Below are 57,671 nucleotides of genomic sequence, written 5' to 3' on the forward strand. Positions count from 1 at the left end.
AAATGGCCCGTACCAGCGATATGCTGTGCCGCGAGCTGCCGGTGGTGCTTAACACGCTGGCGGTCGATGGGGTGATCGTCGATCAGATGGAGCCTGCTGGCGCACTGGCAGCGGAAGCGCTGGATCTGCCTTATGTCTCGGTCGCCTGCGCCCTGCCGCTCAACCGTGAAGCTGATTTCCCGCTGGCGGTGATGCCGTTTGACTATGGCACCCGCGATGCGGCCCTGGAGCGTTATCGCGCCAGTGAAAAAATTTATGACTGGCTGATGCGCCGTCATGACCGGGTTATCGCCCAAAATGCCCATGCGCTGGGACTGGCACCGCGGGAAAAACTGCACCAATGTTTCTCCCCACTGGCACAGATTAGCCAGCTGATCCCGGCGTTCGACTTTCCGCGCAAGGCGTTGCCGGATCATTTTCACGCGGTCGGGCCACTGCGCGCCATCCAGCCAGTGTCGTCTTCTGCGCCGCGCTACTTTCCACACGGCGATAAGCCGCGCGTTTTCGCTTCGCTCGGCACGCTGCAGGGACACCGTTACGGCCTGTTCAAAACCATCGTCCGCGCCTGTCAGGAACTGGATGCTCAGCTGCTGCTGGCACACTGCGGTCGCCTGACGCCGTTTCAGGCGGCCAGGCTGGCACGCGCCAGCCAGACGCAGGTAGTGGATTTTGCCGATCAGGCGGCGGCGCTTGCGCAGGCCGATCTGGCGATTACCCACGGCGGCATGAATACCGTGCTGGATGCTATTCAGCATCTGACGCCGCTGCTGGCGATCCCGCTGGCCTTTGATCAGCCTGGCGTGGCCGCGCGCATTGTCTATCACGGCGTAGGACGTCGTGCCTCACGCTTCACCACCAGCCATGCCATGACGCGGCAGCTGCAGGCGCTGCTGGATGACGACAGCTACCGGCAGCAGATGGCCCGGATGCGCAACGCCGTTGCCGAAGCGGGTGGCAGCGCGCTGGCGGCAGAGATTGTTGAGCAGGCGGTGCTGACCCGCAAACCCGTGCTGACCCGGAGGGAGTATGCCGCCGTATGATCTGATTCTGGTCGGCGCCGGCCTGGCCAATGGCTTAATTGCCCTGCGCCTGCGCCAGCAACATCCGTCGCTGCGCATTCTGCTGATAGATGCAGAGCATCAGCCGGGTGCCGGACACACCTGGTCGTTCCACGCCGAGGATCTCAGCGAAACCCAGCACCGCTGGATCGCCCCGCTGGTGGTTCATCACTGGCCGGGTTATCAGGTCCGTTTTCCGCGCCGCACCCGCAGCCTCAACAGCGGTTACTTCTGCGTCACGGCTGAACGTTTCGCCAGGGTGATGCACGATCGTTTTCAACAGGACCTGATGCTGAACACCCGGGTTGAAAGCGTTGCCTCGCGGTCAGTGACGCTGGCCGATGGCCGGATGCTGAAGGCCAGCGCGGTGATCGACGGTCGGGGTTATCAGCCGGATGCAGCGCTACGCATGGGATTTCAGGCGTTTGTCGGACAGGAGTGGCAGCTAAGTCAGCCGCACGGCCTGACCACACCGATCATCATGGATGCGACGGTTGATCAACAGGCGGGCTATCGCTTCGTCTACAGCCTGCCGTTTTCAGCCGACACCTTACTGATTGAAGATACTCACTATATTGATGACGCCACGCTGAGCGCCGATCGCGCCCGGCAGAATATCCGCGACTATGCCGATCGCCACGGCTGGCAGTTAACGCGACTGCTGCGAGAAGAACAGGGTGCGCTACCGATTACCCTGACCGGTGACATTGATGCCTTCTGGCAACAGCGCGATCTGCCGTGCAGCGGGTTACGCGCCGGTCTGTTCCATCCCACCACCGGATATTCATTACCGCTGGCGGTGGCGCTGGCCGAACGGCTATCGCAGATGACCACCTTTAATTCCGATACTCTGCACGCCACGATTCAGCACTTCGCCAGCCAGACATGGCAGCAGCAACGCTTCTTTCGCATGCTGAATCGGATGCTGTTTCTGGCCGGTCCGGCCGAGGGGCGCTGGCAGGTGATGCAGCGCTTTTACGGCCTGCCCGAGGACCTGATTGCCCGCTTTTATGCGGGAAAACTCACTTTGCCTGATCGGCTGCGCATTTTAAGCGGCAAGCCGCCAGTTCCCGTACTGGCGGCGTTACAGGCTGTTATGACTCCTCACCGTCAACAGGCGATGCAATGAAAAGAACCACAGTAATTGGTGCAGGCTTTGGTGGCCTGGCGCTGGCAATCCGCCTGCAGGCCGCAGGTATTCCCACCAGGCTGCTGGAACAGCGCGATAAGCCAGGCGGTCGCGCTTATGTTTATCAGGATCAGGGTTTCACTTTTGACGCTGGCCCGACGGTGATCACCGATCCCAGCGCGATTGAAGAGCTGTTCACCCTGGCGGGCAAAAAACTGTCCGACTACGTTGAACTGCTGCCGGTAAAACCGTTTTATCGCCTGTGCTGGGAATCCGGCAAGGTGTTCAGCTACGACAATGACCAGCCGGCGCTTGAGGCGCAAATCACCGCTTTTAATCCGCGCGACGTTGAAGGCTACCGCCGCTTTCTGGCCTACTCACGCGCGGTGTTTGCCGAGGGTTACCTCAGGCTCGGTACCGTGCCGTTTTTATCATTCCGCGATATGCTTCGCGCCGCGCCACAGCTGGCTAAACTGCAGGCGTGGCGCAGTGTTTATAGCAAAGTCGCGAGCTACATCGAAGATGAACACCTGCGCCAGGCGTTCTCTTTTCACTCGCTACTGGTTGGCGGTAACCCGTTTGCCACCTCGTCGATTTATACCCTGATTCATGCGCTGGAGCGCGAATGGGGTGTCTGGTTCCCACGCGGCGGCACCGGCGCACTGGTGCAGGGCATGGTGAAACTGTTTGAGGATCTGGGCGGTGAAGTGGAGCTGAACGCCAGAGTGGCGCGGCTCGAAACCCAGGATAACAGCATTGCCGCGGTACATCTGCAGGATGGCCGGGTGTTCCCGACCACTGCCGTCGCCTCCAATGCTGACGTGGTGCATACCTATCTCGATCTGCTGAGTCAGCACCCGGCCTCCGCCGCACAGGGCCGGACGCTGCAGGGCAAAAGAATGAGTAACTCGCTGTTTGTGCTCTACTTCGGTCTTAATCATCATCATGATCAGCTCGCCCACCACACCGTTTGCTTCGGCCCGCGCTACCGCGAGTTAATCGACGAGATCTTCAATCGGGACGCGCTGGCTGATGACTTTTCACTCTATCTGCATGCCCCGTGCGTCACCGATCCGTCGCTGGCCCCGCCGGGTTGCGGCAGCTACTACGTGCTGGCGCCGGTGCCGCATCTCGGCACCGCCAATATTGACTGGGCGGTTGAGGGTCCGCGGCTGCGCGATCGCATTTTTGACTATCTTGAGCAGCATTATATGCCGGGCCTGCGCAGCCAGCTGGTGACCCATCGGATGTTCACGCCGTTTGATTTCCGCGATGAGCTGAATGCTTATCAGGGATCGGCTTTCTCAGTGGAACCGATTCTGACCCAGAGCGCCTGGTTCCGGCCGCACAACCGCGATAAGCACATCGACAACCTCTATCTGGTGGGCGCAGGGACACATCCCGGTGCCGGCATTCCCGGCGTGATAGGTTCGGCTAAAGCAACCGCAGGTTTAATGCTGGAGGATCTGGCTTGAATAATGCGTCATTACTCGATCATGCCGTAGAAACCATGGAGGTGGGTTCGAAAAGCTTCGCTACCGCCTCGAAATTGTTTGATGCCAAAACCCGGCGCAGCGTGCTGATGCTGTACGCCTGGTGCCGCCACTGTGATGACGTGATTGACGATCAGCAGCTGGGTTTCAGCACCGATTCCCCCTCGCTGCAATCACCCGAGCAGCGGCTGGCACAGCTGGAGATGAAAACACGCCAGGCCTATGCCGGTTCGCAGATGCACGAACCGGCATTTGCCGCTTTTCAGGAGGTGGCAATGGCGCACGATATCCTGCCCGCGTACGCCTTCGATCACCTGGCTGGTTTTGCGATGGATGTGCGTGGCGCACGTTATCTGACGCTGGATGATACCCTGCGCTACTGCTATCACGTGGCGGGTGTGGTGGGTTTGATGATGGCGCAGATTATGGGAGTGCGCGATAACGCCACCCTGGATCGCGCCTGCGATCTGGGTCTCGCCTTTCAGCTGACTAATATTGCGCGTGACATCGTCGACGATGCGCAAGTGGGACGCTGTTATCTGCCGGCGACCTGGCTGGCAGAAGAGGGATTGACGACCGAAAACCTGGCCGCGCCTGAACATCGTCCGGCCCTGAGCCGGGTTGCCCGACGGCTGGTGCAGCACGCCGAACCCTATTATCACTCAGCCACGGCGGGCCTGACTGGATTACCGTTGCGCTCGGCATGGGCGATTGCCACGGCGAAGCAGGTTTATCGTAAGATTGGCATGAAGGTTGATGAAGCGGGTCAACAGGCGTGGGATCAACGTCAGTCCACCAGCACACCCGAGAAACTGGCGCTGCTGGTGTCGGCCTCAGGCCAGGCGATTACTTCCCGGCTGGCGCGTCATGCTCCTCGTCCCGCTCATCTCTGGCAGCGCCCGCTTTAGCGCCGTGCCGTTCGCGCAGCGTCGCCTGCAGCTTTGACAGCGGCGGCGCGTAGAGGAAGCCAAACGAGACACAGCCCTCTTTACCGCGCACCGCATGATGCATCCGGTGCGCCATATAGAGACGGCGGAAATAGCCGCGACGTGGAATGTAGCGGAACGGCCAGCGCTGATGTACCAGTCCGTCGTGCACCATGAAATAGAGCAGGCCATAAACCGTCATCCCGGCACCAATCCACTGCAGCGGCCAGACGCCAACGCTGCCGAGATAGATCAGTAGAATCGCCAGTCCGGCAAACAACACCGCATAGAGATCGTTCAGTTCAAACCAGCCCTTGTGCGGCTCGTGATGTGACAGATGCCAGCCCCAACCCCAGCCATGCATGATATATCTGTGCGCCAGCGCAGCCGTTATCTCCATTCCGATAACGGTGGCCAGAACAATCAGGGCATTCCAAATCCACAACATAGTTTCTCCTGAAGCTGCATCCTGCAAAGTGGCGTAAAGGATTAATTTTAACAGAGTTCAGGAAAAACAGCGGCGCCAGAACCCGGCTGCCGCAAACTATCGCATAACCCTCAAAAATCCGCCTTCAGTACAATGCGATAGTGAGCTTTTCCGGAGCGCAAATGGTCGAGCGCCTGATTGATCTGCGACATCGGGAAATACTCCACCACCGGCGCAATATCAGCGCGGGTCGCCAGCTTTAACAGCGCCCGTAGCTGAACCGGTGAACCGGTGGAAGAACCGCTCAGACTGCGATCGCCCACAATCAGGCTAAAGGCCGGCACGCTGAACGGCGTCATCACCGCACCCAGCGTATGAAATTTTCCATGCGGCGCCAGCGCGCTGAAATAGGGCTGCCAGTCAAGATCGACCGCAACGGTGTTGATGATTAAATCAAACTGTCCCGCCAGCGCATTGAGCGCCTGCGGATCGCGGCTGTCGACCACCTGATTTGCCCCCAGCGCCAGTAATGACGGCGTTTTGTCGCTGCTCGAGGTGAAAGCGGTCACGTCCGCCCCCAGCGCGCGCAAAATTTTGATCGCCAGATGTCCCAGGCCGCCGATACCAATCACCCCGACCTGGCTGAGTGCGGAGATGTTATGCATCAGCAACGGTTTGAACACCGTCATGCCGCCGCACAGCAGTGGACCGGCGGTGGCGGCATCCAGCGCGTCCGGCAGCGGGATCACCCATTGCCAGTTCGCCCGCAGTCGCTCGGCAAATCCGCCGTGATTATTGATGGTGGAGACTTTGCCGCGACGGCAATTAACCTGATCGCCGCCCAGGCAGGCGTCGCAGTACAGGCAACTTTTGGCCGTCCAGCCGATGCCGACGCGCTGACCGATATGCAGCCCTTTGTGCTGAGCACCGTCACCCAACGCCACGATGCGGCCGATCACCTCATGTCCCGCCACCAGCGGATAGGTCGATCCGCCCCAGGCATTATCAATCATCGACAGATCGGAGTGACAGATGCCGCAATATTCAACAGCGACCTCAGCGTCGTCAGGCTGCAGCGGACCGGGAGAGTACTCATAAGGCTGTAACGCTTCGCCGGGCTGGAGCGCGGCATAACTTTTAATACCCATTCTCTTTCCTCAATCAACGGATGAAGGCGTCGCAGACCAATACAACGGCAACGTAACCGGCAGCATAGCAACAGACAGCAGTCATAAGCTGCTGTAAATGCGAGGCTTTCATCGGTTAAATGCGGAATTTTACTGCCGCACAGCGGATGCTGCGCGCTGTCAGCTAAAGCGGGTCGTGATTAAGGGGGGTACGGAAGGCGTGGCGCGCCGCGGCCATCAGCTGGCTGGCCGTTACGGTGGTCGGTAATCGCATCAGAATTTTACTCGCCTGCCAGTAACACAGCACCATCATCTCATCCTCTTCTTTCTCAGCCAGTTCACTCAGCTTCGCCCGTAAAGAAAGGACGTTTATCGTCTGCTGCTCATCCAGCATGTCAGAGATGGTCTGATTAATAATGTGGTGGAGTGTTTTCCAGGAGAGATCTGTCTGCAAAATTAACCTCTTTTAACGCTCATCGGCTCCGGGCAAGGATTACGGAAATTATCGCAGCAACGGGTCTGCAACGTCATGGCTCTAAAGTCTGGAAATAACTATAGCTGTTTCTGCACGCTTGCGCCGGACGACACCGTCAGAATTCTAAAAGCCGACAAGTTTAAATGCTTTTGGCCATTTTTGTCTCGTTTAAACCGGCCCGAACCGTTTGACTGTCGATTTTTTTAACAATTGCACCGCGTTGTTAACTGGCTGATGTGGCGAGCCTTTTACAATTACCCCGCCCTTTTCTGGAAGATTCGCAGCAGATCGACGCCAGGTTAAGTCACAGCGTAAAAATTTAGCCTCATTTGACAGTCAGCAGCGTTGGCTACAGGTATTGACGGTCAGAGTGAGGCTATTGGTTGCCGATCCGCGCGGATTTCAGATCCACCTTTCGCTATAAATTAATTTATATAGCGATAGCGGCGCCCATGTTATAAATCGCGGTACGGCTGTCAGGTTCCCGCCTCTTCAGGCCGGTAACGCTATAGAGTCGGTCTTAATCGGCAGCGTGATGGATTAAGAACGGGGCGGCGGGCGAATTCGCTATCGTGATGATCTTTGCCTGTTTTCCGTCGAAGATGCCGGTTAAGCTGTTCAACAATGTGCAGAATGAAGGCGTAGCTACGGTCTGTCTCCTGCCGTGGTTACTGCTGTTTACTTTACCGCTCCCGCTGGCCTGCTTCGCGCTTACCCGACGTCAGGCGCAAAACAGCCGTCAGCGGCAACCCTGAATCGAGGATTTCCTGATGGCAATGACGCTGGAACAACTGCAAGACAAATACCCGGATGCCAACGCGGCAGCGCTCGGTGACTCCCCGGAACTCGCCAGCCAGCTGGCGACGCTGGTGATTGCCGGCAAAAAGGTGGCCAGCTGCGGTTCGCTGCACAGCTGGCAGGATGATGAAGATAAACCTGAGCCGGGCCGTTACAGCATTATCCTCAACGGTGAGCAGCGGCCTGTGTGTGTCATCCGTACCACCGGGCTGTTCCTGACGCGCTTTGACCGCGTGACGCCTGAAATGGCGATGCTGGAAGGCGAAGGCGATCTCAGCCTGGAATACTGGCAGCAGGAGCATCAGCGTTTTTTCCAGCGCGAAGGCTATTTCCATCCCGAGATGGAGCTGGTGTTTGAAACCTTCCAGCTGGTCGAAGTGATCTGAGCCGACCCAGCCAATCCGCGCTACAGGCTGTTTGCCGCCATCAGTGCCAGCCGTGAAAAACCGCGCGCCGTCAGGTTCTCAGCCGCCTGGGCGGCGCGCATCCCGCTGGCGCACACCAGTACGATGCGTTTATCCCGCGGCGGCTGCCAGTCCGCTATCTGCTGCGGCAGGATCCGCTGCACCGCATCTGCCACGCTGACCGGCGCTTCCTCCCGACTACGTAACTCCACGATGCAGTCATCGGCGCTCAGCATCGGCGGATCGATAAACGGTACGCCAGCGCTTTCCGGTTCCGGCGCATCATCAAAACGAAACTGCCGCAGATGCCAGTTGATGAAGTCACAATGGATCATGCAGCCAAGCGGTGACGGCGTCAGCTTAAGCAACAGGCTGAGCGCCATCTGCGCCTGCAACGCGCCCAGCGTGGCCACCGCCGGACCCATCACCCCGGCCGTATTGCAGTTGCCCGCCGCAGTCGGCAACTGTGGAAACAGCGCGCGGTAGCCTGGCGCACCGCCGCAAAAACTGCCGACGTAGCCTTTGCGGCCCAGCACCGATGCACAGATTAGCGGCAGACCGCGCGGCAGACAGGCGTCCGACAGCTGATAAGTAATAGCGAAATTGTCAGCCGCATCGATCACCAAATCGATCGCCTCCAGCGCATCCGGCAGCAGGCTGGCACTCAGCACCTGCGGCCGGGCGTCAATCTCGCAGTCAGGATAACGCTGAAGCAGCGCGCGCCGGGCGGCTGAAACTTTAGGCTCGCCGATATCCGCCATGCCATACAAGGTCTGACGATGCAGATTATGCAGCTCAACCCGATCGCCATCGTAGAGACGGATAAAGCCTACGCCCGCCCCGGCCAGCAACGGCAGCACGGTTGACCCAAGCCCCCCCGCGCCGACCACCAGCACCCGCGCCGCGCGTAAACGTTGCTGCCCCACCTCGCCGATCTCCGGCAGTATGGTTTGTCGCTGATAACGATCCATCACGGCTCCTTAGCTGAACTGTGCCAGCCCAAAAATCGGGGTTGATGCTGCGGCCATATCACGCTGCTCCATCAAACCCGCCTGAAACGCCTGCTGTCCGGCATCAATGGCGGCTGAGAATGCGGCGGCCATGCGCACCGGATCGCGCGCCTTCGCTACGGCGGTATTCAGCAGAATGCCATCAAAGCCCATCTCCATCGCCTGTGCGGCCTGCGAAGGCGCGCCGATGCCGGCATCAATAATCAGCGGCACATCTTTAAACCAGGCTCGCATGCTGCGCAGTCCTTCAATATTGCGCAGCCCCTGCCCTGAGCCAATTGGCGCGCCCCACGGCATCAGCACTTCGCAGCCAGCCTCAAGCAGTTTTTCGCCAACAATCAGATCTTCAGTGGTATAGGGAAAGACCTGGAAACCGTCAGCGCAGAGAATACGTGCCGCCTCGACCAGTGCGAACGGATCGGGCTGCAGGGTATCGGCGTGACCAATCACCTCCAGCTTGATCCACGGGGTGCCGAACAGCTCGCGGGCCATCTGTGCGGTGGTTACTGCCTCTTTCACGGTGTGGCAACCGGCGGTATTAGGCAGAATGCGGGTGTTGAGCTGTTGCAACAGCTCACGGAAAGCGTCGCCCGCGCTGCCTTCGCGCCGCAGACTGACCGTAATAATCTCTGCGCCTGAGGTCTCAATCGCCTGTTGCAGGATGGCGGGCGACGGATAGCCTGCCGTGCCCAGCAAAAATCGTGATGATGGGGTATGTTGATAAAACATGATTATCCTCCCTGCATCGGTGACAGCACTTCGATCTGGTTACCCGCCGCAAGCGGCTGGCTGGCATAGCGGGCGCGCGGCACAAATTCACCGTTGAGCGCCGTCGCGACCGTGGCGGGATCGATCTGCTGCTCCTGCAACAGTTCGTCCAGCGTGCGCGCCGTGGTATCAATGACACGTCCATTCAGTTCAATCCGCATGAATCACCTCCTGAGTCAGTTGCTGCATTAATTGTTCCGCCATCAGCGGTGCCAGCAGGAAACCGTGGCGATAGAGTCCGTTGAGCGAGAAGACCCCGTTTTCGTAGCGCACTTCCGGCAGGTTATCGCGGTAAGCCGGTCGCAGCCCGGTGCCGCTCTCCAGCACGCGCGCCTCGGCCAGCGCCGGATGCAGGGACCAGGCGGCGCTGAGCAGTTCCATCATTGCGCGTGCGCTGATCGGGCTGCTGTCGTGGCTCTCAACCATGGTGGCGCCCAGCATGAAAATACCGTCGGCACGCGGTACCAGATAACAGGGAAAACGCGGATGGAGCAGGCGGACGGGTCGGGAGAGATGCAGTTCAGGCGCGTGCAGGATCAGCATTTCGCCGCGCACCGCACGCAGCGCCGGTTGTGCCGCGACGGCGTGAATACCGCGGCAGTCAATAATCTGACCTCCGGGCGCGCCGGGATGAAACGGCACATCAGCCTGGCGCAAACGTTGCGCCAGTTGCCGCAGCGCCTGGCGCGGATCAAGGTGGGCTTCGGCGGCAAAAAACAGGCCACGGGCAAAGCGATTTTCCAGCGCCGGTTCGACCTCGCCCGGAACCACCCACTGATGATTATGGGTCAGACTGGCGAAGCGGGTCAGCTCGCGACTGTCGCGCGGCGGTGCCACCACCAGCGTCCCGTGCTGCTCCACGCCGTCAACGCGTTTCGCCCACCAGGCCGCCGAATGCTGGCCCCACTCAATCACCTGCGGCGGCGCACTTTCCGCTTCGCACCAGGGTGCCAGCATGCCGCCCGCCCAGTGCGAGGCTGCACGAATTTCAGGCCGGGTGATCACTTCAACCGTTTCGCCCCGCTCTGCCAGCAGTGTGGCGACACACAGTCCGGCCACGCCGCTGCCGAGTACCGACCAGCGACTCATGTTGCCCACCGTGCGGGCGTTACGTCATTCAGAACAGGAGGGTTCATAGTGGCCTCGTCGTAACTACGCGAAGACCCGGGATACCAGAAGGGAAAAAGGCGAGAGCGTTAATCGAGATGCCCTTGCGGCAAGCATCTGCAGAGAGCGGATGCCCGTCTTCCTACGCCAGTATCAACTGGGTCAGGTTCGAAGGGTCGCTAAGCCGCGCAGTGCGCTATTAGCCTCTCAGTCTCTCTGGCGAGACTCCCCTGACGGCTTCTAGTTTTAAGTTAAGCAGGCAGGTTCGTCAAGTGAAGCGCGATGATCAACCGCTACCACTCTGTTTATCTCAGCAGTCGTTGATCAACCCGAGAACGCGGGGTAAAAGTAACGGTCTCTTCAGTGTAAGACCACTGCGCCGCCAGCTGGCTGACTCACTGCGCCGGTGGTTTATCAGCGGGTGTTAATAGTCTGACGCCAGAGAGATCAACCGACGCGCGTGCCCGCTTAAGATTGTAGGTTGCCTGCATTGCCAGCCAGAGCCGGGCGGCAATGCCTGAACCGGCCTCAAGCCGGAGCGCCATTTCGGGGCTGATAGCGGTTCTACCGGCTGCAACCTTGCTCAGCGCCGACGGTGAGACGCCAATATGGCGGGCCAGACTGCGCAGACTCATCGGATGATCGTCGAGGTATTCCGTAATCAAGCCTGCCGGATGGGGTGGGTTAATCATCGTCATCAGTGATAATCCTCAGGGTTCAGAATAGAGGCATCGCCGTCGAAAAGTTCGAAAGTGATATGCCAGCTAGCACGCACGTTAATCGCGTACAGATGGCATTTGTCACCTTTCAGTGTGTGAAAGTTAAACCTCTGAAAGTGACTGAATGGGTTAATTGTCATGGCATTATCCAGCACCATCAGCCACAGCTTGATCCGACCATTATCCTTTTCCTGCAGACCGCGCGTGTCACCTTTTTGGTATAACCTTTGCAATGCCTTATGCTTCCAGCTTTTAATCACGTTGATCACGCCTGTTTCTCAACGGGAAGCAAGAGAGTGTTTTCCTTCAGGCAACAAAATTGCGTGACCAGCCCAACGATGAGCGATCCGAAAGGAGTGTCAATGGCTGAAACAGTGGCGTCCAGAGCGGTATGTCATAGCGGGCGGGAACGCAGAGGGGCCGCTGAAAGTGGTCTGACGCAATGTCTGCTCCTTTCTGCGTCCCACAGGCTTAACCCGCATTACGCTCAAAGTGGCTGTTAACCAAGGATAAATTTGCTGAGCTGTTTGTGGCAAAAACCAACCCTTACTTAAAAATAGTCCTCTGATGTTACGGGATAGTTTATCCGTAATTGCCACATAACTATTGAATGAAGTTTAAAAACAACCAGATTACTTAATTACCGGTTTTAAGGCATGCCTGGCATATCAGGCTATGTTCACGCAACATCGGTTACTCCGTTAGTTATTAATGTTAACGAAACGGCGAAGTCATCGTATATTCCTTCAGGCAACATGACTTGTCATTTTACAATAGGCATTTAAATCTGGCGGAATAATTCTTTTAAATGAAGGCAACCCATCTTCAACATCGGTCAAAAGCGATTAAATTAATAATAAAGTGAGAGGTGAGCCACAACGTGACTAATTAAATTTTCTTATAAAAATATTCAGGGGTAGACTATTTTTGACCCCGCAGAGTCATGTTAAAAAGTTATGAAGAACTTATATGAAAGAGATTTTAAGTCATCAGTCAGATTCGCTAGCAGCGGCATAGGCATAGGCAGACGCAGATGGAAGCGGGCACCATTCAGTCACTAATGGAGGCTCTCGTTCAGGTGAAACCCACACCGGTGGCCATAGCGGAAATCACAATTTACAGTCTTTCCTTTCGCAAAACTCCCCCGTATGGCAGCGGCTCAAGCGCAAGTGGTATCTGGGGGGCCTGCCAGCTATGCGCCCCCAGGTAATGGCTATAGTGGAAACGGCACCTATGGTTATAATGCAAACGCGCGCCATGCTGGCGATAATCATTAGTCACTAATTTGTCAAACTAAGCACGGGAGCCTTTTCCTGTGCTTTCAGGAAAAAAACCAATGCATAAATATATGATTTTTATAGGTAAAAACACCTCTAAAATTATCCGGAAAGAAACTGCTACGACTGAATTCATAAAACAAATGAAACAGCAAGGCTTCAGGAAACACCATATTGAAATTGAAGCCGAAAACGAAAAGGAAGCCGCGGTGAAACTTAATAATTTCAATAGCGGGTATCTGGATTCACTCAGAGAGTATTCAGTAAGTTTCGCCATCTCTGCTGCGGTTGTTATTTTAATGGCTTTGATATATATAATCAGAACATGGTAAACCCGATAATAACCAATCCAGATTCAAACCCACGCATTGAAAGATCCATCAATTATAAAATCTATTTAATACCTAAAAATAAATAAGAATGTAATTAAAATAGTTTCACCTGCTTCAGTAAATCAGTAATTTCTGTATTATCACCAACCCCCCTTAAAATTACATGAATTTAACAATCATATACCAACTTCCGGACATCAATCTTTCTAACGAAAGCAAAATTATTGTACCTGATATGCTACATTTTGTCTGGACTGGCGATACTGAGGACTGCTGAACTGATTGGATAATGATTTCAGGCTAACACACCCCGGGGGAATTTATTCCGGCATAACCCGTATCTTTTACGTAGTCATTTCCTTTATGTCTGCATAATGGAACTCGTTAAACTACATTAATAAAATAATTTAACTCAAAATGAATTAAAATTGGCAATAGCGAGAACGAGTTAATTTTCCAGGTCGATGATTTTATCAAACTTATTTTCAGGTCTGGCTTTCGATATAATCCCCTCCCGGCGATCCAATTAATAATGATGCACACGCGGCAAATGGTTTCTCAGGCCGGCTCACTCTCTAAGACAGGCGACTTCACTCTCGATTTTCAACAGAAACTTAAACGTGCTGCTTAACCCACGATAACAAAACACGGATGTTAAAAGTGGGATGGCTGATTTTGGTTTATTCTTTTGGGTTATTTCGCATGATGTCTGACTCTGCCGGAAAAAGCAGCAACGCCGCCCACGTTGATCATCACACGAATTCAGAAGAGTAGCAGGATAACATCGGATCATGAGCGATGAACATTGTCGCCCAGACCCGATGCCGTTAAGGCTCAACGTCCTTAACCCGCATTACGCTCAAAGTGGCTGTTAACGAAGGCGCGACAGCGTGGGGAGATCGGATCGAGGAACACCTGCTCTGGCGCGCCGGACTCTTCAACCATGCCCTGATGCAGGAAAATCGCTTTATTGGAGACTTCGCGCGCAAAGCCCATCTCATGGGTCACGATGATCATGGTACGTCCCTCTTCCGCCAGGCTACGGATCACCCGCAGCACTTCCCCCACCAGTTCGGGATCGAGCGCGGAAGTCGGCTCATCAAACAGAATCGCTTTCGGCTGCTGCGCCAGCGCCCGGGCAATCGCCACGCGCTGCTGCTGACCGCCGGAAAGTTGCGATGGCCAGGCATCGCGCTTTGCATACAACCCCACCTTATGCAGCAACGCTTCAGCCTCTTCCAGCGCCTCTTTGTGACTGCGTTTCTGCACGTGAATCGGTGCTTCAATGATGTTCTGCATCACCGTCTTGTGCGGCCACAGGTTGAAACTCTGGAACACAAAGCCGAGCTGCATCCGCATCAGTTTGATACGGCGACGCTGCTCGCGGTTCAGTTTTTCGTCGGCGTTATCCAGCGTAACCGACACCTCGCCGACCGCAATTTCCCCCGCCTGCGGCACTTCAAGGAACGGTATACAGCGCAACAGGGTGCTTTTGCCGGAGCCGCTGGCGCCGATCAGCGAAATCACGTCGCCGTCCTGCGCCGTCAGGCTGATGTCGTGCAGCACTTCATGCCCCGCATAACTTTTTCTGAGATGACTCAGCATGATAGTCGGTGCCGTCATGAGCGCGCTCCAAAATAGTAAGGTGATAGACGACGTTCCAGCATCGACACGCCTTTGCTGACCAGCATGGTCAGTATCAGGTAGATAACCGCGGCACTGAGGAACACCTCCAGCGCCCGAAAAGTTGACGAGACTATCGAGTCAGCAATCCCGGTCATCTCCATCAGGCTGATGGTGCTGACAAGCGAGGTGGCTTTAATCATTGAGATAATTTCGTTGCTGTAGGCCGGTAACGCCTGACGAATGGCAATCGGTAAGGTAATCCGGGTAAAGATTTTGTGTGACGCCATACCGGAAACTTTTGCCGCCTCCAGTGACTGCGTACTGACAGCACGCAGCCCGCCCCGCAGAATCTCAGAGGTGTAAGCGGCATCGTTAAGAATCAGCGCCAGCAAGCCGCACCAGTAGGGATCGCGTAGCAGCGGCCAGAACAGGCTTTCGCGCACCGCCGGTAAGCTGCCGAGTCCGTAATAGACCATGAAAATCTGGATTAACAACGGCGTACCGCGAAACAGCCAGACATAGAAACGACAGAACAGACTGCCAATCCGCGTCATGCGCAGCAAATTGAGCAGCAGCGCCAGCAGGCCGCCACCCAGCAGCGATAACAGCGCAAGGTTAACCGTCAGCGGCAACCCTTTCAGCAGCGCCAGCAAGGTTTGCTGTAAAAAAGTGATATCCACGTGGACTCCTTACTCCTTCACGCGCTGTTGACCGCGCATCGCAAATTTTTCCACGTAGCGGAAAACCATGTCAGAACAGGTGGTGATGATCAGGTAGATTACCGCGCCGACGCTGTAGAAGAAAAACGACATCTGAGTGGAGTTGGCCGCAGTAGAAACCTGATTCATGGTTTCGACCAGTCCGGTCACCGACACCAGCGCCGACTCTTTAATCACCGATTGCCACTGATTGCCCATTCCCGGCAATGCGGTGCGCAACGCCTGCGGCACAATAATCCGGCGGAACATCATTAAGCGCCCCATACCGGTGACCGTCGCCGCTTCCAGCGTGCCCTTCGGGATGGCGTAGAACGCGCCGCGAAACACGCCGCTCTGATAGGCACCGGAAATCAGCCCGATGGCAATTGCGCCGGCCACAAAGCCGTTCACCTCAAACGGGCCCGGCAAACCCAGCGCGCTGCCGACGGTCGAGACCACCTGTCGCCCACCGAAATAGAACAGGTAGATCACCAGTAGCTCGGGCACGCCGCGAAACAGAGTGATGTAGCTGGCCGCCAGCCGCTGTTGCCAGCGCGAGCCGGCAATCTGCATCCAGCACAGCACGCTGCCGAGCACCGCGCCCAATAGCCAGGCACAGAGTGAGACCGTGACGGTGACGGCGGCGGCGTTAAGCAGCACCCCGCCCCATCCTTCGTCGCCAAAGCCCAGTATCTGCCAGTCGATATTCATCAACATCAGCGGTTACGCTTTGGGCGCGACGTCTTCGCCGAACCACTTAATTGACAGTTTGCTCAGCGTGCCGTCTTTGATCATCGAGTCCAGCGCCTGATTCAGCACCTGCTGCAGCTCACTGTTACCTTTGCGCAGGCCAATAGCCGATCCCGCACCCAGTACGCCGCCGGAGAAGCCGTAGCCGCTGCTGCTGATCGCCTCAGCGTGTTTTTTCACAAAGGCGTTGAGGTTGGTCCGTGAGGCCATCACCGCATCAACCCGGCCATTCATCAGGTCAGCGAAGGTTTCCGGGCCAGCCTGATAGGTGCGGATGGTGGCCACATCGCCAAGGTATTTTTGCAGGAAATCGGCCTGAATGGTGGCGACCTGTACCGCGATGGTTTTGCCTTTAAAGCTGGTTTTCAGATCATCAATCGCTTTTTTCATGCCCGCTTCATCATCCGCGCTGACCACCGTGCCGCTGCCTGGCAGCGTGGCCAGCGGCGAGGTTTTAGAGGTGACAAAACTGGAGACGCTGACGGTGTACTGATGGGTAAAGTCGATCGCTTCGGCGCGCTTTGGCGTAACGGTTACTGCATCAATCACCGCATCATACTTGCCGTCGATCAGCCCCGGGATCATGCCTGACCATTTCTGGGCGATGATTTCATATTTAAAACCAGCGCGTTTCGCCAGCTCCGCCACCATATCCGGCTCGTAGCCGACAATTTTGCCGCTCGGCGTGGTCTGGTTAAACGGCGGATAGGCCGCCTCGGTAGCGAATTTCAGGGTGCCAAAATCTTTTGCCTGGCTGACCACGGAGGTTGCCAGCAGCGCCACAGTGAGGGAAGCCGCAAACAGACGGTTGTGCATCATCATAAAACCTCATTTTATTATTAACAGAGCAGATCAATCGCAAGACGGCTTAGCGCCTGCGTCCCGGCGGCAATGCTGCGTTCATCCGGTTGATAGTCGGAGTTATGCAGGTGATCGTCACGGCCCGGCGTGGCAGAACCAATGTGGATCTGACAACCCGGCGCCCGTTCGGTAAACAGCGAGAAATCTTCAGCACCAAAGCTGTCGCTGGGCTGCGCGATGATCGGCTTGTCAAACTGGTGCGACAGGATCGACTCCAGCGCATCAATCAGGCGATCGTCATTCATCAACGGCGGGACGCCACGCTGGAAATTGACCTCGACACGCACGTTCTGGGCCAGCGCCACGCCCTCGCACATTCGCTTAAACGCGGCTTCCATATCAGCACGCACCGCCGGTGATTTGGTGCGGATGGTGCCCTGGAACAGGCAGCTGTCGGGGATAATATTGTGGGTGGTGCCGCCCTGAATATGACCGATAGTTAACACTGCGGAGTGGGCCGGATCGCGTTCGCGCGAAATGATGGTTTGTAGCTGACTGATGAGGTGCACGGTAGCGATAATCGGATCGTTGCCCATGTGCGGGCGCGCGGCGTGGGTCGATACGCCATGCACCGTCACGTCGAATTCGTCACTGGAAGCGGTGCTGGCGCCACGGGTCAGCGCCACTTCACCGGCCGCCAGTTCCGGTTTGTTGTGCAGGGTGATCGCCCAGTCGATGCCATCCGCCGCACCGTCGGCGATCATCGCCTGCGCGCCGCTGTCCGGTGTCTCTTCGGCTGGCTGGAAAATCAACCGCACCGTTCCTTTCAGCTGCTGACGATAATGCGGCAGGATCGCCGCCACGCCAAGCAGGGTGGCGGTGTGGATATCGTGTCCGCAGGCGTGCATTTTGCCCGGCCAGACGCTGGCAAAAGGCAGCCCGGTCTGTTCATGGATCGGTAAAGCATCCATGTCAGCGCGCAGCAGCAGGGTTTTACCCGGCTCTGCGCCCTGGATATCCACCATCACGCCGCTGCGGCCGATACCGGTTTTTGGCGTCAGCCCCAGCGCCTCTAACTGTTGCGTCACCAGGCTGGCGGTACGCAGCGTATCGAAACCTAATTCAGGGTGGGCATGAATATCACGTCGAATCGCCACTAAATGGGATTCCAGTTGTTCTGTTCTGGCTTTTATTTCCCTGGCCAGCAGTGCTTTATCCTGATTCATAGCAGCCCCGGCAATATTGGGTCGGCATCGTAATGCAGACTCTTTTTTTATGTGATCATGATTTCTGGTATTTGCGACCATTTATTTATTCACAGCACGGCGCAGAAAGCAACGCGCAATAACCGGTTACAGCCCATTTAAAATCAATAAGATAGGAGCAACCATAGGAATATTGAATGAGAATCAGGCGGATCAGCAATAATATTAATAATCCGCCAGATAAGATTACTTTCGCTACTTATCGGGTGCTAAAAGTTGCAAGTGAACTGTTGAATTAAAAAAAGTCCGTTAATATTTCCGCCAGTTTTTCGGCGGTTGGTCGGGAATAAAATGCCGGTATTTGAGGCAATCCTGACTGCTGACCTGCTCTGCCTGCCGGCTGATGTGGTGCGGACACTGCGCCACCGCCCGCCCGTTTACGCCGAAACTTGCGGATTTTGTTGAGTCCCCGCGGTATTCCGACGTCCGGGCCGACAGTTCGCAGGCCTCTCGCGATCGCAGCCTGATTTCCATCGCCTGCCTGGTTGCGCCTGATCATGCCAATGAGTTGCCTGCGCATCTGCGCCGCGGCGTTGAAAATGGCCTGACCGAAGATGAGATGAGTTGAGTGAGGTGATCACGCATCTGGCCTTCTACGCCGGTTTCCCGGCGGCGATTACCGCCTCCGCTTACGTGAATGCCACGTTCGCAGACAATACCCGGTGCGGACCGGTTAACAGACTATGAAAATGAAGACTTTTCAGCAGTCGTCAATAAATTAACCGACGGTAAGGGTGTCAATCTTATCCTGGACTTCATCGGCGCGCCCTGCTCCGAACGGAATATTCACTCGCTCGATTATGGCGGTCGCCTTATTCAGACTGGCATTATGGCAGGGATTGAAAAAGCAAAAATGCCCCTCGATCGGCTGCTTTACCGGCATCTGCAAATATCTGGCAGAGAATGGGGCCTCAAGGAGAGTTATAGATATTCTATAGAAAACCTGACCGGTAGAACCTGGCAGCAACGTTTAAAGTCTGTAAAGCAGCAATATGGACTGCTTACCCTTGTTCATTAATGTAAGCATTGCAAGATCTTTAATTGATTTTTGTCATAGGTATACCAGTACTTTCCCTCAAGAAAACCGGAGGCAGTTAACATCTCTTCCTTACTGAAATCAACAAGAACCCTATCCTGATTTTGCCCCAGGAAAATTACGCTTACCTCAAGGTCTTTTAAATTTGAGCACGGATTTTTTTTGTTGAAATCCAGCTGGTGAGCTAATGAATAGACTTTTTGGTTGAGTACCTCACCATTAAAATTATTATCAACCCAGCCCAGAGCAAAGTAACTAAAAGTGCATGTAAAGAAGATATAAATGGATGCCCCAACGGGAAAATCAATATCGCTGTCTCCGTCCCACTTTGACTTAACGTAAGAAGCGATGTTTATTATGCAAATCATACCTGCAATAGCGAGCAAATAGACAAGGATAGAGATTTTTTTGAAGAAAAGATAGGCCACAAGAAAACTTCTTGTAAAAGGGAAAAAGGAGGGATCAATATTAAATATATCATTTATTATTGCTGAGGCATCAGCAGTACAGTATAAAATCAAACCGGTAAATGATAGAGACAGTATGATTTTTGCTGTTTTAAACCGCCACAGCTCCTTGAATAATAAAGTTCTTTCAATATTAATGCCGATCCATACTGTTGATAGCATGATTGATATAATGTACGCAGGTAATTTTAACGATTCAATAAATTCAGAATCAGAGTCATTGGATGTAGAGAATATAAATACCAATATCGCCACAACGGCCAATATATTAAGCGCAACGGAACAGCCCCATTGCTCACTGTATTTTTCGTTTTCTTTTTCTCTTTTAATAAATAAAACGGTATCACGTATCTCTTTAATAACTTGCTTGGTGGATTTCTCACGCGAATACCTGTAGTGAGCATCCTCGCTCGCATCAAACTCAGCCGCAAGTTTTTTGATAGACTCGGTATTAACTTTCTCATTAGTCATAATGAATAACTCTTGTTCTGATTAAGTGCAGGTTGACTATAAGCCCCCATGCTATTCTTCATGGATAAACGCCGGGATAAGCATCATACCGCCATGGTGTTGACTTCGCCGCCTTTTTTCGAACTTCGATGCCCACAAGTATGCGCAATGATAATCGGCAAGATATACGCTTCCTCTGATTGCTGTATACCAAACCGTTGTCAGAAGAGAAACGTCTGGCGGCGGTAAAATACCCTTAAGGTAAATCAAACCATTCTCTGCAAAAAATATTGATCAGTTTGATGTCCGCTCCAGCCTGATAGCTGCTGGAGAGAGCGGGTGCAACTGCTTTTTCACAGCGACCTGTATTGGCGCTTTGGCCAAACATCTGCGGCGAGTCGAATAGATCCCCTGCAGTGCCGGCGGTCGTTTCGCCTGCCGATCGTCGTTTGACGCATTACCTTATCTCGATCACTTTTTAATAACGGCGTTCAGCAACGACTCGGTTTGCTGTCAGGGGTAATACCCTCTGTATGTTGCCGCTAAAACGGGTTATATGAAACAAAACGGAGAGACGTATGAATGATAAGCACGTATTGCTGATCGGTGCTGCCGGCGTAGTGGGCTTTGCCGCTCATGATTCCTTCCAAAAAGCGGGCTGGCAAATCACTACCCTTGGGCGTTCGCCGCACAGCCCTCACCCTTCTCCTCATATCAGCGCTGACCTGACCTCTTCCGAAAATCTTAATCAACACCGGGAAGCGTTTGAAACGGTAACGCACATTTTTTATGCGGCATTGCGCCAGGATGCCAATCCGGGCGTGGAGGCGGATATCAATGCGCTGATGTTTGAAAATCTGATCGGCGCGGTACGCTCGTCAGGCAATTCGCTGAAACATATTATCTTTATTCAGGGCGGAAAGGTTTATGGGGCCCATCTGGGCGTTTACCGCACCCCGGCGCGGGAAGAGGACAGCCGTCATTTTCCGCCGAACCTCTATTTCCGGCATGAGGACTATGCGAGAAAGATTGGCGATGAAGGCATCGGCTGGACTGCACTGCGCCCGGATATTGTCATCGGTCACTCATTCGGATCGCCGATGAACCTGGGAAATTTGATCGGCGTGTACGGTACAATCTGCCGCGAAACCGCAACCGCCCTGCATTTTCCCGGTCCGGATGACGCTTACCGCAATACCCTGGTGAACATCACTGACAGCCGCATCCTCGGTGAAAGCGCTGTCTGGGCTGCCGAAAAGGCCAGATTCGGCGCATTCAATATCACCAATGGCGACGTGTTTCGCTGGTGTCACGTCTGGCCGAAACTGGCTGACTGGTTCGGCGTTCCGGTTGGCGAGGCGCAGCCTGTCTCGCTTAGCGAACGTCTCAGCGCGCTTAAGCCTCTCTGGTCATCCATCGCCGACAAGGCGCAACTGCAGGAGCGAGATATCGATAAACTGGCGTTAGGTGGTTTCGGTGACTTTATCTTCCATGTTGAGAAAGATGCCATCTTTGACGTCACCAAAGCGCGTCAGGCAGGGTTTAACGCCATGATCAAGCGCTCTGATGAGGTGTTGATTGAACATCTGGATGCGATGCGAAGCAGCAAACTTATTCCCTGATTTCTCAGGCAGCCCGTCATCTGGCAGGCTGCCGGCCTGCTCTCCAGGCCCGTTTCTGGACGGCGGAAGATTACACCAACCCATTGTTCCGGAAGCCAGGCGCACCGGGATGCGGTACGCCTGGCCGCTTCGCCGGATAAGTGTCCGTTATGTGCTGTGAATACAATATGCAGCATACAAGGACCGTCGTAATCCTGAAACATACATAGCTCGCAACCCCTTTCCCAACACATTTCTCCGCTAAAGGTTGTCAGTGGTAAAGATAGAGATGCTGTCAGTAAGACCTTACCGGGTGCCCGGCAGATATTCGGCTACTGTTCGTTTTTAAGCTGCACATCCTCTGCGCCAGAAACGCCGGTAATCTATGCGCTACTACGCGTAGCGGTGTCGCCATATCCGCTTTCAAGCCCTGATCGGCACTCACCGCCAGCATCAGCAGCGCCAGGTGCTGAAACCGGGCTGCCAGCTTCCAGGCGGCCCACGCACCGAGAACGTGTCCCATAGGATGACAACGGATGATGCGGAGCTGTTGTAGCAGCACTATTACCCGCTGCGCTGTCATCATCAGAGCATCAGAAACGCATTTTAAGTCCGACCGATGCTGAAATATCCGCTGTCATTTTACTGTCACCGCCATTGTCCCAGACTTTGCCGACTTCGGTGTAAGCCTGCACTTTACTGCTCACCGCCCAGGTGGTGCCCACCGCAGCTTCAGTCGCGCTGTAGCGCTGATCGGCGCTAAGGCTGGTTTTTCCGTCATTGTTGCGGGTGTTGCGATAGGTCACGGTGTCCTGCCCGTCCGATATTTCCTGCCACAGGTTCACCCGGAGATAAGGTTTAACTTTGCCATAATCCGTATCATAATCCGCCATTAATCTGGCGCCTATCCGGCCAATCACCGCTGCGTCAGTGTCTACATTAACATTGGTTTTCGCCGCCCCTTTCAGCGTGACGTCCCTGAAATCACTGTATTGATAAATGAGCTGGCCCTGAGGCTCAAGAGCCCAGCGACTGTTACCTATTTTCCACGGCTTACCCACTTCCACCGAGGCAACCAGCGAGTTGCCGTCCGGATGATAGGTAATCCGATCCACATTGTTTTTCAGGTCGACCTGGTGGTAACCATACTGAATCACGTTATCGACATAAAATCCGTCACTGTCTGTCCAGGTGGCGTAACCGCCCAGATAGCTTGAAAAGGTCGAATTATAGGCTGAGCCGCCGCCCATGCCGGTGTTACCAGAAATCGCGCTATCAGTATCCATAAAGGTGGCATAGATGCCCGCACGCCATTGATCCTTCTGCCAGAAGTCGCGCCCCATCTGCATTCCGTTATAACTGGAATCACTGGTGGTACCGGTAGCATCATTCATCTTCTGATCGACGGTTTTATAGATATAGCGCGCCCAGAATCGGCCTTCCTGATCTTCCGGAATTGCAGCCTGCCACGGTTGCTCATCCCCGACGCGTTGATGCAGGGTACCTAATACGGTCAGATCGGCCTGACGGATGATTGAGCCCAGACTGTTAAAACCCGGCACATCCGGCCGGTAACCTGCCCGCAGGAACCAGTCCTCTCCCGCTCCAGCTGCATTTCCGGCAAAAAGTTGATACTGGTATGCGCCTGCCAGCAGTTTATCTGCGCCGATGGTGAACGCATCTCTGGTGGACTGCGCCGTAGTGGTTGCGCCATTTTGCGCTTCTACCACCTTGATTCCATCACCTTCTGTTGGTTCACCTAACTGGCTGACATCAATATTTAGCAGCGTCAGGCCGGATGCCGAGCCGCCGGAAATCACCAGCCGGTCGGCAACGCCGGGGCTGTGCTGCTGAGCAGCAATGTTCAACCTGCCGTTAACCCCAACATAGTCGCCATTAACGGTAAGCGTTGATCCGACATCCCCGCCCTGAAGGTTTACCGTGCCCTGGTTTACCAGATTGCCAATACGCTGATTAAACCCACCGCTATCCAGCGTGGCATTCTGGCTGACAACATAGTCTGAAGCTGAACTGAAGCGGTTAGCACTGCCCGCTCGCAACGTGCCATTTTCTACCCGCGTCGTGCCGCTCCAGCGGTTGTTGCCGTTTAAGGTGGTAATGCCGCTACCGCGTTGCCAGACCTGCCCGCTGCCGGAAATATCCCCGTTCACCGCCATCTCATCAGACCGGTTAAAAGAGAGAACAGCCTGATTTTGAATGTTGCCCGTGACGTTACCGCCCGCGCTGCCATCACCCAGCTGTAACGTTCCGCCGTTAACGATCGTCGTTCCCTGAAAGCTACTGTCTTTCGTCAACGTCAGCACTCCCGCGCCCGCTTTAGTCAGATCTCCTGAGCCGGTAACGCTGTTCAGTAATAAAACGTTAAAACCATTGGTATCGACAGTGCCGCCGCTGTCAGCGAGCTTCACTTCACGGGGAGTATCAAAGGCTGCACCGTAACGCAAAGTCCCCCCGCCCAGGGTCAGTGCCGTTTCTGGCGCTCCCATGCTGGCATCCTGTGCGACCTGAAGCGTGCCCGCAGTAACTGAGGTGCCGCCTGAGTAGGTGTTGTTGCCGTTAAGCACCAGCGTACCTAAATCAGTTTTTCGTATGCCACCCGATCCCACCAGCAAGGAATTAATCGTAGCGGTATAGCCTGCCCCCTGAAGGGAACCCTCCCCCACACGCAGGATGGTATCGGCAGTATTGGTTGTAATTACGCCATCATTCAAGACATAACCATCAGTAGCAAACTGCGCGCCACTGATCGCCACAACCCCCAGGCTATTATTCACGGTCACTGTCCCGGCCTGGCCACCAAAAACAGCGAAAGAGGTATCGCTAAACGGTGTGTTAAAGCGCCCGTCTGGTGAGGTCTGATCGGTGGTCCAGTTATCGTTACCGGTACTGTTTTGCCAGATGCCGCTTCCGCCGTCGATCACTCCGTTGTTTTTGTCCGCACTGTTATTTCCACCGGCACCATCCCAGAATCTCATTACCGTGCCCGCATGATTAATGAGGTTGACCTGGCCCGCGATGGACGTCTGCACGTAAAGATCAGCAGCTGCCTGAGGTGCCGTGCCGATATCAAGCTGTTTGTCTGTTAACCTGCCGCTGTAATTGAATACCCGGTACAGGCCAACATCGAACTGGCCACCGGTGGTTTGAGTGATATTCAATTTGCCATTCAGGTTGAGATCGCCGTTGATGTTAATCAGGTCGTTCAGCGTCCCACCTGGCGAATAAGCCTGACCAAACTGGAAGTCGAGCTGAGCATTTTCATCCAATGTCAGCCCGCCTAGCGTCAATACACCGACGCTGTTTAAATCGCGTCCGGCAGCGAGATGAGCGCCATCCGCTACCGTTACGCTGCCGCCTGAGATGCCTTCTCCCCCTAACGTCGTCTGACTAGCAACAGCGATCGCGCCGGTTGCAGCGGATTGATCGCCGTTAATTAACAACGTTCCCTGCAGCACGCGGGTGTCTCCTGTCCAGCTATTTTCACCGGTCAGCGTCAGCGTGCCGCTGCCGACTTTCACCAGGTTACCGCCACTGCCACTGATAACCCCAGAGATAAGATCGCTCAGCCCCAGGTTACCTTCGACCAGTGTGCCGGCACCCAATACAACATTTCCGGCACCGGAGAGTGAACCGATGGCCGTCGGTTGCGATGCTGCGCTGATGTCTACCCGCGCGTTTGCCTGATTATCTATGCGGCCATTGCCAGCCTGAGCATTGTCGGCAAAGATCACCTCGCCCTGGTTAGTGACAGCGGCAGTGCCAGCATCAGCCGCATCGGTAAAGGCCAGACCAGAAGTAGCATCAACAGTCACCTGCGACGTACCGCCGGAACTTTGATCGGCGAAGTTAAGCTGTCCGCTGTTTATCAGGTTAACCCTGCTTTGAGCAGCTGAACTGGAGCCAATGAATTGCAGCGTTGCGTTATCTACGCTGAAAGCATGACCTTCCGCCTGAGCAGCGCCGGTAAAATTCAACTGTGCGAGATCGGTGAGGCTGATATTGCTTTCAGCAGTCCCCAACGCACCGGTGGTATTCGCATTCACGCTGAGCTGTCCATTACCGTTTTTGCCGGCGATCCTGGTATCACCCAGGTAGCTGTTTTGTTGATTCAACTCGAGCACGCCATTGCCTGTGCTGACAGAGGTATCCACAATGTTCAGAGCACCATTCCCGCCAATAACCCCGGCTGGGGTAAACGTGTGGCCGTACGTATCCAGCGTGCCGCCGCCAGCCGCATCAAGAAAAATTAACCGGCTAGTCGCGAAATCTGCGCCAGCTTGCAGCGATGCACCATTTTTCAGCGTCAGTGACGTACCGCTAAGGCCCAGGCTGGCATCGCGGGAAGCCTGTAATGTTCCCTGCCAGACTTCTATCCCTGCTGAGAAATCATTCTCTCCATTAAGAATTAATCTGCCGGGGTCGGTTTTCAGCAACCTGATGCGATTCTCATCCAGTGGGTCCTGCAACAGATCGGTGTTAATTGTCGTCGTGACATCGCTGCCCGTGCCGCCGTCACCGACTCGAACGATGTAATAAGTATCGGCAACCGCTTCCCCTTGCGCACTGTAGCTATTGGCTGGTGCAGGAACGGACTCTGGGAAAGAGTCCGTGACGGTACTGATGTAATAAAGCGGTGAGTCGGCGTTGAGTTGATTCACTGCATAGCCGTCACTGGTAAACTGCATTCCTGAGTTGATCACCCTGCCGTTTACGTTACTGACTACTACCACGCCTGCCGTTCCCTGGAAAATAGCGAAAGCCGTCTGTGACCAGGGCGCATTTCCCACCCCATTTGACGTCGTCCAGTCATTGGTTACCCCGGCGATATTGGCGCGCCAGATGCCATTACCACCGTCAACATTGCTGTTACCGCTGGTGCCATCCCCGTGGTTGGTGGTACGGCCGCCATCCCAGAATTGCAGTTCAGAAGCCGGATTGAGATAGTTCAGGATCAGGTTAACCTGATTAGCAATGTTGGTCTGAATACGGCTGGTACCGCCGTCATTAGCAGGTAAAGAGCCGATATCCAGACCCCGGTTAGCCGCCGTATTGTTGATGGAGGCCCCTGCATAACTAAACAATCGATAGACGCCAGGCAGGAAACTGCCGCCTGGTGAGAGGGTGACATTAAGGATCCCATCAAGGATCAGGGTCCCTTTCACATTAACAAAATCATTCAGGGCGCCGCCTGCCGTATAGGACTGTCCCAGCTCAAATTGACTGTTGGTCGTGGCATTCAGCGTTAAATCGCCATTGATGGTCAGGGTGCCTCTGCTGTTATCGCCTGGCGTCAGTACCGTATTGTTGCCAAACACAACCGCACCGCCTAACGTGCCGTTACCGCCCAGCGTCGTGCCATCACCTGCCGTTGTCAGCGCGCGGGCGGCAGTTTGATCACCATTGATCAATAAGGTCCCCTGGGAAAGCAACGTCTCACCTGCATAGCTATTGTTACCGCCCAGCCGGGTCACGCCAGACCCAATCTGATGAAATGCGCCGCTGCCAGAAATGATGCCATTAAGCGTGACACTATCGGACTGATTAACGGTCAAAATGCCGTTGTCGGTGATGTTTGTAACCTCAGAAAGGCTGCCTGTGGTGCCTCCCTTGCCGAGAGAAAGCTCAGCGCCGCTGCCAATCAGCGTATTACCGGTATAAGTATTATCGGCCAGCAAATTGGTTTTACCTGCGCCCGTTCTTTCCATGCCGCCATTACCCGAAATGATTCCGGCGTAATCCTGCTCATCGTCGCCATCAAACGACACCAGACTGTCCGCACCATCAGTAAAGAGGCTGTAGTTATGCAGAGTGGCTTCGCTGGAACTGGCGACACTGTCACCACTGCGTAACGTCGCCCCGCCCGTGACATTAATTTGCGGCGTACCGGAAAGCGTTAAATCATCGACCAGGCGTACGTCCGTAGCTGCCCCGTTAAGCGTTAAGGTGCTCCAGCCGCTGCCAATATTGGTGCCGCGGACCTGATTGTCCGTGCTGAAAGATCCGACTAAGGCCGGGCTGTCGCCCTGATGGGTATTATTAAACGTCAGCGTGCTGCCCGTGCCGCCTTCACTCACCAGGTGAGTCATATTTGCCAGTGAAACATCGCCGATTGTCGCGCTGTCATTGCCATCCGAGCCGCTGAATGTGACGCCACCCGCAAGCAGGCCACTGGTCCAGCTGAATTGATCGTTGCCACTTCCGAGATTGATTTCACCGCGCGTATTGCCACCGGTAAGAGAAATCGCGTCGTTGCCACCGCCGGTCAGTATCGCCTGAGAGGTGCTGCCTGCGGCCAGTAAAGTCCCGCTGTTGGTGATCGTATTGTTCGCATTTCCCGAGGCGTCAATCACTGCCGCATTCAGATTGGTGCTGGCGTTGGTCAGGTTGCCACTGTTGACAAGGGTCCGGTTCGCCGCCGTTCCGTTGAGCACAATCATGCTGTTGCTATTGCTGGCTCCGCTGGCTGTGATGCTGCCGGTATTGACGAACTGTGAGGTATTGGCGGCAAGAATGGTGCTGCCCGCATTGGTACTGGTCACGATCGTGCCATTGTTGATCAGGCTACTGGCGTTGGTGGCATCGATTGCCGCACCCGCGCTGCCACCCATAGTGATATTGGCACCAGAAGTTACATTCCCGGCGGTGTTACCGAGAATACCGATACTGCCCGCGCCCGTGCCATTAATGGTATATCCGGTGCCGATGGCCAGATTACCGGTTGTGGCCGAGCCGTCATCATTCTCAAAAGCGAAGCCCTGACCGCTGCCGCTGACGTTGAGAATGTTGTTGGTCCCCTCAGCATTGAACGTCACTGCTGTGCGGATTGCCGGGCCATCCGCGGCATTGATGGTGACATTGTTGAGGTTAATATTGCCGGTATTGGATTTATTATTGATTCCCGCACCTGATCCGCTGATCCCAATGATGCTGTTACTGGCGGTAAAGGACGAAGAACCGATGTCCATCAACACGCCGTCAGCGCCGCCAGAGGCGGTAATCGTATTGTCCGACCCATTAATGGTCAGCGCTGCGCCTGAACCCAGTAACTGAACGGCAGCAAGCCCGCCATTTGCCGTTACCGCCCCCAGCTTCTGCACAATCGCGCCAGCGCCCTGAACGCGAATACCCACATTTCCAGCGCCACCGCCAACGCTGATGGTGCTGTTGTTGGTCAGCACGCCCGCGTTCAGGATATCCACACCAACGTTATTACCAGCGCCCAGTACCTGAACGGGCGCATTAACCACGGCACTGCCGTTATCATGCAATGCGATCCCTTTGCTGTTACTGCCGTTCAGCTGAATACCTGAAGCGCCCTGTAACAGCAGATTACCGAGGTGTGATACGTCATAACCGACAATGCCACTTTGTGCGACCCCGCTGGTTGTTGATGCGTCTGAGGTGACATTAGTGACAAACTGATCGGTCCCTTTGCTGCCATCAATATTGTAATTCCGGCCATCAATCAGTACTGCCGTCGTGTTGTCGTGATTAAGGATGATACCGCCGTCGGCAATAGTTCCTTTTGCACCGCCAGTGACTTTAACGCCGACGGCATTCTCACCGTTTACATCAATAATAGCCGGGCCTGTGTTGAGGGTAGTCAGCACATCGTCACTGGCATCACTGTTATTTTTGTCATCAAAACCATTGGCAAACACCCCTGTTGAGCCTGTCCCGGTCAGCGTTAACTGATAGGGCGTTCCGCTGCCATTGTCACCGCTAAAGGTGGCGCCATTATCTACTGCAAACAGCACGGAACCCGCCTGGCCATTATCATTAATGGAGGCATTGGCCACGTTAATATTGGCCGCATTGCCATAGGCGTAGTAACCAATCTGCTGGCTGTTTTCCAGTGAAAGGCTGGACTGGTTGGTGACGTTAATAATCGCGTTGCCACGCGCATGTACCCCAATGGCACCCGCCGCGAGTAACCTGATAGTAGAAGAGAGATTGACCACCGATTGATGAGTGTTCAGGCCTTCGGCATAAACTGCGTAATTGCGGTAGGTGTAAGGGTTGTTATCCGTTCCGCCAGTATCGCCGGCGCTGCCAACGGTAATTTCACTATTTTGCGTCGAGGTGACTGAAGCATTCGCTGTGCGGGCCTGCAGGTAGATAGCGATATTATTGTCGCCATCAATCAAAATATCCCCGTCGTTCACCACCGCGCCGCTATTATCGGCAATATACAGACCATAACTGGAGGCCGCAGCGCCATTGGTTAATTTGCCCAAAACTGCAATATTCCCGCTGTTGGTCACGTCTCCCGTGCCGCTATCAGAAAAAATGCCTGCCGCATTTCGGGTATTTTCACCGAGATAAATCAAACCATTGTTAACGATAGCTCCACTACTTTTACTGTAGATCCCCGCCGCCAGGCTGCCGCCACCGGTCATGGCAACGCTTACAGGTGTCACGCCACCGGTCAGGATGGGGTCTACACCCAGATAGATATTACCGTTGTTGGTGAACGTCGCGCCCTGATCGGCATACACGCCATAACCTGTTGCACGACCGCCAACATTATTAGCATTACCAACAATCGCAATTGTGCCGCCTGCAGCATTCGTTGCCAGGGTAGTTCCCGACGCGCGAATACCGATGGCATTAGCCGTTGTGGTATCGGTAAGTGCGACGTTGATATGACCGTTATTGGTTAAGGTGCTGGCACCCAGTCCGGAGATTGCGACACTGCCCGCATTGCCTGCATTCTGATTAGTGCCGTCTTTCTCGATAAACAAGCCAGCATTCAGGGTGCCGTTGTTAATGGCTGTCGCGTCTGTTGCGATCATCCCCACGGTCGCCGGACTGCTATTACTGCTGCGCCAGGCATTGATCGCGCCATCATTAGTAATTATTGCTCCTTGATCTGCCCGCATGACGGCTGATGCACCATCGACCGCCAGACTACCCGTTGAGGTTACCGCACCGCTGGCATTCGCGCCGGTTGCGTAGATCACGTTTAGATCGCCGACCGGCAAGGTGCCATTATTGATATGTGTGCCTTTGTCATCCCATACGTGGTAAGTCAGGTTGATGGTGGTCTGGTCTTCCTTCGCCAGCAAGCCGGTAATAATGGCATTGTATGTGTTCTGCGCCTCCACCGCCGAGTCGATGGTTTCGCCATTCACCGTTGCCCCAGCCGTCAGCCAGTACTGGATTTGCGGTTTGCCGGCATAATCGCCCTGGCCCGTAAGGTAATCATTGACGGTAGCAATGTCGGCTGAAGACGTAATATCAAACGCGCGCGATCCTACCTGCACTACTCGCTCGCCTATCCGGGTGTAATTCGGCAGCGTGATGGTGTAATTGTATTGCGCACTTTGCGCGGTGATAGTTTGGGTATTGCTGGAAATAACGGGTGCCGGACGGAAATGAATATAATTATCGGATTGCCAGCGGGTCGCGCTGGCTGCTGTACCGCTGCCGTCGGCCTTCGCCAGGACAGAATTTTTTGCCAGCAAATCCAGCGTGTTGGTGGAATCGGCAATGGCTGTGCTACCCGCAGTATCTGAGCCGATATTAATACTGGCGCTCCCCCCTTCCGAACTGACTGAGGCAATGCCAAAGCTGTTAAAAATGCGCAGGGAATCAGGGTCATATACCGGCAGTAAAAGTGCACTGACCGGCGTATCGTCCGATGAAACAAAAGTAGTGGAATCATAAATACTGATGATCTGATTACTGCCTTCAAGCCCGGGAATGACAACGTTCAACTCCTGATTCTGTTGAGGATTGGCCGGGTTGGGTGAATAAGTAAACTGATCAATATTGCTGGCTGTGATGGCTGTTTGATTACCGGATGAATCGGTGGCTGTAATGACCGTAATGCGGTTGGGATCGCTGCCGGTGTTCCCGGGTAACGCCTGCCCGACCGCGACTGAGGTGCTGCTGCCTGTGCTGCCAGCGCCAATCTGAGGGATAGTGCCGATAATGTTCAGCGCAGTGCCTGGGGGGTAATGATCAGGCGCGTTTTGACTGTCCAGCGTAAAGGCAAAGCCCGTATTAATCACGCTGTCGTAGTTGATGCCCTGATTTTCCGGGAACAGATAGGAAGGATGACCTGATGCATTCCATTCTGCATCAATCGCATAAGCCCCCTGCGCATAGCCAGCGCCGCCTGTGATGAGCGCGGAAAGTAACAGTGAGGTGGTTAAAGAGGCTTTTTTACCTCTTACAGAAGCAAGTTCAGAAACAGGGACATAGCAAGACGCGGTACAGCTCCAGATTAACCGGTAAACTTTGTTCATCTCGGACCTCGAAGCGCAACTACCAGCTGATTGTAATAAGATTACATATTTGAAAACATCAATTACTAATTCTTAACATTAGTTCATAACGAAAATCTTCAAGATTTAATTGCCGAAAGTTGAGACCAGATCAAATAAGGGAAATGAAGGCGCCGGCTTATGCACTGACTGCGTGTACAAGCCGCGCTAGCGTGGAACCGGGAGAGGAGCAGAAAAAAGCTGACCTGATATGTCCAGGCGATGAAACCGGTGCTGCAGGCCAGGATCGAAACCACTGAGTGCTCGTGCTGTCTTACATGGCTTTGCTGGTTCATGACGCTTTCAACAGTATGATGCTGCATTGTATTGCATTGGCAGTGGGGTACCGGGTCCGATTGCAACTCACTTCAGGTACTGTATAGCAGAGGAGTCGCGTCAGCAGTTTGTGGTACCTATCCTCCTGTCCGGGGACACATCCACTGTTACCGGCAGCCAATATGCTGTAGATGGCGGGCTGGTCGGTTACCGATGGTTTAACAGGATGTATAAAAGCAACTGAAAATAATTCTTTAATGTCTGCTTTTCGCTGAGAGTTGACACCACGGAGGCAACACGCGGATTACACCGCCCTGCGGATGATTTATAGTCCAGCATTTTTCCCGGCCTGCCTGAGCGGTCTGACATCACCGTTTAGCCCTTTGCTGGCTATGAAAAGATAAGTCAGGTCCTTTTGGCAAAGAGTGTCTGCGCAACGCAGTCTTAACGGGTAACACTGTTCTCAATTCACTTTCTCGTTTTTCGCCCGCCTTTAAGGCAGCAGGTTCAGCTGACGCACCAGAGTCAGGATCGCCCGCACCGTATGCCATCAGACCTCAGCCGGAAGTGCCGAAACGACTCAGTTGTGTCTGGTAATAGTGACCGACACCGCAGGACTGCATTGTGAAGATAACGCCAGAATCAGCCCAGGCTGACGGTTTAAATCACGACAACCCCCCTTCATTAAACCGCCAACCCGGTTAATTTTTTCATCGTCTTACCCGCCATCTGTTCTTTTTGTGATCCACATTGTAGTACAACACATCCACTTTGTACTACATTGCGTCATGCTAACTAAGACGGTTCACACTCTCCCGGTCAAAAGGCAGGTGAAAATCAGCGCTCAGGGTAAAGTAGACATGGGAATAAAGAGAAAAAGGATCATCCATGACTATCAACAAAACTGACCGCATTGTGATCTCGCTGGGCAGCCAGATTATCAGCGGCAAGTATCTGCCTGGCGCAGCACTGCCCACTGAGACTGAGCTGTGTGTGGAGTTTGAAACCTCGCGCAACATCATCCGTGAAGTGTTTCGCTCGCTAATGGCCAAGCGCCTCATAGAACTAAAGCGCCACCGTGGGGCTTATGTGACCTTGCGTAATAAGTGGAACTACCTTGATACAGATGTACTGAAATGGGTGCTTGAAAATGATCACGACCCGCAACTGATTGCTGCGATGAGCGAAGTCCGCAATCTGGTCGAACCCACCATTGCACGCTGGGCGGCAGAGCGTGCGACATCAAGCGATCTGGCGCAGATTGAGTCAGCGCTGAACGAGATGATTGCCAATAACCAGCACCGCGATGCCTTTAATGAAGCAGATATTCGCTTTCATGAAGCGGTATTGCAGTCGGTACATAACCCGGTACTGGAGCAGCTTAGCGTGGCGATGAGTTCGTTACAGCGGGCGGTTTTTGAACGCACATGGCAGGGAGACGAGGCAAATATGCCCCAGACACTGCAGGAACATAAAGCGCTGTACGATGCAATCCGGCATCAGGACGGCGAGGCGGCAGAGCAGGCGGCATTGACCATGATCGCCAGCTCAACATCAAGGTTGAAGGACATTACATGACATCTCGCTATATTGCTGTTGACTGGGGATCGACCAATCTGCGGGCCTGGCTCTTTGAGGACGGAAAATGTCTGCAGAGCCGGCAATCCGAGGCAGGCGTAACGCGTCTGAACGGTAAATCTCCACCAGCGGTGTTAAATGAGATCACCCAAACATGGCGCAATGACGACACTCCCATTGTCATGGCGGGAATGGTAGGCAGCAACGTCGGCTGGAAAATAGCGCCGTACCTGCCGCTGCCGGTTAAGTTTTCGGCAATAGGTGAGCAATTAACCCAGGTTGACGACAACGTCTGGATCATTCCCGGCCTGAGCGCTGACAGAAAAGATAACCAGAACGTTATGCGGGGTGAAGAAACCCAGCTGATCGGTGCCCGTACCCTTGCCCCTGCTGCCGTTTACGTTATGCCGGGAACACACTGTAAATGGGTGCTGGCTGACGATCGGCAAATCAGTGATTTCAGGACCGTCATGACCGGTGAGCTGCACCATTTACTGCTGCATCACTCACTGATTGGCGCCGGTTTACCCGAGCAGCAAAGCTCACAGGCTGCTTTTACCGCCGGTCTGGAGCGCGGGATGGCAACGCCAGCCCTGCTGCCAGAACTGTTCGAAGTTCGCGCTTCACACGTACTCAAACGTCTTCCGCCCGAGCAGGTCAGCGAGTTTTTATCAGGCCTGCTGATTGGCGCGGAGGTGATGACGATGAGCGCATTTTTTAGCGAACAGCAGATTACCGTGGTTGCCGGGGACGCACTGGCAAAACGTTACCAACAGGCGCTTACCGCCCTTGGACGTCAGGTGACGTCGATTTCAGGCGATACCGCATTTCAGGCAGGAATAAGGAGCATCGTTAATGCAATGGCAAACTGAACTTCCCCTCATCGCGATTTTGCGTGGGATAAAGCCCGATGAGGTTCTGGCGCACGTTGGCGCCGTGATTGACGCGGGATTTGACGCGGTGGAAATCCCGCTTAACTCTCCGCAGTGGGAAAAAAGTATTCCCCTCATCCTGCAGGCGTATGGTGAACGGGCTTTGATTGGTGCGGGCACGGTTTTAAAGACGGAGCAGGTTGATACGCTCGCCAGAATGGGCAGCAAGCTGATCGTTACGCCGAATATTCAGCCAGAACTGATCCGCCACGCCGTGAACCTTGGCATGACCGTCTGCCCTGGCTGCGCGACGGCCAGCGAAGCCTTTAACGCTCTGGACGCGGGTGCGCAGGCGTTAAAAATTTTCCCCTCGTCCGCCTTTGGTCCGGCCTATATCAAAGCGCTTAAAGCCGTTCTTCCCGACGACGTACCGGTATTTGCCGTTGGCGGTGTGACCCCGGAAAATCTGTCGGAGTGGATTGATGCGGGCTGTGCCGGAGCAGGGCTTGGCAGCGATCTCTATCGCGCCGGACAACCGGTTGAGCGCACCGCGCAGCAGGCAGCGGCATTTGTTAAAGCTTATCAGGAGGCAGTGAAGTGAAAATAACTAAACTCACCACATATCGTTTACCCCCACGCTGGATGTTTTTGAAAATTGAGACCGATGAAGGTGTGGTCGGCTGGGGCGAACCCGTTATTGAAGGCCGGGCACGCACCGTCGAGGCCGCCGTACACGAACTGAGTGAATACCTGATCGGTCAGGACCCCGCCCGGATAAACGATTTATGGCAGGTGATGTACCGCGGGGGTTTTTATCGCGGCGGCCCAGTTCTGATGAGTGCCATTGCGGGTATTGACCAGGCCTTATGGGATATTAAAGGTAAGGTGCTGAATGCTCCGGTCTGGCAGTTAATGGGCGGACTGGTACGCGACAAAATCAAAGCTTACAGCTGGGTTGGCGGCGACCGTCCGGCGGAAGTCATTGGTGGCATAAAAAAACTGCGTGAAATTGGTTTTGATACTTTCAAACTCAACGGATGCGAAGAACTTGGCATCATTGACGATTACCGCAAGATTGACGCGGCGGTCAATACCGTTGCCCAGATCCGCGAAGCGTTCGGATATGAAATTGAGTTCGGTCTCGATTTCCACGGACGCGTTAGCGCGCCGATGGCAAAAGTATTGATAAAAGAACTTGAAGCCTATCGTCCGTTATTTATTGAAGAGCCGGTGCTGGCGGAGCAGGCTGAGTATTATCCAAAACTGGCGGCTCAGACGCATATACCTATCGCTGCGGGCGAGCGGATGTTCTCGCGATTTGAATTCAAAAGAGTGCTTGAAGCCGGAGGGCTGGCCATTTTACAACCCGACCTGTCGCATGCCGGGGGAATAACTGAATGCTATAAAATTGCCGGCATGGCAGAAGCCTATGATGTTGCGCTGGCACCTCATTGTCCGCTCGGTCCGATTGCGCTTGCTGCCTGCCTTCATGTCGACTTTGTTTCGCGCAACGCGGTATTCCAGGAGCAAAGCATGGGTATTCATTACAATCAGGGCGCAGAGCTGCTCGACTTTGTGAAAAATAAAGAAGATTTCAGCATGGAAGGCGGTTTCTTTAAGCCTTTGACTAAACCGGGTCTCGGTGTGGAAATTGATGAAGCCCAGGTGATTAAGCTCAGTAAAATTGCTCAGGACTGGCGTAATCCGCTCTGGCGACATGCGGATGGTTCCGTCGCGGAATGGTGATCCCTGCTCTGTAACCCGGGCTTACGCGCTCCCGGGTAGTAAATTTTAAATAACTAAAACACACCCTCTGTAATTTACCGGGCATGGTGAATGGCTTTGCTATGCCCAAAATCTGGAGACAGATTGCGATGCATATTCCGATTAATGCTGAAAAACCAGGGCGTCGTCGTTATCTGACGCTATTTATGATCTTTATTACGGTGGTTATCTGTTACGTCGACCGGGCAAACCTGGCGGTAGCGTCGGCACACATTCAGGAAGAGTTCGGTATTACCAAAGCAGAAATGGGGTATGTTTTTTCCGCTTTTGCCTGGCTGTATACCTTATGTCAGATCCCCGGCGGCTGGTTTCTTGATCGGGTCGGCTCACGACTGACCTACTTTATTGCTATCCTGGGATGGTCAGTTGCAACCCTGCTGCAGGGATTCGCCACCGGGCTGATTTCTCTGATTAGCCTGCGGGCCATTACGGGCGTTTTTGAGGCTCCCGCCTTCCCGACCAATAATCGCATGGTGACAAGCTGGTTCCCGGAACAGGAGCGAGCATCCGCGGTGGGTTTTTTCACTTCAGGCCAGTTTGTCGGTCTGGCTTTTTTAACGCCTCTGCTCATCTGGATTCAGGAACTATTAAGCTGGCACTGGGTGTTTATCCTCACCGGCGGTATCGGTATTGTCTGGTCATTAGTCTGGTTCAGGGTTTATCAGCCACCCCGTCTTACGAAGGGGATCGGTAAGGCCGAACTGGATTATATTCAGGCCGGAGGCGGCCTGGTTGACGGCGATGCACCGCTGGTCAAAGAGGGGCGTCAGCCACTGAGCAAGGCCGACTGGAAGCTGGTATTCCACCGTAAACTGCTGGGCGTGTATCTGGGACAGTTCGCCGTGACCTCGACGTTATGGTTTTTTCTCACCTGGTTCCCGAATTACCTTACCCAGGAGAAAGGAATTACCGCACTTAAAGCCGGCTTTATGACGACGGTTCCGTTCCTGGCCGCTTTTTTCGGCGTGCTGCTTTCTGGCTGGCTGGCGGATAAACTGGTTAAAAAAGGCTTCTCGCTGGGCGTGGCGCGTAAAACCCCGATAATATGTGGTCTGCTGATCTCAACCTGCATTATGGGTGCGAACTACACGAATGACCCGATGTGGATCATGATACTGATGGCAGTAGCCTTTTTCGGTAATGGTTTTGCATCAATAACCTGGTCGCTGGTTTCTTCGCTGGCCCCGATGCGTCTGATCGGGTTGACCGGGGGGGTATTTAATTTCGTCGGTGGTCTTGGCGGCATCACCGTTCCCCTGGTTATCGGCTATCTGGCGCAGGATTACGGTTTTGGTCCGGCTCTCATCTATATCGCGGCCGTCGCGCTGATAGGTGCGCTCTCCTACATCCTGCTGGTGGGGGATGTGAAACGAATAGGCTGATACCTGGCAGGGACTGCATCACCGTGAGGCCTTATACCAACCTCACGTGATGCAGTCCGTTACCCCGGCTACCGCGCTTTATCCCCTGTTTCCCTTAATGCGGAAAAGCGACTCATGGATGCATGCTGCTGAAGCTCTGGTCACCATCGGCTTATCCAGTCGAATCTACCGCTCGCCACCCTTAACGTCAGGAAACGATGCGTTGCTTTGAGGCGACGGGGGCTTTACCACACAGCTGTTCTTCAAGCTCCTCCAGCGATTTACCTTTAGTTTCTGGCACTCGCTTCACGACAAACAGGAAACCTGCCGCGCAAATCACCCCGTACAGCATAAAGCTGCCTGCGGCTCCGAGGCCGGCATTTAAAATCGGGAAAGTGTAGGTCAGCACGAAACAGGCTATCCACAGTGCCAGGGTTGCCACTGACATCGCAAGGCCACGAATACGGTTCGGAAAGATTTCCGCCAGCAGCACCCAGGTTACGGGTGCCAGCGTCAAGGCATACACGCCAATCGCTGCCAGCACCAGAATCAGGACGGGCCAGCCGGTTATGCCCAGCGTATACGCACCCGCAATCAGCGCATAGCACACCGTCAGACCACCTGCACCGATCAGCATTAACTTACGGCGACCCAGACGGTCAACCAGAGGCAGAGCCAGCACGGTGGCAACAAGGTTGATCAGTCCGGTTGCGACAATGGATTTGAGCGTACCGTTAATATCAAAGCCAGCCGAAGCAAAAATCTCCTGCGCGTAATTGAAAATAACGTTAATGCCGCACCACTGCTGAAAAACGGCCAGTATGATGCCGGTGATCATTATCGGCAGTACCCGGGGTTCTGAAAGAGAGGCGAAGCTGGCGCGCGTCTGCTGACGATCATTATGTATGGCATGGGCAATCTCCCGGAGCGTTTGCTGCGCATAGCCAGATGAGCCGATTTTGCTCAGCGTAGCCAGTGCGCGATCGTTTTTGCCGGCCAGCATTAACCAGCGTGGCGATTCCGGCACCCACATCATGAGCATTAAAAATAGCACTGAAGGCACCGCTGCCGACGCGAACATCCAGCGCCAGCCGTACTGACCATTCCAGGTTTCACGCAGCGCGGCCTGGGAGGCTTCGCCTGTCACCGGATCGGCAATCAGCAGGTTAATCAGTTGTGCGGCCAGTACACCTATCACAATGGTGAGCTGATTAACCGCAACAAATTTCCCACGCTTCGCGCTCGGGCTGATTTCAGCGATGTACATCGGGCTTAATGCCGAGGCAATCCCAATGCCCACACCGCCCAGAATTCGCCACCAGACAAAAATCTCAAAATTACTGGCAAGTGCGGTGCCAATGGCGGAGACCACAAACAGCAGAGCGGCGGTAATCAGCGGTATCCGGCGTCCCAGTTTATCGGCGAACCAGCCTGAAACCAGTGCGCCGAAAACACAACCAACCAGCGCAGAACTCATTGCCCAGCCCGACATCGCCGGATCGGTAACACCAAACCAGGCTTCATAAAAGGGTTTTGCGCCCCCGATGACTACCCAGTCGTAACCAAAAAGCAAACCGCCGCAGGCCGCTACCAGGCAGATGCTCCAGACGTAACGCATATTGAGGTTTTGATTATTGTTCACGCGAATTCTCCGCACAGGGTCAAAGTGCGGCTATATCACCACTGTTACCAGCAGGTGAAAGTTCAGGTCTTCACAGATTTTAGTAACAGGAGTTTAGTAATCTATGCTGCGGAAGGATCGGCTTCGACAAATAAATAGCCAATACCCAAAACCTGACGCGCGCGGTCCAGCTGGCCAAAATGCACATTCGTGGCTTTGCTTTTCAGGGCATCGCGTGGATCAAAAGGGTTGAAGTCAATCTGACTGACAATAGTCCGTAACCAGCTTTCGCCGAAGGTACAACTGCGTCCATAAATCCATATCTGATTGATATTTAATGTATTGAGGAAGTTGTACAGACTCATGCCAATCGCTTCTGCACTGCGCTGAGCCCACTCAACGATCCACGACTCGCCAGCCTGCCATGCCGCCAGTAATTCACGGCTGGTCGGCGATGTCGCATCAGGGACGCGGAGCTGCGCCAGTTGCTTTAGCGTACTCAGCGAGGCGACCGTTTCCAGGCAGCCCTGACGGCCGCAGTTACAGCGTTTGCCATGCGGATCGATGATGGTGTGTCCGATCTGACCGCTGCCATAGAGATTACCGCGGAATATTTCACCGTTGATGACAAAGGAAGATCCGATGCCGTAATCAACGTTAATCACGCAGAATTCACTGAGTGCATTGCTGTTCAGCCACTTCTCCGCCAGCGCCAGCATGACGCAATCGTTATCGACGCGCACGTCTACATTCAGTTTCTCTTCCAGCAGGAACTTAAGCTGCAGCGGGCTTTTCCAGGGCGCCTGCGGCATATGCTGAGAGACGCCGGTAACCGGATCGACCTGACCGTGCACCGCCAGGGCAAGGTTAATGCGTCGCTTCGGCCACTGTTTGCAGGTTTGCCGCCATACCCCTTCAATGTCGAGCAGCAGCTGCTCGGGCGAAAGCGCATGGATAGCGATCTGCTGATATTCCCCCTGGGCGACAAGCTGCGCATCTGCCAGCTGCAACTCTATGCTGGAAGGCTTTACGCACAGACAGAGCGTCCACGCACCTTCTGACGGCAACTGAAAGCTGCCGCTGCTGTTACCGCGTGTGCTGAGCGTCATGCTGGAATATTCCACCTTCTTCTCATCCAGCAGCTCCTGCAAAATTTTACTCGCAGCGGGAATGGTTAACCCACTGAGCTGTGCCAGCTGCGATTTGCTCAGCCGCTTATTCCGCCACATCAGGTGCATAAACAACGCCTTGTTATGTTTACGTACCTGGGAATTATTAAGTCCTGACAGCTTCATCCTGCCTCCTTTCTTCGGGTCAGCCAGAGTTTACTAAACATTGTTTACTGACTTCTGTGATGGTTACGCCATCCTCGCTGTAACCATTGCTTTAGAGTCCGGCCTTATCATGTTGAAGGAAAATGACTATGGCTTTTATGTTACGCAATGCTCAGGAACTGGCGAATGAGCTGTCCGAAACCCAGGTCCCTGCTCAGGCTCTGGCTATCTGGAGCCTTGGTCAGGCAGGCCTGATAATCAAAAATCAGGCAGGCAACATGCTGGCCATCGACCCTTATCTGAGCGATGCCATTGAGCGCAACGATCCTAAAACCGAATTTGTGCGGAATTTTCCGCCGGTGCTGCCGCCGCAGGCGCTTAGCGTCTGTGACGCGGTGCTGATCAGCCATTTTCATGACGACCATATGGACCTTGCAACGCTTGAGCCGCTGGCCCTTGCCGCGCCCGATCTTCCGGTCTGGCTGCCGGCACCGGATATTCACCGGCTGCCGAAAAGCAATCGCCGCCCAGCTAAAACGGGTCAGCGCTTCGAAATCGGCAGTTTTAGCATATTACCGATTGCGGCGGCGCACAGTGAGTATGAACACGACGAGGCGGGCAACGATCGCTACCTTGGTTACTTGATCAGCACTGATGGCATCAGTCTCTGGCACAGCGGCGACACGCTGGTGACGCCACAGCTACGGGCACAGATGCAGCAACTTCAGCCCACCATTAACGTGCTGCCGATAAACGGTGGTGACTCTGCCCGTGTGGCCCGGGGCATCATGCCTAACATGAGTTTCCGCGACGCGGCGGATTTAAATCATGCACTTGGCAGCGAATTACTTCTTCCCTGCCATTACGACCTCTTCAGCTGTAATCGTGACAACCCCGCCTGGTTTGTTGACGACATGCTGACTCGCTATCCCGGCAAAAAATTCCATCTGCTGATGCCGGGAGAACGCTTTATCTACCTGAGCTGACACCTATACCTACCGGAAAAATATAATGACAACATCATCTGCAAACCATCCGTGGCTGATACGCCTCGGTATTCCACCGGCGCTGGCCTGGGGCTACGTCGCTGTTCTGCTGTTTATGATCGGCGACGGAGTTGAATCAAACTATCTCGCGCCTTACCTGCATAAAAATGGCTTCTCACTCAATATTGCAGCAGCGGTTATTGCCTTCTACGGCGTTACCGTCACGCTGGGTTCCTGGCTGGCGGGCTCGCTCTCAACCCTCATTGGTCCGCGTAAAGTTATGCTGGCTGGCGGCCTGATCTGGATTGTGTTCGAAGTGCTGTTTCTGGCCGTCGCGCTGCCCTCGCACAGCGTGCTGCTGCTGGCGCTGACCTATGGCTTACGCGGCATCGCCTATCCGATGTTTGCTTACGCATTTCTGGTCTGGATCCAGGCCGCGGCGCCTGCCAACATGCGCGGCTCGGCCACCGGCTGGTTCTGGCTGGCATTTACCGGCGGCCTGCCGACGCTGGGTTCGCTGGTGGCGATCTTTTCAATTCAGCTGGTTGGCGAATACGCCACTTTCTGGCTGTCGCTTGTGCTGGTGACTGTCGGTCTGCTGGTGATGTTGCTGGCGCTGAAAGAGCGCAGTGGTTATCAGTCATTACTGGATGAGGAGCACCGGCAACAGGGTACGTGGCGCACGCTGATGGGCGGCATTGATATTCTGTGGCGTGAGCCGCGTATTGCCGCCGCCGCGGTGGTACGCATCATCAATACGACACCTTACTTTGGCTTCTTCATCTTCCTGCCGGGATTTTTTACCGAGCAGATTGGCTTTTCCCAGACTGAGTATCTCAGCCTGATTACCATCATGGGACTGGTGGGGATGAGCTTTAACCCGATAGTCGGAAAAATCAGCGATCGTATCGGCTGGCGTAAGGTGCTCACCGTGTTTGGCGGCCTCGGTTCGGGTGTCTCAATGATGCTGATGTACTTTGTGCCGCTGTGGAGCCACGGCAGCTTTATTCTCAGCGTAATCTGCGCCTGCCTGTACGGCATCACGCTGTGCGGCTACGTGCCTGCCGCCGCGCTGTTCTCCTCCCTTTGCCAGCCGAAAGACAAAGGCAATGCGATGGCAATTTATTGCTTTGCCGCCGGATTATCGACCTTCTTTGGTCCGGCGCTGTATGCAGCCATTAATTCGCTGTTCGGTACATCAGGCGTGATTTGGGGGTATGCATTTTTATATCTGGTCAGCGCTGGCGTTTCCTGGCGTTACCTGCTCAGCCCGCTTGATCCCGGCGAGCAGCACAACCCCAACGCGCAGCGTCTGCGTCGTTTAGATTCTGTCGTTTCGGAGTAAAGAGTGACCTATGAAAGAGTTTGATTACGTGGTGGTGGGCGGGGGTAGCGCAGGCTGCATCGTTGCAGCCCGCCTGGTGCAGCAAGGCAACGCGCGCGTGCTGCTGCTGGAAGCAGGAAGTGATGAATATCATCCGCTGCTGAAAATGCCGGCGGGTTATATGAAGTTTCTCGCCAGCGATAAATATCTGACCCTGCACCAGACCGAAAATCAGCCACAGCTCAATGGTCGTGGCGTGATTGTGCCGCAGGCCAAAGTGCTGGGTGGGGGTTCAACGGTCAATGCCATGGTGTATATGCGCGGACATAAGCAGGATTACGCCGACTGGAACAGTGCGCTGGGCAATCAGGGCACCGACTGGTCCTGGGACGCGCTGCTGCCGCACTTCACTGCTATTGAAGATAACGACCATCTCGGTGCACCTTTTCATGGCGTTGGCGGCCCGATGAAAGTCTCGCATCTCGGGCATTTTAGCCCGCTGAGCCGGGCTTACGTAAAGACCCTGCAGCAGCTTGGCATTCCTTATACGCCAGATTTCAACACGGGAAACCCGTTCGGCGTCGGCTTTATGCAACACACCATTAATGGTCAGACGCGACAGCGCTGTAGCGTGGTTGATGCGTTCATCAATCCGCTGCGGCAGGATGAGCGTCTGACGATTGTCACCCAGGCAGTGGTTGAGGAGATTCTGTTTGACGGCGATAGTGCCTGCGGCGTGCGCTACAGCAAACAGGGTGAGTCGCAGCAGGTGCGCACGTCACAGGAAGTGATACTGGCCGCTGGCGCGTATCAGACGCCAAAGCTGCTGATGCTATCCGGCATCGGTCCACAGGAGCAACTTGAGCAGCACGGTATCGCGTTACGCCATCACCTGGCAGGCGTGGGGAAAAACCTGCAGGACCACTACGAAGTCCCGGTCGTTGCCAGCACCAAAGGCGCATTCGGTTATTACGGCCAGGATCGTGGCTGGCCGATGTTCAAAGCGGGTCTGCAATACATGCTGTTTAAAACCGGCCCGGTAACAACCACCGGGGTGGAAACCTGCGCATTTTTTGATCCGCTCGACTTCAGTGCCACGCCCACGGTTCAGATGTTCTGTGTGCCGACGGTCTACCTTGATCGCGATGTGATGGGTGCCGATCCGGGCCATGGCGTTACCGTTAATTCGCTGCTGTTACGACCCAAAGCTACCGGAGAAGTGACACTGCGGGATGCGAAAGCCAGCACCCCTCCGGTGATAGATACGCAAATTTTTGGTCATCCGGAAGATCTGGCCCGCACCCTCGCCGGGTTCCGTTTTGCCCGTCAGGTGATAGCCACTGCGCCGATTGCCGCCATGGTCAGGCAGGAAATTTTTCCGGGCGCGGATGTGACCTCGGAACAGGCGATTACTGAGCACTGTAAACGCATGGTGAAGACCGGTTATCACCCGGTTGGTACCTGCCGGATGGGGCATGATGATGATCCGCTGGCAGTGCTGACTGATGACCTGCGTGTGCGCGGCGTGCAGCGGCTGCGCGTGGTTGATGCCTCAATGATGCCGAATATTATCAGCGGAAATACCAACGCGATTGTGATGGCAGTGGCACACCGCGCCGCTGAATTGTTGTTAGAAGGAAACACCTGATGAGTGAAAAACTGCTACGTCTGCAAAACGCCCTGGATCAGTGGCAGCTGGATGCGGTGCTGTTGACGCGGCGTGATAACATCGCCTGGCTGACAGAAGGAGCCAGTTATTATGTGGTTGAGCGCGCCGAAACCGGTGTCGCCAGCCTGCTGGTTACCCGCGATAATGTTCTGTTATTCGCACCGGATAACGAACTGCCGCGCATTGTTGCTGAGGAGCCGCTGCCGTTTTCCTGCGCCACACAACATTACCCCTGGTATCAGTCACTGCGCACAGTGTTGCCTGGCGGCAATATTGGCAGTGATACCGCCATTGCTGCCACAGCAGATATTCAGCAAAAAATGATCGTGCTTCGCCAGGGGCTGAATCAGCAGGAAAGAGAGCGTTTTCAGGCGTTAGGCGCAGAAACGGCCAGAATTGTCGAAGATGTGGCACGTCAGTTGCGCGCTGGCGTAACGGAATACGAGGCAGAAGCGGCTATAGCGGCGGCCTGCCTGTCGTGCGGTATCCGCCCGGTTTGTACCCTGGTCGCGGCCGATGAGCGCATCGCCGCTTTTAAGCACCCGGTGCCAACACAGAAGAAGCTGAAACGCCAGATGCTGATTACGCTGGGAGCAGAGCGACACGGTCTGCACGTCAGTCTTTCACGCATGGTCCAGATCGGTGAACCCGATGCTTCCCTGCGCCAGCGCTTCCTGTCGCTGATCAATATCCATGCCGATATGCTGGCGGCAACTCAGCCACCGCGCAGCTGGGCAGCACTGTTTAGCGACATTGCAAAAGCGTATCAACAACATGGCTACGCCGATGCCTGGCGTCAACATCATCAGGGCGGCCCGGCAGGCTATGGCTGTCGCGACTGGATTGTTACGCCTGAAACGCAGGGTGAGGTACAAAATCATACTGCTGTGGCGTGGAACCCGACCCTGAGCGGTGTAAAAAGCGAAGACACATTTTTAATTAATCAACCGGGCCTTCAGGCGCTGACGCGAACTGACAGCTGGCCGCTGATCACGCTCCAGCGTGGCGAGCAGACATTCCGGCTCGCCGACTGGCTGGTTTTACCGACATCATCATAAGGACGCGACTATGTCTGAACGATTACCCAATAAAACAGCCCTTATTACCGGCGCAGGGAGCGGTATCGGCAGTGCAATTGCCGAGCTGTTTGTTCGCGAAGGCGCCAGCGTAGCGTTGCTTGATCTCGATAGCGACGTAACCGAGGCACTGGCTAGCCGACTGCAACACCAGCACAAAAAACGCTGTGTTGCCGTTGAAGCTGATGTCACACAGCCGCAACAGGTGCAGAGCGCCGTGCAGCAGGCACAGCAAACCTTGGGTCACATAGATATTCTCATTAACTGCGCAGGCATTAACGTGTTTCGCGATCCGCTGGCGCTGGAAGAGGAAGAGTGGCAGCGTTGCATGGCGACCAATCTGAAAGGTCCTTACAACCTGATCCGCAGCGTGCTGCCGGGGATGCTGGCACGCCAGTACGGAAACATTGTGAACGTCGCGTCGGTGCACGGACATAAAATCATCCCTGGCGCATTTCCTTATCCGGTGGCGAAGCACGGTTTGATTGGTCTGACCCGCTCTCTGGGGGTCGAATATGCCGCACAGGGTATCCGCATCAATAGTATTTCGCCCGGACTGATAATGACGCCCGCAGCCGAAGCGTGGCTGGCCAGCTGTGCGGACCCGCAGGCCGAACGCGAGCGTCAGGCGGCATTACTGCCGTGTAAACGCATCGGTGAACCGAGCGAAGTTGCGTACACTGCGTTGTTTCTGGCATCTGACGAAGCACGCTTTATCAACGCCACCGATATTCTGATCGATGGCGGGCGTAGCCAGATTTATCACGAATAAAAACAGCATAACAGCGATGGCGTTCACCCTGGCGGTTGTCACGATTGCTGTTATACCTAACGCGTAGGGTCAGTGCTGAAGGTGAAAAAAACCACCGGGCAGGTTATCCGGCAATCGACTGGCGTGAACGGTCCGCTCTGCGCCGTTTCAACTCTGCTGTCAGCTGGCTGGATTATTTCCTGTCTCAGGATATCAGCAGCCCCGCTGGCGGCCTGAGGCGATACGGCAGGCACACTGCCACGGTTACCCGCTTAGCGGATCAGTGAGAAAAAAAATCCGTTAATATTTCCGCCAGTTTTTCCGGCTGTTCGTCGGGAATAAAATGCCCGCATTCCCCGATAACCGCCCCGCTGACCTGCTCAGCCACGGCGCGCAGCGGGGTCGCCATATCCGGTATCGATCCCTGATCGGCACTGACCGCCAGCAGCGGCAGCGCCAGCTTTCCGGCCTGCGCGCGCTGGCGATTCTGGCCGGCCGACTGCTCAACCGCCCGGTAGTAAGCCAGCCCGGCCCGCAGCGCGCCGGGCTGCTGATACAGGCGCAGATATTCGGCGCGCGCCGCCGCATCTATCCGCTGCGGACTGGCCGCTTTACGGTTAAAGAACCAGTCCAGGTAGATCGCCTCCCGGCCGGCAATCAGCGCTTCCGGCAGATCGCTGACGCAGTGGAAGGCGAAATGCCAGGTTTTCCAGGCATTACCGCCGGCCACGGGCAGCGAGTCAGGCAGCGTAATGCCCGGAATGCCGCCATCCAGCAGCGCCAGCCGACTGACGTGCTGCGGAAACTGCGCCGCCAGCGACCAGGCGACCCAGGCACCGATATCGTGTCCCGCCAGATGAAAGCGCGTGATGCCGAGCTGCTGTAACAGCGCCATTACCCGCTGCGCTATGCTGTCAGTGTCATATCCGTCTGCCGGAAAATCAGAGTCACCCTGCCCGGGCAGATCCGGTGCGATCACCCGAAAACGACTAGCCAGCCGGGGAATGACTTCGCGCCACGCATAGCTGCTTTGCGGAAATCCAGCCAGCAGAACCACCACCTCCGCGTTTTCGCGTCCGGCGCTGAGATAATGGAGGCGCAGCGCTTCCACGCTGGCAAAGTGATGCTGGTAGTGCGGATTGTGTTGCATTGATTTGCTCCGAATTTTAGGAAATGATCGTTTCCATATTGGTTAAAAAATTTAGTCGAGTATTTTCAGGGCCAGCGGGATAACGCTTTCATCCGGCCGGGTCGCGGCCACTTTGCCGGCCACCCGCATGCCGAGCACAATACACAACATCAGCGAGGCGCTGGCTTCAGCATTCAGCGCCGGATTGATCGAGCCATCCTGCTGTCCCTGAACGATAAGCTGCTGCAGCGTCTGCTGATTACGCATCACCGCGTGGCTTACCGCCTCGGCCAGACCGTCATCCAGGGTCTGGATTTCTACTGCGCTGCCCGCCACCAGACATCCTCGCTCGCCTTCGACTTCGCGCACCGATTCAACATAAAACTGCAGCACCGCCGTCAGCTGTTCACGTCCGGTTTGACACTGCGCCAGCCGTTCGCGCAGCGCAGCCTGACGCAATGAGAGATAGCGCGCAAACACCTGGGCAAACAGCGAGCGTTTGTCAGTGAAGGCTTTATAAATGCTGCCGGTGGTGAGTTGCATGGCGCGGCTGAGATCGCCTATCGAGGTGGCGTGATAGCCTTTTTCGCGAAAAATCTGCATCGCACTGTCCAGCGCCGCTTCAGTGTGGAATGCCCGCGGTCGGCCCCGTTCTCTGACCCGATTATCATTGCGCATTGCCTGCCCTTTAGGAAACGTTCATTTCCTTAAAGATAGCCGGAATCTATCCATAATAAAAGAGGCGTATTTCGCCCTCGGCAAACCCAGGCTCTGAACAGCGGCCGGTCCGCTTTGCGGGAAGCTAAGCCCGACTGACCTGACGCAAAGCGCCGTTAGCGGTCGCTCATCTATACTGCAGGTTATCTTTGCTAAAGGAGCTCCCTCATGGGACTGAGCTGGTTTACCCTCTGGCCGCCACTGGCACGCGTATTGTTTGTTCTCGCTTCGTTAACCCTCATTCTTAGCGGCCTCTATCTGGCGGCACCGCTGATCAACCAGGTGCTACTGGCGATGCTGTTGTCGATCATGCTCGATCCGCTGATTAGCTGGCTGGAGAGGAAAAAGATCCCGCGTATTGTGTCGACGATACTGGTGATTATTTTGATGCTGATGGTGGTGGTGGTCACCATCATTAAACTGACGGTGCTGACCCCCGATTTGATGCAGCTCAGCCGTCAGGCACCGCTGCTGCTGGCCGCCCGACTGGAGCAGCTCACGCTGGCGTTTGCCCGGCTGGATATCGGTATTACGCCCGACCAGCTGTTGACCTTTATTGATGCGGGTGCCGTGGTACGGATAGTCACCGCCTTTCTGACGCAGATACCTGGCGTCATCTCCTGGTGGATCATGGTGTTTTTGATGCTGTTGTTTATGTTGTATGAATTGCCGCTGCTGAAAAAGACGCTACAACGGCGGGTAGCCGGAAAACATCAGGCGCTTTATCAGGCACTGCAGGAAGGGATTATGAGTGTGATCGTCTATGCACGGGTAAAAACCCTGACCAGCCTGCTTGGCGCACTGATCGTCGGCACCGGCGCGCATCTGCTGGGTCTGAAGTTTGCCTTTTTCTGGGGCGTACTGATGTTTGTGTTTAACTATGTGCCGGTGCTGGGCTCGTTTCTGGCGGCGATCCCACCGGTGATCCAGAGCTACATCATGTTTGATCTGCAGATGGCGCTGGCGGTTGCCGGCTTTTTCGTGGTGCTGAATCTGGGGCTGAGTTCAGTGATTGAACCGCTGCTGGTGGGCAAGCGGCTTGATATGTCGCTGACCAGCCAGTTACTGGCATTTCTGTTCTGGCAGGCTCTACTGGGGATAACCGGGGCGATTCTGGCGATTCCGTTAACCTATCTGATTAAAAAGGTCCTGCTGGCGGGTTATCCGCAGCAGCAGGACCTTCAGTCAGACTTAACGCCGTGAAGGCGTTTTAAGTCGCCATGAACGGGTAAGACGTTTCTCGATCTCCACCACGAAAAAGATGATTACGCTGACAATCAGTGAGATCAACCAGTAGTTGATCGGCAATGGGCGGGTACCAAACAGCGTATTCATCAGTGGCACGTAAATAATAATTGCCTGTAGCACAATCAGTACCAGCGTAACCAGCCAGATGCCGCGATTTTTCAGCAGACCGCGATCCAGAGAGAAGCCATCCGCGTTACGGCAGTTGAGCATATAGGCCCACTGTGCGGTTACCAGCATCTGCAGCAGCACAGTGCGGATAAATTCCGCGCTATAGCCACGCGGTTGCAGCCAGGCTTCCAGTACGAAGGCGCTGATTGAGATCAGCAAGCCAACAAACACCACGCGCCAGATGGCGTATCCATCCATCACGTGCGCTTTCACATTACGCGGCGGACGTCGCATCGCATTGGCTTCAGCGGGTTCAAACGCCAGGCCAAATGACAGCGTGGCGGAGGTGGCCATGTTCATCCATAGAATCTGTACCGGGGTAAGCGGCAGCAGGTTGCCCATCAGGATGGCGATAATAATCAGCAACCCCTGCGCCAGGTTGGTGGGCATGATGAACAGAATGGTCTTCTTGAGGTTGTCATAAACCCGACGTCCCTCTTTCACCGCAGCGGCAATGGTGGCGAAGTTGTCGTCAGCCAGGATCATATCTGCCGCCTCTTTCGTCACCTCGGTGCCTTTAATCCCCATCGCGATACCGACGTTGGCCTGTTTCAGCGCGGGCGCATCGTTGACGCCATCGCCGGTCATGCCGACGATTTCGCCACTGGCTTCCAGCGCTTTTACCAGCCGCAGTTTATGTTCCGGGCTGGTGCGGGCGAAAATATCGTAGGTTTTGGCCGCTTCAGCCAGTTCGGCATCGCTCATGTGTTCCAGCTGGTAGCCAGTAATGGCCGCCTGACTGTTGCCAATCCCCAGCATCTGACCAATTGCCATCGCGGTTTCCTGATGGTCACCGGTGATCATTTTGACGCGGATCCCCGCCTGCTGGCACTCATCAATCGCCGCGATCGCCTCAGGGCGCGGCGGATCCATCATGCAGGCCAGACCCAGCAGCACCATGTCATGTTTCAGCTCATCATGATCGAGCGAGGTAACCGGTGCAGCGGTTTTCTTCCACGCCGCCGCCACGGTACGTAAGCCTTCACTGGCGTAGGTGGTAATGGCGGCGTCCCAGTAGGCACGGTCGATCGGCTCTGCGCCCTCCGGCGTCTGCTGCTGCTGACACAAATTGAGCAGCACGTCTGGCGCGCCGGTCAGCAATACATAGGATTCATCGCCCGCCACGCAGCTGACCGACATATATTTATACAGGGAGTCAAACGGCAGTTTGCTGACCACCTCAACCGCCCCGGTGGCGGTCAGCCCTTTGGCCGCCAGCACTTTCAGCGCGCCTTCCGTCGGGCCGCCCACGATGGTCCAGTGACCCTGACTATCCTGACGAAGCTGGCTTTCATTACAGGTGTCGACCGCACGCAGGAACTGCTGGAACAGCGGATCCTGCGCGGCACTGATACTGCCTGCAGCGCCCTGCTCGGCCACGATCTCGCCTTTGGGTTCATAACTGTTGCCGCTGACGCGCCAGCGACTTTTCGCCAGCACCACCGCTTTGACCGTCATCTCATTCATGGTCAGGGTGCCGGTTTTATCGGAACAGATAACAGACATCGCACCCAGGGTTTCGACGGTCGGCAGCTTGCGGATAATCGCCTGGCTGCGCGCCATCGACTGCACGCCCAGCGACAGGATGATCGAAATAATCGCTGGCAGCCCTTCCGGCACCGCCGCAACCGCCAGGCTGATCACCGACAGCGACAGCTCGCCCAGCGGAATATCGCGCAGCAGATAGCCGAAAATAAACAGCGCCACCATCATCAGCAGGATGATGAAGAAAATCGCTTTACCCAGCTTATCGATCTGCACCAGCAACGGGGTTTTCACCTCTTTGATGCCGCTGATCATCTCATTGATATGACCGAGTTCAGTATCGCCACCGCTGGCAATGACCACGCCTGCCGCCGTGCCTGAACTGACGGTGGTGCCGGAAAAAGCCAGATTAAGGCGATCGCCCAGCGATTTTTCGCCGCTCAGCGTATCGACGCTTTTCGAGACTACTGTCGATTCACCGGTGAGAATCGCCTCTTCGACCCGCAGATTGTTTACTTCAAACAGCCGCAGATCTGCCGGGATTTTATCGCCAGGACGCAACATCACCACGTCTCCGACCACGATCTCGCGCGTTGGCACGGTGACCTGTTTACCATCACGAACCAGCATGGCTTCATTTGCCAGCATATTCTGGATGCTTTTCAAAGACTTCTCGGCGTTGCTTTCCTGGATAAATCCAATCAGTGCGTTAATGACAGCAACGCCGAGAATGACAAAGGTATCAACCCAGTGGCCCATGATCGCGGTAATCACCGCCGCAGCCAGCAGGATATAAATCAGTACGTCTTTGAAATGTGCGATAAATTTTAGCAGCGCAGACTTTTCTGCTTTTTGCGGTAGGGCATTTGGACCATATTTCTGCAGACGGTCATGTGCGGTGGCCGAGGTTAATCCCGCTGACGAACTTTGTAAGTCAGAAAATATCTCGGCCACACTGCGCTGATACCAGGGACGCTCGGATAAAGCAGGCGCTTTACCCTGTTTTTCGTTGTTTAGCATATATAAACCCCGTGCCATTAAGCGATGAATTAAAGGCGAAATTTAAAAAAAACGCATTTTGCGGGATGCAAAACCCACAGGTAATGACCGACATCATTTTTCTGCAAAAAAGGCCTGGTGAATGACAGGAATGGCTAAATTAAATTTAACCTATATTATCAGAATGACAACGTTGTTTTTGTTTAGCTAAGGTTTAGCCTGACTCATGCAGTGTGCATCGGTTTATATCGTGGCCTACAAAAGGAAACTTTGATGAAAAAACAGAGCATTATCGTGCTTTGCGGTTTCGTTATTCTCGCGGTTGCCGCGACCACGCTGGTGGGGTTATTAACCTGGCTGGTGGTTTCACAGATGGCAATCTGATAGGTAACAAACGAAGCGGCAGTGCCGTCTGGCTTAAAAATAACTTAAGAAAATTAAAATTTATTTTAAATCGGTGGCAATAAGCATCGGGCTGAATTATTCCTTAACGCTTATTAAACCGCGGCTAAAATAGCTGAAGTTAAGGCGAGGAAAATGATCAAACACAAAGTTATCCCTATTTTGCTCTGTTGTATTTTTATGACAGCCTGCGACGAGAAAAAACAGCCGGATGCGCCACCGCCACGCGTAATTAAAACATTCACAATTGAATCTGATGTTGCACAAAATATCCGTATTTTTCCTGCACGTATTCAGGCCGGTGACAATACCGATCTGGCGTTTAAGCGCGCAGGTCAGCTGATCACCCTGAATATTCGCGACGGCGCAGCGGTAAAAGCGGGTCAGACCCTCGCCACGCTCAACGACGCCGAAGCACAATTACGGGTGCGGGACCGTCAGACCAGTCTGCAACTCGCCGAACGGCAATATCAACGCTTCAGCACCCTGGCACAGCGCAGCGCCGTCTCAAAGTCGGAGATGGATGTGCAAAAAGCCAATCGCGATGCGGCGGCGACGGCGTTAAAACTCGCCAGGGAGGAGTTACAGTTCCTGACGCTGCGCGCGCCGTTTGATGGGGTGATCGCGCAGGTTCAGGTGCGTAATCACCAGGTGGTTGCGGCCGGGCAGCCGGTGGCGCTGCTGACCCGCGCAGATTTACTCGATGTGATTTTTACGCTGCCCGAAACCCTGTTTGCCAGTCTCGATATCCAGAACATCGACTATCAGCCCGAGGTGCAGTTCAATGCGCTGCCGGGCCGGGTGTTTAAAGCACAGTACAAGGAGCACACCAGCCAGACCGATGCCGCTACCCTGACCTACCAGGTAGTGCTGACCATGCCGCGCCCGGCAGATTTACCCGGCGTGGCGGGCCTGAGCGGTTCGGTGCGGGTTCAGTTGCATAATCTGCCCAATGCCCCGGCACTGCCGCGCCTGGTAGTGCCCGCCGCCGCGGTATTTAATCCCGATCACAGCCCGACTAATCAGCCGCACGTCTGGCTGGTGGAGCAACAGGGCGATGGTCTGCGGGTCAAAGATCGCCAGGTTGAGGTCGGCAGGCTGAGTGCCCAAGGCGTGGAGATCGTCAGCGGACTGAAACCGGGTGACCAGATTGTCGCCGCTGGCGTAGGTGAGCTGCGCGACGGTGAGGCGGTGCGGATCTGGCAGCGCGAGCGGGGGTTATAATGCGTATTCAGCAGCATTTCCTTGATAAGCCGATCCGCTACTGGATGATTATTCTGTTACTGGGCGTGGGCGGCATTTACGCCCTGCTCAATATCGGACGGCTGGAGGATCCGCTATTTACCATCAAATCAGCGGTGATTGTGACGCATTATCCCGGTGCCTCGGCGCAGCAGGTGGAAGAAGAGGTCACCCTGCCGCTGGAGAATGCCTTACAGCGCCTGCCGTCGCTGGATAACGTCAGTTCCATCTCGGCCAATGGTCTGTCACAAATCACCGTCAACATTCATACCAGCTACCTGGCCGATCAGCTGCCGCAGATCTGGGACGAACTGCGGCGGCGGGTTGATGATGCCACCCGCCAGTTCCCGCCAGGCGTTCAGGCACCGCTGGTCAACGACGATTTCGGCGATGTCTATGGCTACTTTTTTGTCATCCATGGCAAAGACTTCACCAACAGCGAACTGCGCAACTATGCCGATCAGCTGCGCCGCGATCTGGTGCTGGTGCCCGGCGTGGCGAAAGTCGCGGTGGCGGGCGTCGAGCAGGAAGAGATACGAATCGCCCTCTCCGCCGCTAAAATGACCGCCTACGGCCTGACGCCACAGCGGGTGGCCGAACTGCTCAGCCGCAACAACAGCGTAGCCAATGCCGGTAGCGTGCGGGTCGACAGTGAATCCATCCGCTTCCATTCAACCGGCGAGTTGCAGACGCTGGATGACCTGGCCAGCCTGCCAATTCTGCCAGCCGGCAGCCCGCAAAACGTTCATCTGCGCGACATCGCCACCCTGACGCGCGGCGTGACGGATAAACCGGCGAATCTCTATTTTGCCGATGGCGAGGCCGCGCTGGCGATAGGCGTCTCGTTTGCGCCAGGCGTCAACGTGATTGACGTCGGCGACGCGCTTTCCAGCAAGCTGGCGCGCTATCAGCAGGACACGCCGGCAGGCATTAGCCTGAAGGTGTTTTATAACCAGGCGCACGAGGTTAAGCAGTCGGTTGATGGCTTTATCCTTAACTTCCTGATGGCGCTGGCCATTGTGATCGGTACGCTGCTGCTGTTTATGGGCTTACGCAGCGGCGTGGTGATTGCCGCCTCGCTGGCGCTCAACGTGCTGGGCACGCTGCTGATCATGAATTTATTCAGCCTGGAGCTGCAGCGGATATCACTGGGGGCGTTAATCATTTCGCTGAGTATGCTGGTCGATAACGCTATCGTGGTGGTTGAAGGGGTCAAAATTGACCATCAGCGCGGCCAGCCCTTACAGCAGGCAATGAACCGGATGATACGCCGTAGCGCGTTGCCGCTGCTGGGTGCGACCGTGATCGCCATTATCGCTTTTGCCCCGATTGGTTTGTCACAGGACTCCACCGGCGAGTATTGCAAATCGCTGTTCCAGGTGTTGCTGATTTCGCTGATGCTGAGCTGGGTCACCGCGCTGACCTTAACCCCGGTATTCATTCGCTGGAGCGAGAAACGCCAGCCCTCCCACCGCCAGCCGGTGCAGCAGGACGCGCCTTACCAGGGCGTGGTTTTCCGCCTTTACCGCCAGATGCTCAGCGGCTTACTGCGTTTTCGTCTGACTACCCTGACCCTGATGGTGGCGCTGTTAGCCGTGTCGCTGTACGGCTTTGGTCTGGTTAAGCAGAATTTCTTTCCCTCCTCCAGCACGCCAATCTTCTTTACCGACCTGTGGCTGCCCTACGGCACCGATATTCACTACACCGCAGAGACGGCGGCCTCAATTGCGCGCTTTATCAATCAGGATCCGGCGGTAGAGGCGACGGTCACCACGGTTGGTCAGGGCGCGCTGCGCTTTACCCTGACCTATGATGGCGCTCGCCAGTACAGCAACTTTGCCCAGATCATGGTGCGGGTCAAAGATGCCGGTCAGCTGGATGCGTTAGCGCTGCAAACTGAACACTTTATTCAGCAGCACTACCCGCAGGTGAATGAGCGGATTAAACGCATTCAGTTTGGCAGCGCCAGCGACAGTGCAATCGCCCTGCGCGTCATCGGTCCCGATCCGGAAAAATTGCGCCACATTGCCAGCCAGCTGGACGCCATCTTCCTCGCGGACGGCACCACCTTCCCGGTGCGCAATGACTGGCAGGAGCGGAGCAAAGTGATCCGGCCGCTCTATTCTGCGCTGCGCGGCCAGGAGTTGGGCATTGATAAACGCGATATCGATCAGGCTCTGAGAATGAATTTCAGCGGCGATGCGGTGGGCATGTTTCGTGACGGCTCGCGACTGATGCCGGTGATGCTCTATCCGGCGGATGAGGAGCGTCAGGATATCGATCATATCGCCAATATTCAGCTGTGGAGTGCCGCCTTACAGCGCGTGATTCCACTCAGTAATGTGGTCGCGGACTTCCGGCTGGAGTGGGAAAACCCGCTGATCATGCGGCGTGATCGGATGCGGGTGCTGACGGTGCAGACCGATCCGGATCCCGCCGCAGGTTTAACCTCCGCGCAGATTGTCGCCCGGGTTAAGCCACAGATCGATCGGCTGGACTTGCCGGCGGGCTACCGGCTTGAGTGGGGCGGCGAACTGGAGAGTTCACGCGACGCGCAGCGCGGTTTGCTGAGTTCGCTGCCGGTGGGATTCCTGGCGATGTTCGTGATTACTATCCTGATGTTCAATTCGCTGCGTGACGCGCTGGCGATCTGGGCAACGGTGCCGCTGGCGCTGATCGGCGTCACCTGCGGCTTCCTGCTCACCGGTATTCCGTTTGGCTTTATGGCGCTGATTGGCCTGCTCAGCCTGTCAGGCATGCTGATCCGCAACGGTATCGTGCTGGTTGAGGAGATTCGCCTGCTGCAACAGGAAAAACCGCTGCAACAGGCAATTATTGATGCCGCAACCTCGCGTCTGCGCCCTATCCTGCTGACCGCCTTTACCACCGTGCTGGGCCTGTTGCCGCTGCTGCGTGACGTCTTCTTTCAGAGCATGGCGGTGGTGATTATTTTTGGGCTGGGCTTCGCCACCGTGTTAACCCTGCTGGTATTACCGGTGCTCTACCGCTGCCTGCATGGGCGGGAGGCGAAAAGTGAATAAAAGCGGGCTGGCGATGCTTAAGACGCTGGCCTGCATCACTGCTGTCTCCTTTTTTACCTTTTATCAGAGCTACGACAGCTATCACTACGACCCGGGCCTGGCGCTGAATGTGCTGAGCTTTGTGTCCACCATCGCTACGCCGCTCTACTTTTTACTCAACGGCTATATGGATGCGGGCGAGCAGCCTACCCCGGCGTGGCAACTGGGCAAAATCCGGCGTATTTTGCTGATTTTTTTGTTCTGGTTTGGCTTTTTCTGGTTTGCCGGCCTGCACAAGAAGGGCTATTTAATCCAGCCGTGGTTTGTGATTGCGTTAATGGTGATTTACGTTTCACATCCGCTGTTCGAACGGCTGATCCGGACGCCTGGCCGGATGGCGCTGGGGCTGCTGGGGCTGCTGATTTTTGCCTTTGGCTATGACCTGCTGGCCAGCCTCTATCCCAGTCAGCGGGCATTTTCACTGTTGCCGCAGTACCGTATCTGGACCTGGGTGCTCTATTACCTGTCTGGCCGGCTGATGGCAGCGCCGCAGGTGATAAGCCTGCTGATGTCGCCGCGAATAATCAAAAGCAGCCTGCTGTTGCTGCCCGCGGTCTGGCTGTTTACCTGGCTGTATGAGCGTTATTACTTT

The 57,671-nt window shown here is 55.0% G+C and carries 44 protein-coding genes, 1 pseudogene and 1 riboswitch (2 of these 46 only partly in view); of the genes and pseudogenes, 24 read left to right on the forward strand and 21 right to left on the reverse strand.

Annotation, left to right across the window (positions count from 1 at the left end):
• The 4 genes in view from AC6I8I_RS22850 to crtB are tightly spaced (each overlapping or abutting the next) and all read left to right on the forward strand, a layout consistent with a single transcriptional unit that may run on beyond the window.
• Nucleotides 1–1,040, forward strand: partial view of a glycosyltransferase gene (locus AC6I8I_RS22850; RefSeq protein WP_312056397.1) — the 3' portion only. It extends 253 nt beyond the left edge of the window; only the last 1,040 of its 1,293 coding nucleotides appear in the window; the start codon falls outside the window, past its left edge; it ends in the stop codon at nt 1,038–1,040.
• The gene (gene crtY, locus AC6I8I_RS22855; protein ID WP_312056396.1) at nt 1,027–2,187 is read left to right on the forward strand and encodes a lycopene beta-cyclase CrtY; all 1,161 of its coding nucleotides are present in this window, start codon (nt 1,027–1,029) and stop codon (nt 2,185–2,187) included. The genes AC6I8I_RS22850 and crtY overlap by 14 nt, the downstream gene beginning before the upstream one ends.
• Nucleotides 2,184–3,662 (forward strand): phytoene desaturase, encoded by a 1,479-nt coding sequence (locus AC6I8I_RS22860; protein WP_312056395.1) that lies wholly within the window; start codon nt 2,184–2,186, stop codon nt 3,660–3,662. Before crtY ends, AC6I8I_RS22860 begins: the two co-directional genes overlap by 4 nt.
• Nucleotides 3,659–4,588, forward strand: a complete 930-nt coding sequence (gene crtB / locus AC6I8I_RS22865) for a 15-cis-phytoene synthase CrtB (protein ID WP_312056394.1) — start codon at nt 3,659–3,661, stop codon at nt 4,586–4,588. The genes AC6I8I_RS22860 and crtB overlap by 4 nt, the downstream gene beginning before the upstream one ends.
• On the opposite strand, the gene AC6I8I_RS22870 is transcribed toward crtB, so the two are convergent.
• The 3 genes from AC6I8I_RS22870 to AC6I8I_RS22880 form a co-directional block, all read right to left on the reverse strand.
• Nucleotides 4,527–5,054 carry a sterol desaturase family protein gene (locus AC6I8I_RS22870; RefSeq protein ID WP_312056393.1) on the reverse strand — a complete coding sequence of 176 codons (528 nt, stop codon included), beginning with the start codon at nt 5,052–5,054 and terminating at the stop codon, nt 4,527–4,529. The two genes, crtB and AC6I8I_RS22870, sit on opposite strands and share 62 nt — an antisense overlap.
• Before the next feature lie 110 nt (nt 5,055–5,164).
• Entirely contained in the window at nt 5,165–6,181 is a 1,017-nt protein-coding gene (gene ahr, locus AC6I8I_RS22875) for an NADPH-dependent aldehyde reductase Ahr (protein WP_497828759.1), read from the reverse strand.
• A gap of 163 nt (nt 6,182–6,344) precedes the next feature.
• Nucleotides 6,345–6,614 carry a hypothetical protein gene (locus tag AC6I8I_RS22880; RefSeq protein ID WP_497828760.1) on the reverse strand — a complete coding sequence of 90 codons (270 nt, stop codon included), beginning with the start codon at nt 6,612–6,614 and terminating at the stop codon, nt 6,345–6,347.
• Between the two features lie 593 nt (nt 6,615–7,207).
• Between AC6I8I_RS22880 and AC6I8I_RS22885 the strand changes: the two genes are divergently transcribed.
• The gene (locus AC6I8I_RS22885) at nt 7,208–7,390 is read left to right on the forward strand and encodes a hypothetical protein (RefSeq protein WP_312056390.1); all 183 of its coding nucleotides are present in this window, start codon (nt 7,208–7,210) and stop codon (nt 7,388–7,390) included.
• Nucleotides 7,391–7,405: 15 nt separating this feature from the next.
• The gene (locus tag AC6I8I_RS22890) at nt 7,406–7,819 is read left to right on the forward strand and encodes an ASCH domain-containing protein (RefSeq protein ID WP_312056389.1); all 414 of its coding nucleotides are present in this window, start codon (nt 7,406–7,408) and stop codon (nt 7,817–7,819) included.
• A 20-nt stretch (nt 7,820–7,839) separates the two neighbouring features.
• On the opposite strand, the gene AC6I8I_RS22895 is transcribed toward AC6I8I_RS22890, so the two are convergent.
• The 6 genes from AC6I8I_RS22895 to AC6I8I_RS22920 all read right to left on the reverse strand — a co-directional run bounded on the left by AC6I8I_RS22895 (nt 7,840) and on the right by AC6I8I_RS22920 (nt 11,710).
• Entirely contained in the window at nt 7,840–8,808 is a 969-nt protein-coding gene (locus tag AC6I8I_RS22895) for a ThiF family adenylyltransferase (RefSeq protein ID WP_497828761.1), read from the reverse strand.
• Between the two features lie 9 nt (nt 8,809–8,817).
• Nucleotides 8,818–9,576, reverse strand: coding sequence for a thiazole synthase (locus AC6I8I_RS22900; RefSeq protein WP_312056387.1), 759 nt, complete (start codon nt 9,574–9,576; stop codon nt 8,818–8,820).
• Nucleotides 9,577–9,578: 2 nt separating this feature from the next.
• Nucleotides 9,579–9,776 carry a sulfur carrier protein ThiS gene (thiS, locus tag AC6I8I_RS22905; RefSeq protein ID WP_069729136.1) on the reverse strand — a complete coding sequence of 66 codons (198 nt, stop codon included), beginning with the start codon at nt 9,774–9,776 and terminating at the stop codon, nt 9,579–9,581.
• A complete protein-coding gene (locus AC6I8I_RS22910) occupies nt 9,766–10,704 on the reverse strand; it encodes an FAD-dependent oxidoreductase (RefSeq protein WP_497828762.1) in 939 nt (312 codons plus the stop codon). The genes thiS and AC6I8I_RS22910 overlap by 11 nt, the downstream gene beginning before the upstream one ends.
• A 140-nt stretch (nt 10,705–10,844) precedes the next feature.
• Nucleotides 10,845–10,964: riboswitch (TPP riboswitch) on the reverse strand.
• Between the two features lie 153 nt (nt 10,965–11,117).
• Nucleotides 11,118–11,420 carry a HigA family addiction module antitoxin gene (locus AC6I8I_RS22915; protein WP_497828763.1) on the reverse strand — a complete coding sequence of 101 codons (303 nt, stop codon included), beginning with the start codon at nt 11,418–11,420 and terminating at the stop codon, nt 11,118–11,120.
• The gene (locus AC6I8I_RS22920) at nt 11,420–11,710 is read right to left on the reverse strand and encodes a type II toxin-antitoxin system RelE/ParE family toxin (RefSeq protein WP_497828764.1); all 291 of its coding nucleotides are present in this window, start codon (nt 11,708–11,710) and stop codon (nt 11,420–11,422) included. Before AC6I8I_RS22920 ends, AC6I8I_RS22915 begins: the two co-directional genes overlap by 1 nt.
• A gap of 1,067 nt (nt 11,711–12,777) precedes the next feature.
• Between AC6I8I_RS22920 and AC6I8I_RS22925 the strand changes: the two genes are divergently transcribed.
• A complete protein-coding gene (locus tag AC6I8I_RS22925) occupies nt 12,778–13,050 on the forward strand; it encodes a hypothetical protein (protein WP_497828765.1) in 273 nt (90 codons plus the stop codon).
• A gap of 843 nt (nt 13,051–13,893) precedes the next feature.
• Here AC6I8I_RS22925 and AC6I8I_RS22930 read toward each other — a convergent pair.
• Genes AC6I8I_RS22930 through AC6I8I_RS22950 form a run of 5 tightly spaced genes read right to left on the reverse strand, consistent with a single transcriptional unit; the run spans nt 13,894 to nt 18,151 of the window.
• The gene (locus AC6I8I_RS22930; protein WP_312056381.1) at nt 13,894–14,673 is read right to left on the reverse strand and encodes an ATP-binding cassette domain-containing protein; all 780 of its coding nucleotides are present in this window, start codon (nt 14,671–14,673) and stop codon (nt 13,894–13,896) included.
• Nucleotides 14,670–15,356, reverse strand: coding sequence for an ABC transporter permease (locus AC6I8I_RS22935; RefSeq protein WP_312056380.1), 687 nt, complete (start codon nt 15,354–15,356; stop codon nt 14,670–14,672). Before AC6I8I_RS22935 ends, AC6I8I_RS22930 begins: the two co-directional genes overlap by 4 nt.
• Before the next feature lie 9 nt (nt 15,357–15,365).
• Nucleotides 15,366–16,091: an ABC transporter permease gene (locus tag AC6I8I_RS22940; protein WP_312056379.1), complete on the reverse strand. Its 726-nt coding sequence runs from the start codon at nt 16,089–16,091 to the stop codon at nt 15,366–15,368.
• Between the two features lie 6 nt (nt 16,092–16,097).
• The gene (locus tag AC6I8I_RS22945; protein WP_497828766.1) at nt 16,098–16,946 is read right to left on the reverse strand and encodes an ABC transporter substrate-binding protein; all 849 of its coding nucleotides are present in this window, start codon (nt 16,944–16,946) and stop codon (nt 16,098–16,100) included.
• A 17-nt stretch (nt 16,947–16,963) separates the two neighbouring features.
• On the reverse strand, nt 16,964–18,151 hold the full coding sequence (locus tag AC6I8I_RS22950) for a M20 metallopeptidase family protein (protein WP_497821029.1): 1,188 nt from the start codon (nt 18,149–18,151) through the stop codon (nt 16,964–16,966).
• Nucleotides 18,152–18,533: 382 nt separating this feature from the next.
• On the opposite strand from AC6I8I_RS22950, the pseudogene AC6I8I_RS22955 reads away from it, so the two are divergent.
• Nucleotides 18,534–18,877, forward strand: a pseudogene (locus AC6I8I_RS22955) (carboxymuconolactone decarboxylase family protein).
• A complete protein-coding gene (locus tag AC6I8I_RS22960; RefSeq protein WP_497828767.1) occupies nt 18,828–19,208 on the forward strand; it encodes a zinc-binding dehydrogenase in 381 nt (126 codons plus the stop codon). The pseudogene AC6I8I_RS22955 and the gene AC6I8I_RS22960 overlap by 50 nt, the downstream one beginning before the upstream one ends.
• Here the strand turns inward: AC6I8I_RS22960 and AC6I8I_RS22965 are convergent.
• Nucleotides 19,205–20,164, reverse strand: coding sequence for a hypothetical protein (locus AC6I8I_RS22965; RefSeq protein ID WP_497828768.1), 960 nt, complete (start codon nt 20,162–20,164; stop codon nt 19,205–19,207). The genes AC6I8I_RS22960 and AC6I8I_RS22965 overlap by 4 nt on opposite strands.
• A gap of 557 nt (nt 20,165–20,721) precedes the next feature.
• Between AC6I8I_RS22965 and AC6I8I_RS22970 the strand changes: the two genes are divergently transcribed.
• The gene (locus AC6I8I_RS22970; protein ID WP_312757617.1) at nt 20,722–21,765 is read left to right on the forward strand and encodes an NAD-dependent epimerase/dehydratase family protein; all 1,044 of its coding nucleotides are present in this window, start codon (nt 20,722–20,724) and stop codon (nt 21,763–21,765) included.
• A 572-nt stretch (nt 21,766–22,337) separates the two neighbouring features.
• On the opposite strand, the gene AC6I8I_RS22975 is transcribed toward AC6I8I_RS22970, so the two are convergent.
• Complete coding sequence (locus tag AC6I8I_RS22975) at nt 22,338–32,018, reverse strand: autotransporter-associated beta strand repeat-containing protein (protein ID WP_497828769.1); 9,681 nt, start codon at nt 32,016–32,018, stop codon at nt 22,338–22,340.
• A gap of 1,182 nt (nt 32,019–33,200) precedes the next feature.
• On the opposite strand from AC6I8I_RS22975, the gene dgoR reads away from it, so the two are divergent.
• From dgoR to AC6I8I_RS23000, 5 genes are all read left to right on the forward strand, one after another.
• Nucleotides 33,201–33,890 (forward strand): D-galactonate utilization transcriptional regulator DgoR, encoded by a 690-nt coding sequence (gene dgoR, locus AC6I8I_RS22980; RefSeq protein ID WP_312055513.1) that lies wholly within the window; start codon nt 33,201–33,203, stop codon nt 33,888–33,890.
• A complete protein-coding gene (locus tag AC6I8I_RS22985) occupies nt 33,887–34,762 on the forward strand; it encodes a 2-dehydro-3-deoxygalactonokinase (RefSeq protein ID WP_497828770.1) in 876 nt (291 codons plus the stop codon). Before dgoR ends, AC6I8I_RS22985 begins: the two co-directional genes overlap by 4 nt.
• The gene (locus AC6I8I_RS22990; protein ID WP_312055515.1) at nt 34,746–35,363 is read left to right on the forward strand and encodes a 2-dehydro-3-deoxy-6-phosphogalactonate aldolase; all 618 of its coding nucleotides are present in this window, start codon (nt 34,746–34,748) and stop codon (nt 35,361–35,363) included. Before AC6I8I_RS22985 ends, AC6I8I_RS22990 begins: the two co-directional genes overlap by 17 nt.
• Nucleotides 35,360–36,508 carry a galactonate dehydratase gene (dgoD, locus tag AC6I8I_RS22995; RefSeq protein WP_312757689.1) on the forward strand — a complete coding sequence of 383 codons (1,149 nt, stop codon included), beginning with the start codon at nt 35,360–35,362 and terminating at the stop codon, nt 36,506–36,508. Before AC6I8I_RS22990 ends, dgoD begins: the two co-directional genes overlap by 4 nt.
• Before the next feature lie 83 nt (nt 36,509–36,591).
• Complete coding sequence (locus AC6I8I_RS23000) at nt 36,592–37,929, forward strand: MFS transporter (protein WP_312055517.1); 1,338 nt, start codon at nt 36,592–36,594, stop codon at nt 37,927–37,929.
• Between the two features lie 187 nt (nt 37,930–38,116).
• On the opposite strand, the gene AC6I8I_RS23005 is transcribed toward AC6I8I_RS23000, so the two are convergent.
• Entirely contained in the window at nt 38,117–39,550 is a 1,434-nt protein-coding gene (locus AC6I8I_RS23005) for a sugar porter family MFS transporter (RefSeq protein ID WP_312055518.1), read from the reverse strand.
• 101 nt (nt 39,551–39,651) lie between these two features.
• Complete coding sequence (locus AC6I8I_RS23010; RefSeq protein ID WP_312055519.1) at nt 39,652–40,824, reverse strand: ROK family protein; 1,173 nt, start codon at nt 40,822–40,824, stop codon at nt 39,652–39,654.
• Between the two features lie 128 nt (nt 40,825–40,952).
• On the opposite strand from AC6I8I_RS23010, the gene AC6I8I_RS23015 reads away from it, so the two are divergent.
• From AC6I8I_RS23015 to AC6I8I_RS23035, 5 genes are read left to right on the forward strand one after another with little or no spacing between them, the layout of a single operon-like run.
• The gene (locus tag AC6I8I_RS23015; RefSeq protein WP_497828771.1) at nt 40,953–41,789 is read left to right on the forward strand and encodes an MBL fold metallo-hydrolase; all 837 of its coding nucleotides are present in this window, start codon (nt 40,953–40,955) and stop codon (nt 41,787–41,789) included.
• 25 nt (nt 41,790–41,814) lie between these two features.
• Nucleotides 41,815–43,134, forward strand: coding sequence for an MFS transporter (locus AC6I8I_RS23020; RefSeq protein WP_312055521.1), 1,320 nt, complete (start codon nt 41,815–41,817; stop codon nt 43,132–43,134).
• 10 nt (nt 43,135–43,144) lie between these two features.
• Nucleotides 43,145–44,761, forward strand: coding sequence for a GMC family oxidoreductase (locus AC6I8I_RS23025; RefSeq protein WP_497828772.1), 1,617 nt, complete (start codon nt 43,145–43,147; stop codon nt 44,759–44,761).
• Nucleotides 44,761–45,840, forward strand: coding sequence for a M24 family metallopeptidase (locus tag AC6I8I_RS23030; RefSeq protein ID WP_312757699.1), 1,080 nt, complete (start codon nt 44,761–44,763; stop codon nt 45,838–45,840). The genes AC6I8I_RS23025 and AC6I8I_RS23030 overlap by 1 nt, the downstream gene beginning before the upstream one ends.
• A 10-nt stretch (nt 45,841–45,850) precedes the next feature.
• Nucleotides 45,851–46,630 carry an SDR family oxidoreductase gene (locus tag AC6I8I_RS23035; protein WP_497828773.1) on the forward strand — a complete coding sequence of 260 codons (780 nt, stop codon included), beginning with the start codon at nt 45,851–45,853 and terminating at the stop codon, nt 46,628–46,630.
• Nucleotides 46,631–46,889: 259 nt separating this feature from the next.
• Here AC6I8I_RS23035 and AC6I8I_RS23040 read toward each other — a convergent pair whose 3' ends face one another.
• Together AC6I8I_RS23040 and AC6I8I_RS23045 are read right to left on the reverse strand one after the other, a co-directional pair.
• On the reverse strand, nt 46,890–47,759 hold the full coding sequence (locus AC6I8I_RS23040; RefSeq protein ID WP_497828774.1) for an alpha/beta fold hydrolase: 870 nt from the start codon (nt 47,757–47,759) through the stop codon (nt 46,890–46,892).
• A 51-nt stretch (nt 47,760–47,810) separates the two neighbouring features.
• Nucleotides 47,811–48,416 carry a TetR/AcrR family transcriptional regulator gene (locus AC6I8I_RS23045; protein ID WP_312055526.1) on the reverse strand — a complete coding sequence of 202 codons (606 nt, stop codon included), beginning with the start codon at nt 48,414–48,416 and terminating at the stop codon, nt 47,811–47,813.
• Between the two features lie 207 nt (nt 48,417–48,623).
• On the opposite strand from AC6I8I_RS23045, the gene AC6I8I_RS23050 reads away from it, so the two are divergent.
• On the forward strand, nt 48,624–49,658 hold the full coding sequence (locus AC6I8I_RS23050) for an AI-2E family transporter (RefSeq protein WP_497828775.1): 1,035 nt from the start codon (nt 48,624–48,626) through the stop codon (nt 49,656–49,658).
• Here the strand turns inward: AC6I8I_RS23050 and AC6I8I_RS23055 are convergent.
• A complete protein-coding gene (locus AC6I8I_RS23055) occupies nt 49,647–52,376 on the reverse strand; it encodes a cation-transporting P-type ATPase (RefSeq protein ID WP_497828776.1) in 2,730 nt (909 codons plus the stop codon). The genes AC6I8I_RS23050 and AC6I8I_RS23055 overlap by 12 nt on opposite strands.
• A 516-nt stretch (nt 52,377–52,892) precedes the next feature.
• Between AC6I8I_RS23055 and AC6I8I_RS23060 the strand changes: the two genes are divergently transcribed.
• The 3 genes in view from AC6I8I_RS23060 to AC6I8I_RS23070 are tightly spaced (each overlapping or abutting the next) and all read left to right on the forward strand, a layout consistent with a single transcriptional unit that may run on beyond the window.
• Complete coding sequence (locus AC6I8I_RS23060) at nt 52,893–53,981, forward strand: efflux RND transporter periplasmic adaptor subunit (protein ID WP_497828777.1); 1,089 nt, start codon at nt 52,893–52,895, stop codon at nt 53,979–53,981.
• Nucleotides 53,981–57,040: an efflux RND transporter permease subunit gene (locus AC6I8I_RS23065; protein ID WP_312757710.1), complete on the forward strand. Its 3,060-nt coding sequence runs from the start codon at nt 53,981–53,983 to the stop codon at nt 57,038–57,040. Before AC6I8I_RS23060 ends, AC6I8I_RS23065 begins: the two co-directional genes overlap by 1 nt.
• On the forward strand, nt 57,033–57,671 hold the 5' portion of the coding sequence (locus AC6I8I_RS23070; protein WP_497828778.1) for an acyltransferase family protein. Its footprint extends 327 nt past the window's final position; 639 of the gene's 966 nt are visible here — the first part of the coding sequence; its start codon is at nt 57,033–57,035; its stop codon lies beyond the right edge, outside the window. Before AC6I8I_RS23065 ends, AC6I8I_RS23070 begins: the two co-directional genes overlap by 8 nt.

The sequence above is a fragment of the Pantoea sp. X-Soil-YNGN-775 genome, assembly GCF_059730575.1.

Bases quoted from the DNA above. Each gene is read 5' to 3' on its own strand.
- crtY (WP_312056396.1), top strand. From the start codon at position 1,027: ATGCCGCCGTATGATCTGATTCTGGTCGGCGCCGGCCTGGCCAATGGC.
- AC6I8I_RS22860 (WP_312056395.1), top strand. From the start codon at position 2,184: ATGAAAAGAACCACAGTAATTGGTGCAGGCTTTGGTGGCCTGGCGCTG.
- AC6I8I_RS22870 (WP_312056393.1), bottom strand. From the start codon at position 5,054: ATGTTGTGGATTTGGAATGCCCTGATTGTTCTGGCCACCGTTATCGGA.
- ahr (WP_497828759.1), bottom strand. From the start codon at position 6,181: ATGGGTATTAAAAGTTATGCCGCGCTCCAGCCCGGCGAAGCGTTACAG.
- AC6I8I_RS22890 (WP_312056389.1), top strand. From the start codon at position 7,406: ATGGCAATGACGCTGGAACAACTGCAAGACAAATACCCGGATGCCAAC.
- AC6I8I_RS22895 (WP_497828761.1), bottom strand. From the start codon at position 8,808: ATGGATCGTTATCAGCGACAAACCATACTGCCGGAGATCGGCGAGGTG.
- AC6I8I_RS22900 (WP_312056387.1), bottom strand. From the start codon at position 9,576: ATGTTTTATCAACATACCCCATCATCACGATTTTTGCTGGGCACGGCA.
- thiS (WP_069729136.1), bottom strand. From the start codon at position 9,776: ATGCGGATTGAACTGAATGGACGTGTCATTGATACCACGGCGCGCACG.
- AC6I8I_RS22910 (WP_497828762.1), bottom strand. From the start codon at position 10,704: ATGAGTCGCTGGTCGGTACTCGGCAGCGGCGTGGCCGGACTGTGTGTC.
- AC6I8I_RS22915 (WP_497828763.1), bottom strand. From the start codon at position 11,420: ATGACGATGATTAACCCACCCCATCCGGCAGGCTTGATTACGGAATAC.
- AC6I8I_RS22925 (WP_497828765.1), top strand. From the start codon at position 12,778: ATGCATAAATATATGATTTTTATAGGTAAAAACACCTCTAAAATTATC.
- AC6I8I_RS22930 (WP_312056381.1), bottom strand. From the start codon at position 14,673: ATGACGGCACCGACTATCATGCTGAGTCATCTCAGAAAAAGTTATGCG.
- AC6I8I_RS22940 (WP_312056379.1), bottom strand. From the start codon at position 16,091: ATGTTGATGAATATCGACTGGCAGATACTGGGCTTTGGCGACGAAGGA.
- AC6I8I_RS22945 (WP_497828766.1), bottom strand. From the start codon at position 16,946: ATGATGATGCACAACCGTCTGTTTGCGGCTTCCCTCACTGTGGCGCTG.
- AC6I8I_RS22950 (WP_497821029.1), bottom strand. From the start codon at position 18,151: ATGAATCAGGATAAAGCACTGCTGGCCAGGGAAATAAAAGCCAGAACA.
- AC6I8I_RS22960 (WP_497828767.1), top strand. From the start codon at position 18,828: ATGCCACGTTCGCAGACAATACCCGGTGCGGACCGGTTAACAGACTAT.
- AC6I8I_RS22965 (WP_497828768.1), bottom strand. From the start codon at position 20,164: ATGACTAATGAGAAAGTTAATACCGAGTCTATCAAAAAACTTGCGGCT.
- AC6I8I_RS22970 (WP_312757617.1), top strand. From the start codon at position 20,722: ATGAATGATAAGCACGTATTGCTGATCGGTGCTGCCGGCGTAGTGGGC.
- AC6I8I_RS22975 (WP_497828769.1), bottom strand. From the start codon at position 32,018: ATGAACAAAGTTTACCGGTTAATCTGGAGCTGTACCGCGTCTTGCTAT.
- dgoR (WP_312055513.1), top strand. From the start codon at position 33,201: ATGACTATCAACAAAACTGACCGCATTGTGATCTCGCTGGGCAGCCAG.
- AC6I8I_RS22985 (WP_497828770.1), top strand. From the start codon at position 33,887: ATGACATCTCGCTATATTGCTGTTGACTGGGGATCGACCAATCTGCGG.
- AC6I8I_RS22990 (WP_312055515.1), top strand. From the start codon at position 34,746: ATGCAATGGCAAACTGAACTTCCCCTCATCGCGATTTTGCGTGGGATA.
- AC6I8I_RS23000 (WP_312055517.1), top strand. From the start codon at position 36,592: ATGGTGAATGGCTTTGCTATGCCCAAAATCTGGAGACAGATTGCGATG.
- AC6I8I_RS23010 (WP_312055519.1), bottom strand. From the start codon at position 40,824: ATGAAGCTGTCAGGACTTAATAATTCCCAGGTACGTAAACATAACAAG.
- AC6I8I_RS23015 (WP_497828771.1), top strand. From the start codon at position 40,953: ATGGCTTTTATGTTACGCAATGCTCAGGAACTGGCGAATGAGCTGTCC.
- AC6I8I_RS23020 (WP_312055521.1), top strand. From the start codon at position 41,815: ATGACAACATCATCTGCAAACCATCCGTGGCTGATACGCCTCGGTATT.
- AC6I8I_RS23025 (WP_497828772.1), top strand. From the start codon at position 43,145: ATGAAAGAGTTTGATTACGTGGTGGTGGGCGGGGGTAGCGCAGGCTGC.
- AC6I8I_RS23030 (WP_312757699.1), top strand. From the start codon at position 44,761: ATGAGTGAAAAACTGCTACGTCTGCAAAACGCCCTGGATCAGTGGCAG.
- AC6I8I_RS23035 (WP_497828773.1), top strand. From the start codon at position 45,851: ATGTCTGAACGATTACCCAATAAAACAGCCCTTATTACCGGCGCAGGG.
- AC6I8I_RS23040 (WP_497828774.1), bottom strand. From the start codon at position 47,759: ATGCAACACAATCCGCACTACCAGCATCACTTTGCCAGCGTGGAAGCG.
- AC6I8I_RS23045 (WP_312055526.1), bottom strand. From the start codon at position 48,416: ATGCGCAATGATAATCGGGTCAGAGAACGGGGCCGACCGCGGGCATTC.
- AC6I8I_RS23050 (WP_497828775.1), top strand. From the start codon at position 48,624: ATGGGACTGAGCTGGTTTACCCTCTGGCCGCCACTGGCACGCGTATTG.
- AC6I8I_RS23055 (WP_497828776.1), bottom strand. From the start codon at position 52,376: ATGCTAAACAACGAAAAACAGGGTAAAGCGCCTGCTTTATCCGAGCGT.
- AC6I8I_RS23060 (WP_497828777.1), top strand. From the start codon at position 52,893: ATGATCAAACACAAAGTTATCCCTATTTTGCTCTGTTGTATTTTTATG.
- AC6I8I_RS23065 (WP_312757710.1), top strand. From the start codon at position 53,981: ATGCGTATTCAGCAGCATTTCCTTGATAAGCCGATCCGCTACTGGATG.